Origin of the sequence: Fundicoccus sp. Sow4_H7 (assembly GCF_052115865.1) — a bacterium.
Taxonomy (GTDB): Bacteria; Bacillota; Bacilli; order Lactobacillales; family Aerococcaceae; genus Fundicoccus_A.
The window spans coordinates 1-48,564 of the sequence record NZ_JBQKME010000015.1; the positions used below are offsets into that span (position 1 = coordinate 1).

Below are 48,564 nucleotides of genomic sequence, written 5' to 3' on the forward strand. Positions count from 1 at the left end.
ATGTGCGTAGCTCATAACAGACCTCCGTGTGTATGTTTTTGTCGTTACTAACATCTTACACGAACCTGTTATGGGTTTCTTTATTTGTCGCACTTAATTTTACAATTCATCTTTTAAAAAAGTAATGACGACATTAAGATAAAAGCATTTGTTCATTTTCTTGAATAACACCAAAAGCCACCAGCTCTCATTGAAATGCTAATGAGTACGGGTGACTTTTTTAGTGTTTTTTAATCTTAATTAGACCTTTATTCAATTACATCGATTCTTCACAGAATTTCCTTCCACAAAAAACAATTAGTCTCTTACCTCGACATAACTCCAAAAATTTCAGCCGAAGCTTGACTAAATTGATACGCTCCGACGCTGTTAAACAACCTAAGCTAAATGTGATTGAAATATCGGATGTGGACAAATTCGAAGAGTAAAGGTATTTATTTGAGTTGTTCCATTAATAAACGCCCACCCACTTCCAACTCAGTCGATGAACAACTTTTCAATTGAGCCACATAGGCTTGAATTCGTAAGATTTCATCAGGCCAAGATGGCGTACCATTGACCCACTCTAGGGCAGTAGGGCCATCGGTTTCAAATAATAACTGCTGTGTTGGAATAAGATTAATCAGCTGATCGGTCAAGGTTGAATGCCCTGCATCAACAGAAATCGTAAAGAAACAGCCTAGCTCCAAATAATCAGTCACCAAGTCCAAAGGCCCACTATACCAGTGAATAATTTGACCATGTAATTGGTGCTTTTGTAGCAAGGCAAGTACTTCTTTTTCAGCTCCTTTTGTATGGATATTGCAAATATTTTGGTGCTTCTTTGCCTCCGCTAGAAAGTATTCAAAAACTTCCAATTGACGCGGGTAAGCCGTTGTATCTTCTGCCCAGTGGAAGTCTAAACCAATTTCACCGATGAAATCACAATCCTGAATGTAAGGTTCAATATTGTCTAAAGATGTAGTTGGCGTCACCTTCCAAGGATGAATTCCGAATCCCTTTAAGATGAGTGGATGGTCTGGAATGGATTGATAGTCAGACACAGACTCACTAACCGCTAAAGTTGTCATGTTTAAGCCTTCAATGTCCGCTAATGCCTTCTCCAGCGATGGATAATGACTGAGGTGATCATGGGCATTTATTATCATGCCAATTCACCGACAAATAATTGCCGAGCTTGCCGGTACAGAAGCAATAAAGCTAGACCAGCAATTACTGTTGTGACAATGACAGATCCTCCGTTAAATACAAAGGAATAAAAGCCAACAGACCAACCTTCTGGAGCAAACCGACCCCAATAATAAACCCCAGTAATAAAGTGCCAGAAGTAACGAGCTAGAGTCCCGATAAAAGTACTCAAAAAGATATAATAAGTTGCTTTCTTCTGATTTCCCGAAGCGGTTGCCTGTTGAAGTGCCGGAGCCACAATTCCTGCTAGCCCATTAAAAGCAAAAGCTACCGGATAATCTAACACCACTTGCACAGGGTGGATAATTGAAGCTCCGCCTAGAATAATCGTCAGTAAACCCCATAAAAGCCCAGTAAATATCCCTGCTTTCCACCCTCGACGCAGACAAAACAACGTAATGGGAATCGAGCCCAAAGCGATATCGAAGCCCGTTCCTTCGATAGGAAACAGTGAGATAATAAAGGCCAAAGTCGCAATCAACCCAGCCTCTATATAAACAGTTAACGAATTTTTTTGCATAAAAATACCCCCTTTGATACACAAAGGAGGCTTAAGTCTTCTTAAGTCTGCAATCCCTCCGCACGTACTAACGTGATCAGGTAATAAGAGTCCCGGCATACATCCAGTCTCAGTCACTCTAGTGACTCCCCTTTGCTTAGATGATATCATAGCTCATAAAAAAAACGTTGTCAACCTCGATGTTATATTGCCCCCTCCTACAGATGATACATATAAAGATTGTGGCGTTTTCTATGGATAAATTAGTAAGATCCTTTTCTTTAATGATGAGATATTTAATTTGATGGATGATATGAATTTAAATGATGCCTACTTTCGGACAATTAATGAATCAATGGGGTTTACTGATATTAAAGATCAAGTTAAGATTTGGTCAATTCCATCTACTGTTTTATGGGCTGTTGCTACGATATCCTTATTAATCTTGAATGGTTGTGTGGTTAAATTAATTATTATCTGATTTAAATTCTATGCTAAAAATGATACGATTGAGCTATAGATGATTTTTCTTAAATGAGATGTAATATTGAGTAAGCATGATATTGGAGTAATCGAAATGGCAGTGATGGCAGAAAACCCGGATAAAAATTTAAAGCTTGAAACAACCCTTGAATCTTTGGTTGAATCGTTAGAAAAACCTCGTAAAGTGATTCTAATGGTACAAGCTGATAAAGGAACAGATGCGGTCATCCAACAAGTTCTAACATTCTTAGATAAAGGTGATATTTTAATTGATGGTGGAAATACATACTTTAAAGATACGATGTGACGTAACGAAGAATTAGCAGAAACTGGGGTCAACTTTATTGGTACTGGGATTACTGGTGGAGAAGAAGGTGCTCTTAAAGGTCCAAAAGAACTTAATTTTAGATGACTACTTTAAAGATATTGTTGAAAACTATCGTACAGCTGCCCGTGATATTGTTGCTTTAGGTGTTCAAAATGGTATTGCAGTCTCTGGTTATGCTTCAGCCATTACTTATTTTGATTCATACCGTTCTGAATATTTACCAGCCAATATCATTCAAGCACAACGTGACTACTTTGGTGCACACACATATGAACGCGTGGATAAAGAAGGCGTGTTCCATTTTGATTGGTATGGCGATAAAGGCGAAGAGCAATGGGATTAAGTTAGAAATTAATAAACAACTAAAAAACGTCTGTATCTTATAAATGAGATACAGATGTTTTTTTACAGTTATATCTATTCAGATGGTTTTTGAAAAGGGATGCGGCGGTCTTGTTTATCAGTCCAAGGGATAGGACTAGTTTTTTCGCGTTCCATGTAATCGACGATTGTTTCACCTTTTTCATCGAACTGGACCACGGCGTAATGGGGATCGTGATAAAGGAACAGTTTGTAGCCGTTGGTGAAGGCATCGTTGAGCCAGTGGGTCTTGGCCGCAATGGAATCCATAGGATAGTCATCGTTGGCGCTTACCCACAGTGGATTGCGCTGAGCATGGTTCAAGAATATATCGCCTAAATGGAGCATCACTTCATTATTTTGAATCAGCTTAATTGCTGCATGACCACGGCTATGACCGCCCGTATGATGCATCGTAATCTGGGGCGACACTTCAAGGCTGTTTTCAAAAGTCACCACTTGTTCTTGAATCGCTTCCCAATTTTCCTTCAGATAAGTCCCACGTGTTCGAGTATTTGGATGGCGGACTTCGTCCCATTCAATGGCTGTCATATAAATTACCGCATTGGGGAAGGTCGAAACAATCTCACCGCTTGTTGGATCAAGCCTAGTTAAACCACCAGCATGGTCATTGTGCATGTGGGTCATCATGACAAAGTTGATATCTTCTGCACTTAAACCGAGTTCGGCTAACGAATCCAACATATGATTGTCTTTTAGAACCCCTAGATTGCGATGTTGTTTGGCATCCAATTTTTCCGTACCAAGGCTAGCATCGATCAAATAATTTTTGCCATCGTGCTGGATTAAAATCGGGTCTGTCAACTCGATCAGCTGATTGTCCGCATTTGATGGATAATAGCGCGACCAGACAACTTTTGGGACAGGACCGAATGACGTCCCTCCATCCGTTGTCTTATCTGCACCATCCAACCAAGTTAATTTTATATCGTGAAATTGATATGAATAAGTCATTCAAAAAGCTCCTTCTTTTTTATTTAAAATTTAACAAGATATAAACATTTCCACTATAAGCACTGGACGTACTTCTTAAGTAGACAGCAACTATTTTCATTTCAACCGCTTCATTGGCGACCGTCATAATTCCCTGTTCGGGAGTTAAACCCTCTTCAGCCCCTTCTAGCGCTTGTTCGAATAATTCCTGGGAGTCAAATTGCAATATCTCTTCACCAGCTTCATTTGTTAAGTTAATGACAATGTATTTATCTTCATTTACATAAGACTCTAAAGTAAATATCCCTTTTTCATCTTCAATCTCTATCGGATCAATGTGATCATACCAATTTAGCACCAGGAAATGATCAAAACCTTCGATATCAATCGTTGGATACTGATCCCAGTTCCAATTAACCGACTGAACAACATTCGTTCTGCGATTAGAATTGAAGTAGGTTGGTTCAAAACCAAAGGTCTCTTCAAAATCAGCATAGAAATTAAAATTATCCCCCAGCAGATCGGTCTGATAGTCATTTTCATCGAGATATAGAGCGAGTTTTGTAATCGCGATCGCATCCGCTTCGTCAAGTTGCGCATGAGGGGTAATTTGATTGCCATCCCACATCTGATTTTTCTCTAAAAGCCGAACCAGCTGCTTCTCATGGTTATTCAGACTCATAGTAAACGCATCAAGTGGCGGCGTAATCGAAATAACAGCCATCACTAACAGCAGAGCAATACTCCACCAATGCATTTTTTCTTTATTCAAACTAAATATCACTGCCGCAACCGTAGCAAAAACCCCAAACAAAATCACAAAATAGCGACCAATGGTTAAGCCGTTGGTTTCTATTCTTAAGATGGAAGCAAGTGTTTGAAATAACACGATGGGAACCATGACTTTAGGAAACCATTGTTGGTAAAGACTGATATATTTATTTGGTTGAAGATTAAAGGACAACAGATAAATAATAAAACTGATGATGGCATAAGAAACTAAAAGAGGCTCTAATAAATTATTCGTCCAGAATGGTCCAGAGATATTTATTAGGAGATAAACAATTAGGATGGAAGTGTAAATTAAAGTGATTGGAATAATAATGTATTTGAGTAACACTTCGAGAAAGCGCGGGACCGTGATGACTTGCTGGCCGTCAGGGCTCGGCGTGAGCGCGATGCAATAAAGTGGGACGACAAAGCACCAAATAATGTTGAGGGTATGAGTGACCAATTGGTAATCCAGTTCAAAAAGCAGCGTACTGATGGCGATGTGGATTAATAGGAAACCGAGCGACAAAATAACCCCGAAAAGTAAGGCAGTAAAAAAGTTTTTGATAAAGGCTAATAGACTTTGATGAAAGGGGAATTCGGCATTTTGGATGGTTGGAATCCATATAAAAGCTAAAATGAGTGCAAAAATAATGACGGCTGTTTTGACAGAAAATCGCAAACTCTCGATGGGAATGGGGGCAAAGAGAAAGGCGAAAACCGCCGTTGCTATTAGAGCTAACCCCATCAATAAATATCGCCGGTTTTTCTGCGCGGCAAAAAAGCGTTCGAATAGCATTTGTCCAACAGTTGCCAATAGTGTTCCTGCCATAAAGCATATCAACCAGCGCTCAGAAATTTTTTCGGAATCCTCAAGATAGATGGCGTTCGCAATGGTTGCGAATAATAAAAATAAATAACTGAGTGGAAAGCGCCAGATAGACTGGCTCACTTTGTTAAAAGAGTGGGAAATCTTTTCTTTCAAGCTCATTAAATCAATCCTTTCACCATTTCCTTTGATTATAAAGTGCTTTCATCAAGAGGTCAATTTAATCAGCTAAATCAGATAAACGTGACAAAATCAGGAAGGTTGACTAAAATGGTAGTGAATATAAAAATAATTGAGAGGTGCTTCATGCAAATAAAACGTGGCGATCAAATTATTAACTTGGTAGGTCAACCTTTAGCGGTTGGCGATGCATTACCAAATGTGGAATTACTCAATCAAGATAGACAAGCGGTTCAATTAGGCGACTATATTAATGGCGTATCCGTCATTAGCATTGTTCCCGACATCAACACTAAAACCTGCAGTATTCAAACGAGTCGCTTCAACCAACTCGCGAATGAAAAAGACTACCCAATTATTACCTTGAGTAACAACCAGCCAGAAGACATCGTAAACTGGTGTAGTAGTAACGACGTAGATATGGTATACTTGTCCGATCTTAATGGCCAGTTCAGTCAGGCTTCAGGATTGTTGATGGCAGAGTATGACAAATTAGCCCGGACAGTCATGGTAGTCGATGATGATGGCGTGATTAAGTATATCGAAATTGTAGCCGATATGCGCGACGAACCAGATTACGGCAAAGTGTTAGAAGCAGCCGATCGGTTGTAATAATATATAGATAGAAAAAAGTGTACGCATCTCTGAGTAATCACGATGCGTACACTTTTTTGTTGTTATTAACTATTTTGAGTTATTAGTAAATTAAATTAAAAATAAATCAATATTACAAGTGCAAACGTTTTGACTCAGTGGCTTTATAATGTTAACATTTTTTTGTAGTTGAAGGTTTATTGAAGTCAAAAAACTGTTGTGTTTTGTGTGATATTTATTAAAAGGAGAAATGCACATGAGTAAAAAAGCTTTAAAATGGTTTTTCCCAGGGGTTGCTATACTGATGTTTGTGACCTTTTTAATTGCCTTATTGTCGCAGTATATTCCGCCAAATTTTACAGAGTTATTGTCCAATGTAACAGGGACATTGTCGTTTTGTATTATGCTGACACTGGTGTTGATCGCTGTGCGGCCTAAGGCAATCGAACGTCGACTGGGCTTAACGACAATGTATGAAGTGCATGCTTGGATGGCAATGGTGTTGCCTGTCACGCTTTTGATTCATGTATTTATTCGCTGGAGTGGTTTAGAAAATGTATTGACGCTGAATTTGTCGGACACATCACTTCTGGGATATGTTGGTTTGATTGCTTTGATTGTTGTGATGTTGACCGGGATATTTGTTTTATCGGATACGATTATTAAAAAATCCAAGCCACTGATGAAGTTCAAGGGTAAGGCTAACCGAAATTTTCATTTGTGGTTGCATCGTTTGGCGATTGTGAGTGTAATTGGGATACATTTCCATGTTTATCATGTGGAGTACCTTTTGGATAATACGCCATTCCGTTTGTTAGCGACATTTTATACAGTCGTTGTATTAGGCTGGTATCTGATTTACAAGATTCGCCTAGGGCAATTGCCTCGATACGAAGTGGTTCGCACAAGTAAGCCATCGCCTAAAATTCATGAAATGGAATTAAAGCCAGTTAATGGTCAGCGTATGGATTATGTTGCAGGACAATTTGGTTTCTTTCGCTTTGTGGACTCAAACGTTGCTAGTGAAGCTCATCCATTTTCCTTTGCTTCGTCACCTCGCTTTCATCAAGATTCGATCATTGTGATGATTCAAGAAGACGGGGATTTTACTAACACGCTAGAAGACGTGACTGAAGGTGACAAAGTGACGATAGAAGGGCCTTATGGTGACTTCTATCCTGAAGAAGTCCGTCATTCTAACGATCCGATGGTGCTTTTGTCGGGCGGTATAGGCCTGACTCCGAGCCTGAGCGTCCTTCGTGAGGAAATCGCCAAAAATTCTGATCGTCGCATCGCCTTCGTTTGGGGTGTCGGTTACGAAAAAGATCTCATGTATTACGACGAACTTAAAGACCTTTCAACTAAATATCCCAATTTCTCTCACCATATTATCTTTAGTGAAGAAGAAGTTGAAGGATTCCCGCATGGCTTTGTGGACGATGAGTTTATTCGGAGTCAAGGTTTGGAAGAATTCTACGAGACAGCTACTTGGCATATTTGTGGTCCACCACCCATGTTAGAAGCAGCTAAAGGATTAATGGCAGACAACAATGTAACTGACGAACAATTGTATATTGAAGAATTTGCATTTTAAAAAATTATAGGAGGAACTTTAATGAGTAAATTAGACGGAAAAGTAGCGATTATCACTGGTGCCGCAGGCGGAATTGGTATTGCAACAGCGAAGTTATTTATTGACGAAGGGGCTAATGTTGCTTTAGTTGATGTGTCAGAAGAAGCCTTGAGTGAAGCAGTAGAATCTTTGGGCACTGGCGAAAACATCGTTACCATTACGGCTGATGTTACTAAAGAAGAAGACGTTAAAAACTATGTTGAAAAAACCAAAGAAGCATTTGGTCAAGTTGATATCTTATTCAACAATGCGGGTATCACAGGTGTCTTGACGGACATGGTTGATATCGAGTTAGAAGACTTTGAAAATGTTATGGGCATTAATGCTAAAGGTATATTTTTGGGCTTGAAACATGTCTTGCCACTAATGATTGAGCAAGGTAGCGGTAGTGTTATTAACACCTCATCCGTTGATGGCTTACGTGGTTCGCCAGGTTTATCCCCTTATGCAGCCTCTAAACATGCGGTGGTTGGTTTAACCAAATCAGCTGCTCTAGAAGTTGCTGATAAAGGTGTGCGCGTGAACTCAATTCACCCATCCCCAGTCGATACTGCGATGATGGAAAATATTGAATCAAGTACAGGAGACAGCACTGCAGCCAAACAAGAATACATTGATGCAATTCCCCTTGCGCGTTATGCAGAAGCAGAAGATATTGCTAAATTAGTATTGTTCTTAGCTTCAGACGACAGTGAGTTTATCACTGGCTCTCAATATCGTATTGATGGCGGTATGGGTGCACAACAATAATTAAATAAATATCACAATAATTAATCTAAAGCCAAGTCTATTCAATTAGACTTGGCTTTTTTTGTTTCTATAGCTAGCTCATCTTTATTCTCTTGCCCCTCTAAAAGGAAAGTTGGATTCTTTGAGACGCAATCTTTAAAAGTAAACTGGAAGACCAGCCACCTCGGCCACTAAATTGTAGATGAGAGGGATTAATATGAAATTAGCGACAGACATTGGTAGGACATTTACCGACTCACGAACAACAAACCACTGAGTGGATCAAAGCCAAGTGGCCAGAAATGTCAGTGACAGCGTCTTACGAAATTACCCGTGAGTGGTGCGAGTTTGAACGGACGAATACAACGGCCTTGAATGCTTATGTATAGCCAATCGCCACTTCATACCTTAACAAACTGGATTAAGAACTGAATAAACAAATCCAAGCAGACCAAGAATTCGTGATGCAATCCAATGGTGAGACGACCACTTTCAATGATGTCAAAGAAACGCCGATTACAATGGTGGAAGCTAAGCGACCAGTGCCTGTCTCCAATTATTTCATTAAACTGTTAGAAGCCGTTAATATTATTCAAAAAGCATTAGTCGACATTTTACCTCACCGTCTCATTGCAGGACACTATGCAGCAGTATGTTCAGTTGTTATTGGGGGTGTGGATCCCGATAGCCAGCAACCCTTTATGTTGGTAGAACCAACCACTGGTGGATGGGGTGCAACAGTGGATAATGACGGGCAATCTGGCCAGTTCTGCTATGGAAACGGGGAAACCTATAATGTTCCGATTGAAGTAACGGAAACCCGTTATGGTGTCCTAGTCGAAGAATAATCACTGCGGACAGAAGATTCAAACGCTGGAGCAGGGGAATTTATTGGGGTCGTGGAACAGTTCCTTCTTACCGGGCACTCAATGATAACCAATCAGTGACAGTGACTTTTGGACACCACAAGTCAAAACCGTGGGGTGTGGACGATGGTCTTAAAGGAAATTCTAATGATGCCTACATCCACCGTGCCGATGGTAGTGTTGAAGTAGCCGCCAAAACCTTTGGGTACAAGTGGATGCGGATAGTTTTACCTATGGAGAATTAAACTTATTAGATAAATAAAGGAAACTCGTTAATTGTAATTTAAAGTGAAAGAGACAGCTGTATAAACATGCACTGCTTTTTTATTGTGTAGAATAAATATCACCAAAACCTTAAAATTGAGCGAATTAAATAATTTAATTATGGTATCATTAAAATATGAGAATAATATTGTTTTATTGGGCTTTATTTTAGGTTTTGTGGATTTTGTGACTTTATTAATAATTGATTAGTGTTGGGCTAATAAGTCGAAACTCTTTCAACACTTAGGGGGAACTGGAATGAATAATGAATTTCAATGGATACCATTTTATGGGGCTTTTGCAAAGAAAATACTTGAATACAAAGATAAACGACATGAATTAATGGAGATAATGCAACAACTGCATGAAGAAGAGCCGCTACTGAATTACCTAAATTTCGATCGTGAAGATTGGTGGGAACCAAGAGGTAATGAGATTGATCCCTTCTCTATTTTTGCAACATTTAATAGGCAAATTACAGATAAAAACAGAATTCGTCTAATAAAGCGCTATGCAGAAGAGTTTAATATTAATGAGGAAATCCCTATGGAATTTAATTCTATTCCTGTTTTGAATAATTTAAATTCATTTTACTTTAATCAAGATGGAATATTATGGGATTTATTCATTGAAGCGATGAACTTTGATGAGAATGAAGGGATGTCCGAAGAATTTCAAACCTTATTTGATAAGTCTCTTTCCATAAATGGGAATGGACTGTCTAGTATCACGATTGGTTTATATTGGATTAGACCAAATGTTTTTATAAGTCTTGATAGTAGAAATGTTGAGTTTTTAGCTGAACAACATAAAATTTCTTTTAAAGCTAAAGATGTGGATGGTGAAAAGTACAATGAGTTGTTACAAACTTTAAAAATCCAAATTCCTAATACTAGTATTCCTATGATTTCATTTCAAGCTTGGCATTATACTAAAAATCGAAATAGTAAAGTAAATTATTCAACTGGGCTCTCAGTTAAAGATTGGGTTGAATTACTCAATGATCCTAAAGTATTCAATCAACAAAGCTTAGAAATAATGAAGAGATTCAAGGATTATGGAGGCAGCGCCTCATGCAGTCAGCTCTCAAATAAATATGGTGAAACTGTAAACTTTTATAATAGAGGTTCATCGGCACTTGGAAAGAGAATATATGATGAGACTCATTGTAATGTTTACAAGGAAAATGGGAAAAATCGATGGTGGCGTATTTTATACACAGCAACAGACACAGTTTCTGAAAATAATGAAATGCAAGAAAGAGATGGTACTTTCGTTTATAAATTAAGAGATGAATTAAATGAAGCGCTGAATCAAGTGGAATTATCACATATAAAATTATATGCAGATGAGTTGGATGTGCAACCAAGTCAAAATTTTTGGTGGATTAATGCTAATCCAAAAATTTGGTCTTTTTCGTCGATTAATGTAGGTGAAACTATCGAATACACATTAACAACGGAGCATGGTGGCAAACGTCGTATTTATCAAAATTTTCTTGATGCTAAAGTTGGAGATTTAGTTATTTGTTATGAATCTAGTCCGGTTAAACAAGTTGTAGCATTAGGGAAAATTGTTCAAGAAAACAATGGTAAGAATATTGTTTTAGAAAAGACAAAAAACTTATTAAATCCTATAGATTACTCTAGTTTAAAAGAGAGTGAAGAGCTTAACCAATTAGAATTTTTTTCTAATATGAATGGTACTTTGTTTAAAGTTATGCCTGAAGAATATGATTTTATAATTGAACTAATTGATGCAAATAATGAAAAAAGAGCTAATAATGAAGAGGTTCAAGAATATAGTAAAATTGATTTTCTAGATGAAGTTTATCTTTCTGAAGAAAGTTATGAGACTTTAATTGCCTTGCTTTTGCATAAGAAGAATATTATTTTACAAGGTGCTCCTGGAGTAGGAAAAACATTTACTGCTAAGCGATTAGCTTGGTCTATTATGGGAAAGAAAGACGATACTAGAATTGAAATGGTTCAGTTTCATCAAAATTACTCCTATGAGGATTTTATATTAGGGTATAAACCTAAGGAAGATACATTTGAATTACAGGAAGGAATCTTTGTGAGGTTTTGTCGGCTAGCTGCTAATGATCCTGAAAATGATTATTTCTTCATTATTGATGAAATTAATCGAGCGAATATGAGTAAAGTTTTTGGTGAACTATTGATGTTAATTGAAAATGAATATCGGGATGAAAAGATTGTTATGCCGTACAGTGGAAAACAATTTAGTGTGCCAAATAATCTTTATATCATAGGAATGATGAATACCGCCGACCGAAGTTTAGCAATGATTGATTATGCCTTGCGTAGAAGATTTAGTTTCTTTGAAATGGAACCAGCTTTTGATTCTGAAGGTTTTAAACAGTATCAAGAAACATTGAATAATGAGCAGTTTAATAATGTGATTAATCAAATTAAATCTCTGAATTTTGAAATTGAAGCAGAGGCTACATTAGGTAAGGGGTTCTGTATTGGTCACAGCTATTTCACTGGTCAAAGTACATATTCAGAGGAATGGATTAGAAGGATTATAAAGTATGATATAGTGCCGATGTTGAATGAATATTGGTTTGATGAAAATGAAAAGATTGGAAAATGGGAGAAACAATTCAGAGGCGTTTTCGATGAATAAGCAAAATAATATCCTCATCAAAAATATTTATTATATGCTTTCATATGCTTTTAAAGCATTACAACAAAGTAACTATGAAAGTGTTGATAGTGAAGTATTTGAGAATATTTACGATTTATTTGCAGAAATCCTTATTAAAGGTCTAAACAAGCAATTAAAACAAGGATTATATAAAGAATATATTGATAAACGAGAAGACTTGTCAACTATAAGAGGTAAAATTATATTAAGAGACTCCATTCAAAATAAGATACAACGTAAATTGCGGATGGCATGTGAATATGACGAATTATCCGAAGATAATCAATTTAATCAAATAATAAAGATGACTATAATGCTTTTGATAAAAGAAGAGAGTGTAAAAAAAGAAAAGAAAGTTAAACTGAAGAAAATTTTGCTTTACTTCTCGGAAATTAATATGATAAGTCCTGAACAAATAAAATGGGAATCATTAAAATTTCAACGAAATAACCAAACTTATCAGATGCTGTTAAATATCTGTAGATTTGTAGTTGAAGGGTTACTTTTAACAAACATAGCAGGTCCTTATAAAACGCTAACTTTTACGGAAAAGCAATTGAATACTTTATTTCAACGATTTGTTTTAGAATATTATAGAAAACATTTTTTATACTTAAAACCTTCAGCGCCGTATGTCAATTGGAATTTATTGAATGAAAATGGCAACGAAGGACTTGGTATGTTGCCAAGGATGGAAACTGATATAAAGCTTTGTCATAATAATTTCTCTCTAATTATTGATACCAAATTTTACAAGGACAATTTAAACGAATTCGGTAAAATCATCTCAGAAAATCTATACCAAATATTTTCATATGTGAAAAATGAGGACAAACATAATTCTGGTAATGTATCCGGCATGCTGTTATATGCACAAACTGCTAATAATAGAATTTTAGACTATTCATATAATATGAATAAAAATTATATAAGCATAAAAAGCATTAATTTGAATGAAGATTTCAGTAGTGTTCAAGCACAATTGGATAAGATTATAACTGAGTGGATGAGCTTGGTTGAAAAAGTTGAGTGATCAAAATTAATATAGTTGAGTAACTCGTAGTCATAGATACACTTAATCATGTAAAGCATCTAATAAAAACGCTACGGAGACACATAAGTGTCTTCATAGCGTTTTTGAATTACATTAATTACTTATTTAGCATGGTACAAAATACAATTCAACAATTGCTGCTGTATCTGTAGAGTTTTTAGAGAACTATCTCCAGTTGTTGTTAGTATGCTACAGAAAAAACAAAAGTGACATAGTTTTTACTGCAAGTAAAAGGTATCGAACTGTAAATACTTGTGAGGACTGTGGGGAATTATACTTATTAGACAAATAAAGGAAACTCGTTAATTGTAATTTAAAGTGAAAGAGACAGCTGTATAAACATGCACTGCTTTTTATTGTGTAGAACTGTTTGTTTATATGATAATATGATATTTATAGATATGAATTATTTTACAGTTGAAATTAAAAAATGATATTTACTCGAATATAAAAAGGTGTAATAGGTGGTAGTTGAATTGAACAGAATAAGAACTCCAATAGTGGAGACCATTTACTTTGATAAAAAAAGTTTAGACCAATTGAGGAAAGACTATCAAAAAAATAAATATAAGAAATTAATATTAGATTATCCGACGGTTTATATTGTGACAGATGAATCGAAGAAAAAATATAATGTCTATGTAGGAGAAACGTCTGATATTTATCATCGAACCATCCAACATATGAACCAAGATCCTTTGAAACGCGAAGATTGGAAAGCATTCACCGAGTCTAAATCTTCTGAAATGTTGGTAATTGGACATGAATTTTTTAATAAATCACTAACATTAGACATTGAAAATCGTTTAATGTTGTATTTGAGTAGTGTGGATAATGTAAATCATTTATATAATCGCAGAAGTAATCAACAAAATGAATATTATACTTCAGAATATTTTGAAGCGATATTTACTAAAGTTTGGAAAGAGTTACATCGAAAGAATTCAAATTTGTTTCCGGTTGAAAAAGTTATTAAGGATTCCGCTGTTTTTAAAGCTTCACCTTTTCATAAATTAACGCAAGAACAAATTGATGCTAAAGAAAAAATTAAAACAAAAATATTTGAAGTGTTAGATATTGGACTAGACGGACAATTAATTTTTGTTACCGGTGCAGCTGGTTCTGGGAAGACAGTATTGTTGAGTAGTTTATTTTATGAGCTCTTTCAAGGTGTGAGTGATGAAGATGGACAAATCCAACTAGAGGATTTAGACAATTATTTACTGGTAAATCATGATCAGCAATTAACTGTTTATCAGCAAATTGCTACGAAACTGAATCTGATTAATAAGCAGAATGAGGATAGAGTTAGTAAACCGACTCGATTCATAAACAATCGAACACCAGAAGATAAAGTAGATGTAATTTTAGTCGATGAAGCCCATTTGTTGTGGACTCAAGGTAAGCAATCTTATAGAGGGAAAAATCAACTGTTAGATTTACTAGAGCGTGCAAAAGTTGTTGTAGCGATATTTGACTTAGATCAGATACTGCAAACCAACCAATATTTGGAAGAATCTACACAACTTGAATTAAAGAATCATATTGCTGCAACGATTGGACTAGAAAACCAAATGCGAATTAATTCGAGCGCTGAAACTGTCCATTGGATTCGAAATATTGTGGATGAGCAAGAGATTGGTATTATTCCTGAAGATAAAAGCTACGATTTAAGAATATTTGATAATCCTAACGATTTAGAAGAAAGTATCCGAAAAAAAGCAATGGATACGAATAGGGGACTTTCGAGAGTAATCGCAACCTTTGATTGGAAATACATTCAAGGTAAGAAGCCAGAAGATGAAGATTATTGGATGGTTAGAGACAAAGAGTGGGAAATGCCATGGAACCTTCAATTAGAAGAATCAGATCAGAATCAAAAGAGAAAGAATAAAAATTTATCATGGGCAGAGCAACCACATACCATTAATGAAGTAGGTTCGACATACACTGTGCAAGGATTTGATTTAAATTATGCTGGTTTAATTATCGGACCATCGGTACAATATCGAAATGGTAAAATAGTTTTTAATCGAGAAGGTAGTAAAAATAGAAATGCTGTTCAAAATAGACGGATGATTGATGGTTCTGTCGAAAATTTAGCAGAAACGCTCTTGAAAAATGAATTAAATGTCCTTCTAACACGAGGAGTTAATGGTTTATATATTTATGCCGTTGATGAGGAATTAAGACGTGCTTTATTAGAAGCAGACCAAAGAAAGCAGGATAATTTATGAACATAATCGATAAAATAAATAAATTCCGTGACGACCGTGATTGGCGCCAATTTCACAATGAAAAAGATTTAGCCTTATCCATTACATTAGAAGCTGCAGAATTACTAGAAATTTTTCAATGGAAAACCGCAGAGGAAGGTATTAAAAATATTGAAGCTATTAAAGACGAACTAGCTGATGTTTTAATTTATTCTCTCATGCTTGCCGACAACTTAAATCTAAATGTAGAAGAACTAATCGATGCGAAAATCGCAAAGAACAATAATAAATATCCAGTTGAAAAAAGTAAAGGGAATAAAGAAAAATATACAGAGTATTAGTTGCTAGTTTGATAGTAGAATAATTCAAATAAAATCTCCATCTCGAGTGTAGTTAAAGAGCCATTATTCCTTCTATCCTGCGTGTCTGTTCTGAAAAAGGTTATTATTTATTATTAACCTAAATTCCCCATCAAACAATACACTACCCTTTTATAAAAGTGAAAAAAGGTTGATTTCATCAAACGTATAACCTTCTCTAGTAAATTTTGTTTCCCAATTGGACATTCAATACGCCTCCTGTTTTTATTTAAAAATCTATATTGTTACTAAACTATCACTTTTCATTTTCTCTTGCAAGGCCATTTACAGTTTTCTAATTTATAAAACGTTTTATTCATAACATAAAATAATTTTTTCACATCACACTAACTATTAGTTGGATATTGAATGTTTGTATGCCTTTGGAGAAAGGCCAGTACGACTCTTAAATAAACGAGAGAAATAATACGCATCCTCGTAACCGACTTTTTTGGCAATTTCATAATTTTTCATATTACTAATTCGTAAATAGCGACACGCTTGCTCAATGCGAAGTGAAATAAGATATTCAATGGGACCTTGATCGTAATATTTATTGAAAATTGAAGAAAGATAGCTACTAGAAATTTCCAAATGATCCGAGATATCCGTTAAAGTAATCGGGCGACTTAAGTTGTTATTCATATAATGGATGGCTTTTGATAATAAGATGTTTTGTTGATTGGTCTCTTGATAATCCTTAAGGAAGCAGATTTCAGACAAAATAAGTTGTAGGAGTTTACTAATATAGATGGTATTTTCTAGGGAGTACTCTTTTTCACAAATACTGAACAGGTTTATAAAATGCTTTTCAACGAGAGAGTAACGCTCTTCAGTAACAATCTCAATCTTATTTCCCATAATAGGATACAGTTTAAAGTCAGGCAAAGAAAAATGTATCCAAAATATCGACCAAGGATTTTCTTCATCTGCAAAGTAGCGATGAGCGGTTTGAGGTGGGATGCAAAGGCAGTCGTGTTTTCTTAAGTCAAAGTGTTTTGAATCAATTTCTACATGTCCTTGACCATCCACACAATATAATAAAATACATTCATCCACACCAGTAAGACGTTCTTTATAATGATACAAAGCATTGGGATAGTATCCCATTTCAGTCGGATAGACATCATTGACTAAAGGATGGTCGCCATCTGTTAAATATTTTTTAATCGGGTATGTGATGTAACGTTCATTAGAAAATCCATCTTCTTTTTTTATCATCTGATTTACTCCTTTAGTTATCATACTATTTTATATATCTTATCAATTTTGTGTAAGATAATCCATCAAAGTATAAGTTCCACTATTTTATTGAAAGGGATTTCACTATATACTTTAATTAACAAAATAAATAAGGAGTGCTTTTATGTCTACAGTTAGAATCTGGGAAGAAACAGTGATTCTTCCAACCTATCCTGTTACTACCCCTGATCATAATCCACGTTTTTATGAAAAACGTGCCTATCAAGGCAGTACCGGCAAAGTTTATCCATTAGCAGTCACAGAAAAAATCTACGATGAAAAAATAGATCAAGAATATACAGCTGTTTTTTTAGAAAATGATTATTTAAAGATCATGATGCTACCAGAGTTGGGTGGTCGTATTCAACGCGCTTATGATAAAACGAATGATTATGATTTTGTCTATTACAATCATGTCATAAAACCTGCACTTGTTGCCTTAACTGGACCATGGATTTCAGGTGGGATTGAATTTAATTGGCCACAACATCATCGTCCATCAACTTATTCACCGACTGAATATAAGTTATTAGAAAACGAAGATGGTAGTAAGTCTTTATGGGTCAGTGAAATTGATAAAATGTATGGAACTAAAGGGATGGCAACATTTACTTTATATCCTGAAAAAGCTTATATTGAAATTAAAGGTCAATTGTATAATCGAACTGATTTACCTCAAACCTTCTTATGGTGGGCCAACCCTGCTGTACCAGTCAATGATTATACGTCATCTGTCTTCCCACCCGATGTCGCAGCTGTAATGGATCATGGAAAACGCGCAGTTTCCACCTTTCCAATTGCGACAGCTGAGTATTATAAAGTGGATTACTCTGCTGGAGTAGATATTTCTAAATATAAAAATATTCCCGTACCAACTTCTTATATGGCAGAAAAATCAGATTACGACTTTATTGGTAGCTATGATGAACAAGTTGGTGCTGGTCTACTCCACGTTGCCGACCACCACATATCACCAGGTAAAAAACAATGGACTTGGGGACATGGCGATTTTGGTCAAGCTTGGGATGCTAATTTAACAGATAGTGACGGTCCATATGTTGAACTGATGACTGGGGTCTTTACTGATAACCAACCAGACTTTACTTGGTTACGTCCATATGAAGAGAAAGTTTTTACACAATATTTTATGCCTTATAAAGGGGTTGGCTATGTTAAAAATGCCACAATAGATGCTGCAGTTAACTTAGAGAAGAATGATGATGAAGTGACTGTCGTTTTATATGTAACTGGAGAAGAAAAAGACTTAACTCTTAAAGTGCTTCTAGATGAAAAAGTCTTGTATGAAAGTAAGCAAGATTTGTCACCAGCCAGCTTTTTCAAAGATACTTTCTCATTGACTGGTAAAGCAACAGAAGATGACTTGTTGACAGTTGTTGTGACAAATAGTGAAGGTAATGTCTTAGTTCAATATGATGAGGTTAAACGTCCAGAGCCAGTTATTCCAGAACCTGCTGAAGCCATTCCAGCACCAGAAGAATTGAAAACAACAGAGGAATTGTTCTTAGCAGCTACTCATTTAGAACAATACCGCCATGCAACCAGTCATCCGGAAGATTATTATCTAGAAGGCTTAAAACGGGATGCCACAGATATTCGTCTAAATACTGGATACGGTACATTATTGTATCGACGGGGACAATTTGCAGAGGCAGAAAAATATTTAACAGCTGCTGTTAATAAGCAAACATGGAAAACACCTAATCCATATTATGGTGAACCTTTATTCCAACTAGGGCTAGCTTTAGAAATTCAAGGTAAAACAGATGAAGCTTTCGATCGTTTTTATAAGGCTACATGGAATGATGATACTCAAGCTTCGGGCTTCTTCAAATTAGCAGCTTTATCTGCACAAAAACAAGATTGGAAAGAAGCTAAACATTTTATTGAACGAGCTTTAATTAAGAATGCCCACAATATGAAAGCACTAATGTTAGAGGTTCTCATTCTAGAGCAGTTAGGACAAGATGTTAATGATAAGGTCCAACAAGCATTAGCCATTGATCCGCTTGATTTGGCACTAAACCGCAAGCAAGCTCAATTACTTGGCAATATGTCAGAATATCAGCGCGTAATGCGTCAAGAATTACAGAACTATTTAGCTTTAGCTCTTGACTATATGCAATATGGTTTCACTGATGAAGCACTTGCAGTCCTAGAAGAGTGTCCGGTTGACTCACCGATGATTGGTTATTACCAAGCAGCTATTTATTTAAAGTTGAATAAGAAAGATAAAGCAATAGCTGCTGTAAAAGTTGCTGAAGCCGCTCCTTCGATCTACTGTTTCCCTAGCCGTGTAGAAGAAGCTGTTATCTTGCGACAAGTGATTCAATTAGTAGAAGATGCAGCTTTTGCAAAATATTATTTGGCTAATTTAGAATATGATAAGAAGCAATACGACACGGCAATTAGACTATGGGAAGAAGCAAGTGAACAATTAACAGAATTTCCAACAGTATTCCGTAACTTATCCTTTGCTTACTACAACAAGCATCAAAATGCTACGAAAGCATTAGATGCCATCAATAAAGCCTTTGAGTTAAATCCAAATGATGCACGGGTATTATTAGAAAAAACACAATTAGAACAAATGCTACAAGTGTCTGTTGCAGATCGCCTTATACCACTGGAAAAAGATTTAAAAGTCACGGCTGATAGAGATGATCTGTTCATTGAATACTTGACCTTGTTGAATTTGACCAATCGTCATGAAGAAGTATTACAGTTAATTTCCAATCGCATTTTCCATCCATGGGAAGGTGGCGAAGGGAAAGTGAGTGCCCAATACCAATATGCATTGACTGAACTCGGTCGTCAATTAATCAAGACAAATACGGCTAAAGCTAAAGAACTGTTAACAGCGGCAACTATTTATCCACGCCATTTGGGCGAAGGGAAGTTACCAAGTAACCATAGTAATATCGCAAACTATTATTTAGGTGAAGTGTTTCTAGCCGAAGGCAAAGAAGACAAAGCAGAGAAACATTTCAATGAAGCAACTTTAGGCATCCAAGAACCAAGTAGTGTCTTGTACTATAACGATGCACCAGCTGATATTATGTTTTACCAAGGTTTAGCTCTAGCAAAATTAGGCAAGAAAAATGAAGCAACAGAAAAATTTGCTAAACTTATTGAATATGGCAAAGCCCATGTCGATGATGAGATTGACTATGATTTCTTTGCGGTATCTGCTCCTGCACATTCTGTCTATGATAATGATATTCAATTAGATAATAAGATTTACTGTATTTATTTAACAGCGCTCGGTCAATTAGGGCAAGAAGATTATGCAGCTGCCTTGCAGAACTTCAATAAAGTGTTGGAATTGAACCCATCCCATCAAGGAGCTATTCAACACATTGCTTTTGCTAAAGAGGAAAGACTTCCTTAAAAATATTTATCGTTAGTTTTAGGCTTTTATATTGATGTGTATAGATGTAAGTAGTAAAACATGCTTCTTTCTGGGAGAACGGTTCGACTGCTATTTTTGCGGTATAAATTATTACTTAGTGCTAGGAAGTACAGTAGAACATAGTCAGTCTGATAAAACGGCAACTCAGTGTTTTCCCTTCCATAAGCTGAATTTGCACTTTAATATAAAAGTGTTTTTCAACTCTCATTTTTCCAAGTACCTTTTTAAGTCTAAAAGGGATTTGAGTTTGTGAAATATAAACTTAATATTTACTTGTAGTCTCGTTTAATAATTGGGTTAAGCATATCGGAAAGGAAAGGACCATTCATGTGCCATGTCTAAGGATGACTACCGTATTAGAAGCTGTGCGAACGAACAGTGAGCTACAGATTCAATAGGTAGACAAATCGGAAAATCCTTTATAAAATACGACAGGATTTTATAAAGATTTGTAGATGTTCCCTTGGCACTTATGAATGGTCCTTTCCTTGAAGATATACGGTTATTTACACTTATGCATCATAATATTAGAGCAACATTTCTGTCAGTATTATTTTTTATATTTATTAAAGACATTTATTAATCATTAGGAGGCATTCATATGTATTATTCTCTTGCAGGGAAATGGAAAGTTGCTTTACCAGATGGCAGCTCCAACGTTGCTGAAATTCCTGGAACACTTGATACTAATGCAATCGGTCATGCTGACCGCCCCGACACTACTTATCATCCTGATAGTGATCTTGGAAATAAAGCAAGTGAAGAAGTTGAAGAAAAGATTGCTACTCGTTTTCGAAGAAAACATACTTTTGAAGGTCCTGCACAATTTGTCTATCGCTGTGACTTTCTTCCAGAAAAAAATAAACGTGTCTTTTTGGAAGTTGAACGTGCTCGTTGCTTAACTCTTTTTGTTGATGGCAAAGAGATACGCCCTTTTGCTCCATCTTCATTAAGCACACCAAATCTTTTTGAAATTACGGGATTATTGACTGGTGATAATGAGCTAGTCTTAGTCTCAGATAATTCATATCCAGGTCTGCCCTATGATGGCATCATTCAATCTTCAGCAGCCACCGATAATACTCAAACGAATTGGAATGGTCTGATTGGGAAGGTTGGAATTGTATGTTTAAACCAAACATTTATTAAAGCTTTACGTGCATACCCTCATCAATCAAAATTAAGCGTTCAATTGGACATTGTCACAACTTCAGATTTTGAAGGTGTACTAAATCTTCATTCGTCAGCTTTAGTATCGGATTTCACTACTAAGGTGAAATTGAAGGCTGGTATTCACACCTTATCATTCTCTGATATCCCATTATCGGATCAAGCCCTTCGTTGGGATGAATATGAAGGTCACCTACATGAACTATCGGCAGACTTAGGTGACATAGCGAATATTTCAATAAACTTTGGAATACGTACCATTGCAAGCGATGATTTTGGACGGTTAACTTTAAATGGTCGAAGAATATTTTTACGAAGTGAAACAAATTGCGCTGTTTTTCCGGAAACTGGTCATCCACCAATGGATGTTAATAGCTGGCTTGATATGTTAACTATTCTCCAAAACTATGGTGTCAATATGGTTCGTTTTCATTCTTGGTGTCCACCAGAAGCTGCTTTTGTTGCTGCTGATCAACTTGGTATTTTAATGCAGCCAGAATTATCTTATTGGGATCCTCAAAATGCATTTTCTAGTAAGGAAAGTAAACAATATTATCGACAAGAACTTGAACAAATCCTTAACCACTATGCCAACCATCCTTCATTTGTTATGCTAACTTTTGGAAATGAACTCTTTTCTGATCATAATGGTCACGAGGAAATGACTAATCTATTAAACCATGCACGTCAGATTGATTCGACACGCCTGTTTGCTAATGGTTCCAATGTTCATTACGGTCGTGAAGGTAGTGACACTGCCAGTGATTTTTATACATCTGGAAACTTCTATCATCATAAACTTCGTGGCGCTTTTGCAGGAAATAAAAATGAAAATCAAGAGCCTGGTCGTGTGGGAGGTTATATTAATCAACAATATCCGAATACCTTAACAGATTATACAACTACTATGGATGCTCTGCTTAAAGAGTATCAAAAGCCCGTATTTAGTTTCGAAGTTGGGCAATTTGAAGTATTGCCTGATTTTGATGAAATTCAAGACTTCCATGGTGTCACTATCCCTGAAAATTACCAATTAATTCAGGAGAAAGTACAAAAGAAAGGCTTAATGCCTACTTGGAAACAGCGTGTAGCTGCTACAGGTGAATTATCGCTACTCGCATATCGCGAGGAAGTAGAAGCTGTTTTACGGACAGAATCAATGTCTGGTATATCTCTTTTAAGTTTACAGGACTTTCCTGGTCAAGGTACTGCTCTTGTTGGCATGTTAAATGCCCATCTTGAAGCTAAACCATTTGAGTTTGCTTTAGCTGAGCGTTTCCAATCATTTTTCAAAGATCAATTACCATTAGTATTACTTCCAAAATATACCTATACAAGCAATGAAGAATTAATCGCTGAAGTTAAGATTGCTAACTATGGGAAAAATGACTTGGTGGGGATTCTAACATTTGAACTTAGGAATGGAAAAGAAATTGTTGGCAAAGGAAGTATTGGGTCGACAGAAAAAATAACATGCCCTAAAGGTACACTATCCAACATTTCTACGCTTAAAATAAAATTAGCAGATTATACAGTAGCTACTCGCTTAGATTTACGGATTATGTTGGATAATAGTGAAACAACTTATCCAATTTGGGTGTATCCAGAAGTTGTGACTGATCTTCCTGATAATATCTATGAAGCGCGCAGTTTAGATGCTCAGGCAGTCGAAGTATTAAATAATGGTGGTACTGTTTATTTTGCCCCAGATGCCACTAAAGAAGCAATGCCATCATCAGTCGTCACACAATTCACAACTGATTTCTGGTCTGTCGGTACTTTCCCTAGCCAAAGTGGAACAATGGGTCAATTGATTGATGCTGATCATCCTTTATTTGACCGTTTTCCTACTGAAACACATTCAAATTGGCAGTGGTGGGCAATGGCATCACAACGTGCATTTAAACTTCCTGATAATTATCCTGCTATTATTACTGAGATGGATAGTTATGCCTATTTACGTCCGTTAGCTAAACTCATCGAATTTCGTTGTGGAGAAGGTCGAATTCTATTGTCATCAATGGGTTTGCATAATTTACAAAAATATCCTGAAGCAGCTTATTTACAAGCAGAGATTTATCGCTATTTGTCATCAGAAAACTTCAATCCTCAAGCTGAAATAGATCTAAAGACCTTAGCTCAAATCTGTGGAAAATAACAAATTATCCTGCAAAGAAATTCAGCGACTTAGCCAGGGCATTGAGATGATCGGCGCAGCTTACAATGACTTAGCGAGCAAAGCGAGTTTAGACATTGTCTAGCCGATAAAGTCCGGAATCACGACCAAAGGGAGAGATGAAGCACGGTCTACCCTAGCTAAAGGAGCGAATTTCTTTGCAGGAAAAATTGATGGTTCTGTCGAAAATTTAGCAGAAACGCTCTTGAAAAATGAATTAAATGTCCTTCTAACACGAGGAGTTAATGGTTTATATATTTATGCCGTTGATGAGGAATTAAGACGTGCTTTATTAGAAGCAGACCAAAGAAAGCAGGATAATTTATGAACATAATCGATAAAATAAATAAATTCCGTGACGACCGTGATTGGCGCCAATTTCACAATGAAAAAGATTTAGCCTTATCCATTACATTAGAAGCTGCAGAATTACTAGAAATTTTTCAATGGAAAACCGCAGAGGAAGGTATTAAAAATATTGAAGCTATTAAAGACGAACTAGCTGATGTTTTAATTTATTCTCTCATGCTTGCCGACAACTTAAATCTAAATGTAGAAGAACTAATCGATGCGAAAATCGCAAAGAACAATAATAAATATCCAGTTGAAAAAAGTAAAGGGAATAAAGAAAAATATACAGAGTATTAGTTGCTAGTTTGATAGTAGAATAATTCAAATAAAATCTCCATCTCGAGTGTAGTTAAAGAGCCATTATTCCTTCTATCCTGCAGTAATTACAAGCTATAATGAATTTATTAAAGGAGGGATAATATGTCGGTAAATAAAGCACATAAACTAGCTGATGAGTTTTTCCTTATCAGAATAGATAATGGAGCCACTGCAATGATTCCTAAAGTCGATGATTTTTTTGTAGACGCAACTGAAGGAGAATACTATCTGCCTGATTTAGATGCTGGCTACGTCTCTTCTGAAGTTGAATGGGTTGAAGTTAAAGAAAATTAGTAAAATAAATAAAGTACTCACAAACAGCCCCAGACTGTCAATGATCTCGTCAGCTCCCCAGCTTACGACACTCCCGATCATTGACAGTCTGTTTTTTTACATCTAACTGAACACATTTTAGATGCTAACAAAGATATCCCCTCTCTACGAAGAAAACCCCAACTTTTACAATCCCCCTCCCACCATTTACCAAATCTTTACATTCAAAATCATCAATTTAACATAAATCTTACGTTATATTTACAATCGTTTGCTAACATAAGCCTTGTGAGAAAAGCGGTTTTCTGAGGTGAAAAATGACGACGATTAATGATGTGGCTAAGCTAGCAGGTGTCTCAAAAAGCACGGTATCACATGTATTTAATAACACAAAGTTTACTAGCGATGAGATAAAAGAGCGTGTTCTAGCTGCAGCTAAAGAATTGAATTATAAAAGTAACTATTATGCAAAAACATTAGCAACTAACCAATCGCGAGTGATCGGCATCCAAATTGATTCGCCAACCGGATCGATGGATACATTTCAAAAGAAGGTCATCAATAGTATCCTGCGTGTCTGTTCTGAAAAAGGTTATTATTTATTATTAATGCCAATTGCATCGGAAATGAACGACTACTTTCCAATCGATGGTTTAATCTTAATGAATCCTAAAATTAATGACACAAAATCAATCAGAGCACCCCATATTTGGCTGGGACGCCCATCCAAAAACATGATTGAAACAGCCTATTATGTTGATAACGATAATCGAAATATGATGCAAAAACTGACTTCCATGCTATTGGATAAAGTCAAATCAGGTATTTCATTTATTAACACAGCAGCCGATATGACAGCTGCAAATGACCGTCAAATGGGTTTTCAAGCTGCCCTACAAGATGTAGCAAACATTACTGTGAACCATGTCAACTACGATCGAACCATCAATCGAGCAGCCTTTGCCTATGACGTTTTGAAAACTCAAATGCAGACGCAAACCATTGATACGATCATTGTTGACGACGATGTCATGGCTCAAGGCGTATATAAATATGCCCTTGAAAACCAAATAAATATCCCTAGTGACCTAGCTGTTATCGCAATATCCGAAAGCTTAGAATCGAGTGAGTACTTCACACCGTCTTTATCTTGCGTTGACCTTAATGAAGCAACACTAGGAGAGGCAATTGCAACAAATCTCATTAAATTGATACAGGATCAAGCCATAGCTAATAAAGAATTAATCACAACCAATATAAAAATTAAAGATTCATTACGTTAATGATGGGAGAGAGAAAATGACTTATTTGGAGTTTAAAGGCGTTTCTAAAATTTTCTATGACAACCAAGACAATGAAAACTATGCGGTTAATGCTGCCAATTTATCGGTTGATAAAGGTGAATTAGTAGTTTTTGTAGGTCCTTCTGGCTGTGGTAAGTCGACTTTATTACGTATGATCGCAGGTTTGGAGGAAATTGATGAAGGTGAGATTGTTTTAGACGGCAAAGTTATCAATGAAGTAGAAGTGAGTAAACGTGAGATTGCGATGGTTTTCCAAGATTACGCTTTATACCCACACATGTCGGTAGCAGAGAACCTTAGTTTTGGTTTAGAAAACACCAAACTAAAACAAGCTGTCATCAATGAAAAAATTGAATATTCCTTAGATGTTTTAGAGTTAGGTAACTTAAAAGGGCGACTCCCTAAACAACTGTCCGGTGGACAAAGACAACGTGTGGCATTAGGAAGAGCCTTAGTTAAAAATCCAAAGGTATTTTTATTGGATGAGCCATTGTCTAACTTAGATGCGCGCTTACGTGTTCAAACCCGTAAATTAATATCAGATTTACATAAGCGTCTTGATGCCACCATGATCTATGTTACTCATGATCAAATTGAAGCCATGACTTTAGGTGACAAAATTGTGGTGATGAACCAAGGTGTTATACAACAAGTGGGGACGCCTGAAGAAATTTATCAAGACCCAAGCAACACTTTTGTAGCAAATTTCATCGGAACACCTTCAATGAACTTGTTACGTTGTCAATTAAACAGTGATGCTACTGTTCAAATTGACGATGCTATCATCCAAATACCTGAAACTTTAGCAACTAAAGCTAAAGACTTCTTAGGAAAGGAGGTGATAGTTGGCATCCGCCCCGAAGATATCCTATTGGTTGAACAAGAAAATGGCTTAGAGCCAGAACTCATTGAGTACTTGGGCTCAGAAAACATTATTTATTTTAATACGCCACAAGGAGAATTAGTTGTCAAAAGTAATGTATCCAATCGATTAGATCGTGAAAAAAGTTATCGACTACAATTCAATTCTGAAAAGCTTTATTTATTTATTTCAGAAAATGGTATTAGAATTTAAAAAACAACATATTAAGGAGATTTTAAAATGAAATTATTGAAACAATCTGCGGTTGCCCTATCACTTCTAGCTGTTTTATCTGCTCCAATGCAAGTATTGGCTCAAGAAGATAATACAGTTGATATTTTAACAAACGTAACAGGTGGTAAAGACGAAGCGGACATGGAAGCTTTCGTTGCTGAACTTGAAGCCTTAACGGGTCTTACGATTAACATGGAAAAACCTGCCAATGATTATGGAACAGTATTATTACAAAAATTAGCCAATGGTGGCGAAGGCTTAGACTTAATTTACTTCGGTCAAGATTCAATGGCTGATTTAGTGGAACAAGAAGGGATCATGGATATTACTGAATATATCCAAGGTTCAGAAATTTTATCTGACACAAGTATCATTGCAGCAGAAGAGTGGGAAAATATCACTTTAGATGGCAAAATCTATGCTGGATTTAACAAAAAAGAAGTACACCGTTTACCCAATATTAACCAAGCCATTATGACGGAATATGGTGTTGAAGACTTACAGGAAGAAACTTTAGAAGGTTATTATAATTTATTTACTGATATGAAAGAAAAAGTAGATATTGAAGGTTTCTACCCAATCAATATCGTATTAAGTACATTAAATGATGTACAACCTTGGTTTGCTAGTCAAGGCTTGAAAACAGGGATTGTTGTAGACGAAAACGGCAATCGGACTGTACCAATCGTTTCAGATGAGTCTGCTCCAGTTTGGGAATGGCTACGTACTTTATATGAAGAAGAATTATTAGACCCGGCTAGTTTAACCGATACAACGGCCGAATTAAGAAATAAATTCCAATCAAGCCAAACTGGTTTAGTCGTTGACTGGGCTGCATGGACAGGTTTATACAATGCTAACGCTGCTGCTGATTATCCAGATAATTTTGAAGCTATACCTTATGGTGGTACAACAAATCCTGATGGCGATTATATGTTACACCGTGGAGCTGCTTCATTATGGGGTGTGCCAACTACATCGGATAATGTTGAAGGTGCAATCAAAGTTCTAGAAGCATTCGCTACTCAAGAAGGTGGTATCTTGTTATCGCTGGGTGCAGAAGGCTATGACTATAACTTAGAAGATGGCGAATATGTGCTAACGGAACAAGGTGAATTACACGCTAAAGACCACGGTGCGCCATTCCCCATTTCAGAACAATTCGAAGCGCCACTTCCATTTAACCCAGGTGTAGACGAAGCCATGGAATTCTTACAATTTGCTTCAACAGAAGAGTACTTGCCAGAATCAGCAGAATATATGGAGATCGTTGGTCAAGGTGCATTAAACATCGTATCGGGTGAAATCACGGTTGAAGAAGGATTAGCTCAAATGCAACAAGCTTTAAAAGATGCAGGTATCATTGACTAATAAATCATAAGAAGGTGTGAAATGAAAAAGAAGAAAAATACGTGGAAAAGGATAAAAAAATATCGCTTTATCTACCTCATGCTTTTACCCATTCTATTATATTTTGTCGTCTTTTCCTATTCACCGCTTATTATGGGAATTATCCAAAGTTTTAATGAAGTAAAACTTTCTGGTCGATCTGTTTTTGTTGGTCGTGAAAACTATCAAGAAGTACTAGGTGATGCAAAGTTCCGTCAATCAATTTGGAATGCGTTATGGATAGGGTTAGGTAAATGGATATTGATTTTCCTAGGAGGCGTCATTGTTGCCATTGGGATCAATGAATTGAATACGAAATGGCAAAAGACACTTGTTCAAACCTCGACTTATATTCCCTATTTGCTGTCATGGACCATCGTAGGTGGTATTTGGGTCTTTATTTTAAGTCCGAATGGTTTATTAAATGGGATTTTAAATATGTTAGGACAAAGTTCTCCTACCTTGTTTATGACCAAGCAAAGTTACGGCAGATGGATTATGATCCTAACCGGTGTTTGGAAAGATTTAGGTTACTATGCCGTCCTCTTTTTAACCAGTATTGTAGCGATTAATCCCAATATTTTTGAAGCAGCCCAAATTGATGGAGCTTCGCGTTTTAAGCAAATTCGGCGTCTTGTCTTGCCTGAAATGGTGCCAACGATGAAGACGGTATTGGTTTTGAGTATTATGGGCTTATTTACAAACTTTGACCAAATATTTGTCATGGGGAACCCTGCGATTATCGAAAAGACACGGTCGCCTATATTGTATATTTACGAAAATGGTATTGAAGCATTTAATGTCGGCATTGCGACAGCGGCTTCGGTGATCGTTTTAGTCTTGACCATGGTCGTGACGTTAGGATTGAGATATTTACTTGAAAGGAAGGATGAAGTTTAATGAAAATGCCTGCTGTATTGAGCCCGTCGCGGATTTCTAAACGTTCGCCCAAGCGGAATCGGAATCAATTGACTCCTTCAATCAAGCTATTAAATATCGTCATGTTGATTTTGTTGACTGTTTCGATGATTGTGCCATTTCTGAATGTGCTATCCATTGCCTTTTCGAGTCGGCAAGCGTCGATGTCGCCGGGGATTTCGATTTACCCTAAGGAATTCTCAACCGAAGGTTTTTCTTATATTTGGCAACGAGCAAAATTATGGCAACCCTTCTTAAACTCATTATTTGTTTCTGTTGTCGGTGCCGGTCTGCAAACTTTTCTGTCAGCCATTACCGCCTATATTTTAATGAAAAAAGACTTGCCATTTAGACGCTTTATCATCAGCTTTATTATGATTACCATGATGATTCCCGGTGAATTAACGCTAGTTTCAATTTATACTTTAAATCGAAATCTCGGTTTGTTGAATACTTATTCCGGTCTCATTATCAATGGTCTGGTTTCAGGTTTAAGTATTATTTTACTCAATAATTACTTTGAATCAGTGCCGAAAAGCTTGTCTGAAGCGGCTATGATTGATAATACCGGTGAATTCAAGATATTTACACGAATTTACTTGCCTCTGTCGAAGCCTGGAATTGCAACGGTGAGTTTTATCGCCTTTGTTGGTAAGTGGAACAGCTTGATGATTCCGGTGACGATTATTACTGATCAAAATAAATACACCCTACCCATGGTGCTTCGCAACCTAGTGTTCAATAGTAGCTCGGTGTCCGGAAGTGAATTTGTTCCTCCCAATGCCATTATGGCAGCGATTGTCATTTCAACGATACCGCTACTGATTGCCTATGTTTTCGCCCAACGCTACCTCGTCAGCGGAACCATTATTGGGTCAGTGAAAGGTTAAATAAATATCGCCACACTCTTTGTTGAGTGTGGTGTTTGCTTACAAGGAGGAAAAAATGGAAAATATTGTATTTAAAATTGCAAAAGACCAGGAAGGCTTGTATCTTCCTTTGGAATTTCAAGTGGAAGATATAGAGTTGTTGGAAATTTGGTATGAGTATGATCGCCGGGTTGAAACGGTGGTGGATGATACGGTTTATGAGAGTGAAAATGCCATAATTGATTTTTCAATTATTGGACCCAATGGGCAATTTCTTGGCTCGTCGGGCTCAAATCGCCAGTATTTATTTTTCTCTGAAAGAAAGAGTTCGGTCGGTTTTGACAAATTGCAGACCATGAAAGGAACATGGACGATTTTGGTCGGTGCCTATAAAATTCCTGAAGCAGGCATCGAAGTCGAATATTCTTTTAAAACCCACCCCAAAAAATATCGCTGGTACAAAGGGGATTTGCACATGCACACCACGGCTTCTGACGGGCAATTGCGGACGACGACCTTAGTAGAAGTGGCTAAAGATATGGGCTTAGATTTTATTGTGATGACGGATCATAATAATTACCATCCTGAAGCCGGCTATTTGAGCGATGCTGACTTGACGGTGATTCCGGGGGTGGAGTGGACGCAGTATAATGGCCACGGCAACTTTATAAATCTTGACCGTCCTTTGGCTCCATCTTTTGCGACTGAAACAGATGATGCACTGCATGCCATGATTCAAAAAGGAAAGGATGCTGGGGCATTGTTTGTGGTTAATCATCCGTTCTGTACGAATGTGCCTTGGAACTGGACGTTGGATGTTGATTTCGATACGATTGAAATCTGGAATGGTGGGTCCGATCCTAGAGCCAATGCTCGCGCCATTGAGTGGTGGCATCAAGAGTTAGTCAAAGGGCGGCGCATTCCAGCGGTTGGTGGTAGTGATTTCCACCGCTTTGACCAACTGCATTCTTTGGGGTCACCAACAACCCATATTTTTTCTCGGTCAAATAGCCGTACCGATGTGCTCGCTGCTTTGAAAGCTAGCGCAGCCTACATAACTAATAATGTCAACGGGATTGAGTTGGAGATGGTAAGTAGTGACGGGGTTAACCTTGGTGGTGTGACTTCTTCTGAAGAAACCGTGTCGGTTATTTTGCGCCATTTGAAGAAAGGTAACCGTGTTAAGGTAATTGATGATGTTGAGACACAGGTTTTTGATATGGCAGAAGATACTAAGGAATGGGGCTTGAAAGAAGTGATGAAGGATCGTAAGTTCCTTCGCCTAGAAGTCTGGGACGTCGGAAGTTTGTTTACCATCCAAGGATTGGAAGGGAATTTGTTACTGGTATCGAACCCGATTTATGTGAGAAGATAGCTGGACGGTTGATGCAGTGGACTTAGCTGAGGTGCTATGGCTTCTGCTTTTTGGTTAGTGTGATATTTATTAAAAGTTGAATCTTTTGTTATAATGGAGCAAATGTAGAGGAGTGGCTGTGATGAAATGGTATGGAAATCGAATTGCTTCAGCTATTAATGGGACGAATCCCATGATGATTAAGGAGTTGAAGGGTGGTTATGTAGCTTTTGGTGATGTGCAATTTTTGCCTGGCTACTGTGTGCTGTTGCCAAAAAGAGAAGTGAACGCGCTCAATGATTAATCTTTCGACGAGCGGCAGCGATATTTATTGGATATGTCTGTTGTAGGCGACGCCCTGATTGCTGTCTGCCAGCCCTTGCGCGTTAATTATGATATTTTGGGCAATACCGACAACTTTCACCATGCGCATATTTTTCCTAGATATGACTGAAAAGAGGAAGGCATCGGAAAATGCCGGTTTGGAATATGATCCATCGAATTGGACCAATGAAGCAACCGCCTATGCCCCAGAAAAGCACGATGCCTTGCGAAATGGTATTGCTAAGTATTTGGAGGAGAATTATGATTTTGATTGAGAGTAATAATTAAATGAAATTCACGATTGTAATTATTTTACTGGCCATAAATTAACTGGAGTTGGCCGTACTTCTGTTTCACTGGCCACAAAACCTCAAAAGTTAGCCGGCATATCCCAATCCGAATGTGCCTGCGCGCGCCCCACGGTGGCATACCCCAATCCGAATGTGCCTGCGCGCGCTCCTCGGTGGCATACCCCAATCCGAATGTGCCTGCGCGCGCTCCTCGGTGGCATACCCCAATCCGTATGTGCCTGCACGCGCCTGTCGGTGGCATACCCCAATCCGAATGTGCCTGCGCGCGCCCCTCGGTGGCACATCCCAAGTCGTATGTGCCTGCGCGCGTGCCTCGGTGGCATATCCCAAGCCATATGTGCCTGCATATCTTACCTCACCACTTAAAAACCAAAACATATGACTAATCGAAGCAAAATTAACCATAATAGATTAGCTTAAATCTTTATTTCATAAAAACTTTTATTGCTTTTTCTAATAAGATTAAATTTTAGACCTAGGTACTTCTGTATTGTCCTCCGAGCAATCTTCCCTCCGCATAACTCATACACATTCGCTGTCGTCACCATCTTAGGATGATAGTAAAACAAATATCGAATTTCAACCGCAAGCCGACACACGACACGACCTACAGTGTCCTTCGCCTCGCAATCTAAACAGCGAATCCACCGCTTACCAACATCGCCCACATTCCACCCACCACACCCCGCACACCATACCCCTTTCTTCAACTTTTCAAACTGGTCTGGCTCCAGCGCCACATCCGGCAACCGCGGCGCACAGCGATAAAATTCCAGCTGACTTGAAATCTTATTTTCCAGCCACGGCCGCATCGGTTCCACGTACTCCAAGCCTTCCAGGAATCGCTTCAGCTGGTTCCGCTGCACCACCTTAGCCTTCGGCATACAGTCCAGCATCAACTGGCAATGCTCCCCAATAAATATCATTGCTGAATCCACTACTATATCACGATGAACCTCACTAACAAGCCGACGAACCCGCTGTGTTTTCATATCTAATGTTGCAAAAATATCACTATCAAAAGCTTGCCCATTCAAGGAGCACACACTATTTTCATACTTAAATAATCCGTGATAATTCTTCACGTCGACCACAATCCAACGCAGATCTCCAATTAAAATATCATCAATCTGCATCTGGCTTCCCATATCAAACCAGTAATCTCTCACCAATTTCCATTGACCAGAATGGTAGCGATCGAACCATTGAACAAACTCCATTTCCCCTGCATAGCCACTATCAAGATTATTCAGTTTGCGTACCAGCTCCCTATCAAGCAACATGCCTCGAGCACTCATATACTTAAAAATTTTATGTTGACTTGTTTTTTCCAATGAATCACCTCCTATACATAAATACGTAAAAAAACGCCGATTCCATTATTTTATCTTTGGAATCGACGAATCTTAACAAAAATTTAATTATCTAAAAAACCAAATAACTATCAATATCTGCACCACCATCACTACCGGCACTCCCACCGTGAACAATTTTTGCTGCGTTTTATGGCGAAAGAGATACATGCCCAGCAAAGCACCTAGCGAACCACCGACAACGGCCAACGCCATTAGCCGTGCATTGGGCACGCGCCAGCCAGCTCGCCGCGCACGATTTTTATCAAAGCAGAAAAAGGCAAAAGCAGTGATATTTATTAGGAAGAGGTAATGGATCATGAATGGACCTCCAAACGAAAAGTTTATATAAAATTAATACTTCTTTGTTATAATAGCGGAAACGCGCTCAGAAAGGAATGCCCATGTTAAACAAAATAAACCGATTGATGGCCGGCCGCTACGGCATCGATCAACTTTACACCGCTCTCGCCGTCGTCTTTGTCCTATTGCAATTTATTCAATTATTTTTACAAACACCTCTAATAAATATCGCCTCCATCGCCTTACTCGCTTGGATGACTTACAGGATATTTTCAAAAAATATCACTGGCAGACAACAGGAAAATCAAAAATATTTGATGATAAAAAATAAATTTTTAAAGCAACTGTGGGTTAGAAAAGCCCGCGATATTCGTAGCCACCGCTACCGCGAATGCCCTGAATGTCACAAAACCTTGAGACTGCCAAGAAAAACAGGAACACACACGGTAGTTTGCCCGACCTGTAAGGAAAGATTTGAAGTGACGATTAGGATATGATTAGTAAGAACACGTTTAGTGAGACTAGACGTGTTTATTATTATATTAGTATTGAAACTCAAAAGGATACTTCTCGAAATCCTGCTGGCTATATTCAATAATCCTTTGCTTTTGAATCAAGGCTAACATTTCCTCAACCGACACCCAACGTTAAGCATCGATTTCCGCTTTGTTAAATACAATGGAATCGTGCGGCACATCTACCTTTGCATACAAATTGTAAATAATTATCTAAAATTTCTGATCTACAACTGAATCTATCAAATAAATATCATCGATGGTTAAGTTCAATTCTTCCGCCAATTCTCGTTGAGATCTCGTTAAATAATCCTCAGCTGTTTGCACACGCCCACTAATGGTTGCTTCCCATTTGCTAGGAAAAAGACTTTTGTGACTACTACGTTGTATGAGTAAAACAGCTCTATCCCGATGCTAAATGAATAAAGTAATGGCTAAATGAAATAAGCCATCGGGCATCATTTCGGTGTCTTGATGTTTTTCAGAAAATAATTGACATTTTTCATTAAACAAATCCCAATATTCCATGCATTAGCTTCCTTTATTCTATTTTACCAAAAGTTTTGAATCGTTTTAGAAAATGATTTATGGAAATTTCAAGTTGAAGTTAGCCACTTATCGTAAACAATGTGTTACGTACTAACTTACTGTATTGGTCTATCTAGTCAGTGCTTGATAATGAGCTGGGGCATGATAGGGTCATTCCAAGGCTGGCCTCAGCCAGCTTCCCAGACTTTCAGTCATGCCGAAGGAGGTTCGTTGTCAAGCACTGACGAAACCTTCCTCTTGTCTTGCTTTTTTGAAGGCTTTAGTAATGACTTCATGAGGTGTTTGATAACCTAATATTTTCCTAGGATAATCATTCATCCATTGTTGAATTCTCAAACAATCCCTTTGAGTTAAGTCACTCATAGAGTTACCTTTTGGAATGAAACGACGAATGAATTTATGTTGATTCTCACTCGTTCCTCTCTCCCAAGAGGCATAGGGATGCGTAAAGTAGACATCTAATGCCTCAGATAACCCTTCGTGGAGTCCTGAAAATTCTGAACCGTTATCTGATGTGATACTCTTAAAGATAGACTCAAACTGATCACCTGCTCGTTCTTTCAAATTCGTCACTGCTTTATCGACTGATTCAGCATCTTTTCCGTCAATTTTTAGAATGACTTCAAAGCGTGTTTGTCTTTCAACGAGCGTGAGTAATACCGGTTCGGATTTTGTCTTATTCCCTATAACGGTGTCGATTTCCCAATGACCAAATGTTTCTCGAATATCAATTGATTGAGGGCGTTCTTCAATGGAAGTTCCAAGCACTCGCTTATTACGATGAACTTTTTGACTAGGGTTCTTTATCTTACGAGAAAGTTTCTCTAATAAGTCGATATTTTTAGTCCGCATAATACCACTATCAATCCAGTGGTATAAAGTAGTGGTACAAGGAATTAGTTCGTTTGCGAATAAGTTATAACGATTCGCAAAACCCACAACCGTATCGGGAGATCATCCATCTTCTAACATCTTTTGATCAGCCCAATCAATAAAGTCAGTGGAATCAACCCATTTAGGACGTCTACCTGAATTTTTACGTAAGTCTTCATAGCGTGATTGAGCAAGGTTTGGGTCGTAAACTTGGTAGGTGTAAGTATAAACTTTACCCCCTTGTTTTTGACGACGGATTTGACGAATTGTCCCACGATTTATTTCATTGTTGATTGTTTGTGGGGCACGTTCAATGGATTGAGCAATGTGACGATTTGAATAGTTTTCATGTACCAAAATTGAAATTTGACACCGTTCTTCATAGGTGAGATGTTTGCCTTTATGTGATGATGTGCTAATATTAGTATACGTCATGTGATTTCATCCTTATCTATTGAGTGTGTGGTAACTTCAATAATAACATGAAATTCACATGGCGTTTTTTTATTTAGTGAATAGGCTACACTAAGTTAGACAGTAAAATTAAGGTCTAGTAGAATGAAACAAAAGAACCTGAAACGGAGAGAATCTACCATGACCGAAAAAAGAGTACGCAGAACGTTCACTCCAGAATTTAAAAGACAAGTAGTGCGCCTTTATGAAAGCGTAAAACCACGTGCAGACATTATACGTGAATATGATCTTACAGCCTCTGCATTTGATAAATGGGTGAAACAAAGCTAAGCATCTGGCTCTTTCAAAGAAAAAGATAATCGCACCCCGGAAGAAGAGGAATTAATCAAGCTTCGCAAAGAAAATCAACGTCTAATGATGGAGAATGATATTTTAAAGCAAGCCGCGCTGAACATGGGACGAAAGTAGATGTAATCCGTAACAACGCTCACAAATACTCGGTATCAGCAATGTGCGAAGTCCTTGGAATCGCTAGAAGTACCTACTATTATGAATCCAAAAAAGAATCAGAGAACGACACTTTAAATAAAGAGATTATCAAGGTCTTTAAAGAAAGCCGCGATAATTATGGCACGAGAAAAATTAAAATTGAACTTGAAAAGAAAGGGCTAACGGTTTCCAGACGCCGCATCGGCCGAATCATGAAAGAAGAAGGACTCGTATCAAGTTACACAGTTGCTCAGTTCAAGCCATTTAAGTCCAAAGTAAAAGAAGAGCCAGTAAAAAACATTCTTAATAGAGTTTTTAATCACCAGGCAGAATTAGCTGTGGTCGTTAGCGATTTAACTTATGTACGTGTGAATGGAAAATGGAATTACGTGTGTTTATTTGTCGACCTTTTTAATCGCGAAATTATTGGTCACAGCGCTGGAGCGAACAAGACAGCAAAGCTGGTATACAAAGCATTATCAAGCATTTCAAGACCATTACATCTGATAGAAACGTTTCACACAGATCGCGGAAGCGAATTTAAAAATCAATTGATTGATGATGCATTAGAAACGTTCGGCATTCAACGCTCGTTGAGTATAAAAGGATGCCCTTACGACAATGCAGTGGCCGAAGCGATGTTCAAGGTCGTGAAAACTGAATTCACAAACGGTGCATGTTTTAGCAGTCTTGATCAGCTAGAACGTGAATTAAATGATTATGTAAATTGGTTTAACAATATTAGAATCCACGGGAGGCTTGGTTATAAAAGCCCTGTGGAATACCGATTACAGACCTTATAATATTTGTTTGATTTAGTGTTGACAATCCAGTCATTACAGGTTACCCAATCTCTGACTATTTTGAAATGCGGGATGATGTAACTTTAAAAACGCCAGAAGGAAGGACTTTCTTTAATAAATCGTGTACCGTTTTATTTGGCACGGAAGAACTCGATAATGAAACGTTATTACTTGCTAGTCCAGCGCGTTTAGTCAACCAACACACACCACCCATGTTTTTATGGTCAACATTCGAGGATCAACCCGTACCAATTCAACAAACGACGCTAATGGCTAACGCTTTAGCTAAAGAAGGAATAGCATTTTCTTGTCATATTTTTGAAGAAGGCCTGCATGGCTTAAGTGTTTCTACACAATTGTCAGCGAATGCACAGTCCATGATTAATTTTAATGTCGCAAAATGGATGGATCTATTAGACCGCTGGTTATTAAAAAGATTTGCATTAAAATTGCCAGCAAGGAATGACTATGAAAAATAGAGATATTTATATGATAAACATGATGGTTATGCGAGGCATATTTTAATAATTTTTTCCACTTAAACATTTCGAACATTCAGTAATTGTGGAACCGTCCTGAAGCTCTCATGCCTTGATCTGTCAGTTCGTTCTAAACGCTATCACTGAATGTTCGCTTTTTTGCCTATCTTTAGTTATTACCTTGTAATCAATATAGGCATAATAGTACAGAATTCACTATAAAAAGTGTAAAAAAGCACCTTAATTTTGGTCATGAATCTACTATTATTGTCATTGATTTGGTAACGCAATCATTTTGATATTGTTATGATTTAAATACCAAATGACATTAATAATATGTCAAATTTAAGGAGGAGTTTTATGAGAAAGTTTTGGGCAAAAAGTGGGTTGGCATTGTTACTTAGTTCAGCTTTGTTATCATCGGCAGCTTCTTTAGTTAAAGTAATTGCTGAAGAAGGAAAAATAATCAACATCTATTCGTGGAATACAGAGTTTAGAGATCGTGTAACAGCTGTATATTCAAAGGTAGAAAGTACATCAGACGATGGGACAGTGACAAAATTAACGGATGGAACAGAAATACATTGGATTATCAACCCAAATCAAGACGGCGTTTACCAACAAAAATTGGACGAAGCCCTATTAAGACAAGCGGATGCTTCTGCAGATGAAAAAGTTGATATCTTCCTATCTGAAACAGACTACGTGAATAAATATGTCGATGAACTTGTCGATATTGCAGTCCCTTTGACTGAACTTGGAATTGCTCCTGATACTGATTTAGCTGACCAATTTGAGTTTGCAAAAGTGACTCCTTCTGACCAAAGTGGTGTACAAAGAGGCTCTACTTGGCAAGGAACACCAGGCTTACTTGTTTATCGTCGTGATATTGCTATCGATGCCTTTGGAACAGATGATCCAGAAGAAATTGCTAAAAAGACTGAGAATTGGGATGTCTTAAAAGAAACGGCAGAAGAATTAAAAGCGAAAGGTTATTTTGTATTCTCATCTTATGCTGATACATTCCGTTTATATGGAAATGCGATTGAACGCCCTTGGGTAGAAGCGGATTCAACTGTCATTAATGTCGACCAAAAAATACTTGATTGGGTCAATGATTCTAAAGAAATGCTGGAAGCTGGTTATTTTGATGAAACGGTAAAAGCTCAATGGAATGATGACTGGAACAAAGCAATGGGTTCTCAATCCAAATCCTTTGCTTTCTTATTCCCGGCTTGGGGGATTGACTTTGTGTTAAAACCTAACTGGGATGGTGACGCAGGTTCTTGGGCAGTTACAACGCCTCCTCAAGAATATAACTGGGGTGGTTCATACATTCATGCAGCAAGAGGAACCGACAATGCGGAACATGCGAAAGAGATTATCATGGAATTAACTGGAAATAAAGATAATTTATTGAAGATTTCGAAAGAATACTTAGACTTTACGAATACGATTAGTGGAATGAATGAAGTAGCTCAAGACGAAACATTTGCTCATGAATTCTTAGGTGGACAAAATCCATTTACTTACTTCACACCAGTAGCTGAAAACATTAAAGTAGCGCCATTGTCTGCTTATGACCAAGCGTGTGTGGAAGAAATTCAAGCAGCATTTGGTGACTACTTCCAAGGTCAAGTAACATTCGAAGAAGCAAAACAAAACTTTGAAATCGCGGTGAAAGAACGTCACCCTGAAATTACAGAAGTTATATGGCCAGAATAGTTTAACTCAATAGCAACTATTAAAGCGAAGTAAACAGTCAATCCTTGATTACTTCGCTTTATTTTATGAAGGAGAATTAAGATGAAACGAAGTGGAAAATTAGTCAGCTATTCAAAATGGGGTTATCTATTCATACTACCGTTCTTTATTACTTATTTTATTTTTTCATTTATCCCTCTTTTGGATACCGTAAGATTTAGTTTTTATGAATATTTTAGTTCAGGCTTGCGTCAAATTGGACCAAACTTTGTAGGTTTAGCGAATTATAAATCGTTATTGGAATCAGATATGTTACGTTATGCAGGGAATACTTTGATTCTTTGGTTACTAGGCTTTGTTCCTCAAATTGTAGTTGCACTGGTTCTAGCTGTTTGGTTTACAGATAAACGAATAAAAATAAAAGGTCTACAATTTTTCAAAGTAGTTATGTATTTGCCAAACTTAATTATGGCTTCAGCTTTTGCCATGATGTTCTTTGCTTTATTTTCGACTAATGGGCCAGTGAACTCAATCTTGATGAATTTAGGTTGGATTTCTAAAAAAATTGATTTTTTAGGAACTCCTTTTGGCACAAGAGGTATGATTGCTTTTATGAACTTTTTAATGTGGTTTGGAAATACGGCTATTTTACTGATGGCGGCGATTCAAGGGATCAATGAAGAAATATTTGAATCGGCTGAGATGGATGGTTGTACTCCTATTCAAAAATTCATTCACATTACCTTACCAATGATTCGTCCGATTTTAGCGTATACCCTAATTACAGCGATTATCGGTGGTTTACAAATGTTTGATGTCCCACAAATATTAACCAATGGACAAGGGTCACCTAATAGAACCTCCATGACGTTGATCATGTTTTTAAATAGCCATTTAAAAAGCCGTAACTATGGGATGGCTGGGGCTTTATCGGTGTATTTATTTATTGTAAGTGGGGTTTTATGTTATTTCGTTTATAAAATGCTTGAAGAGCGTGATCCAACTGGGATGATGCGAGAAAAGGTAAAACGAAATCGTAAAAAAGGAGTGTTGAAAAAATGAAACAGAATAAACTGATCAGTTCGATTTTCAGATATATGGTGTTAATTATCTTATCCATTTTATGTTTATTTTCATTTTATATCTTATTAATTAGTTCAACACAATCACATGCAGATTTACAAAAAGGATTTTCAGCCTTACCAGGAAAATACTTTATGGAAAACTTGAGGAAAGTTGCGACAGATGGAACATTTCCAATGTTTAGAGGAATTGCCAATAGTATTTATGTTTCTTCTGCTGTTGCTGTCCTTTGTACCTACTTTTCAGCATTAACCGCGTATGGTATTTATCGTTATGACTTTAAACTAAAAAAATTGGCCTTTTCGTTTATTATGGCTATTTTAGTTATGCCAACACAAGTGACAGCTATGGGGTTCTTGCGTTTAGTTACAAACTTGAATATGGATGATACGTTATGGCCATTAATCTTGCCATCGATTGCTTCTCCAGCTGTTTTTTATTTTATGTATAGTTACCTACAAGCATCCTTGTCAATCTCAGTTGTAGAAGCTGCACGGATTGATGGCTGTGGTGAATTTGCTATTTTTAATCAGATAGTGTTACCGATAATGAAGCCAGCCATTGCCGTTCAAGCCATCTTTGTCTTTGTTGGTTCATGGAATAACTACTTTATTCCTGCATTGATTATCAATTCAAAAGACAAAATGACAGTGCCAGTTTTAATCGCAACCTTACGTGGGGCTGATTTTATGAACTTTGATATGGCGAAAGTTTACATGATGATAGTCGTGGCTATTATTCCTATCGTCGTTGTTTACTTATTGTTATCTAAGTATATTATTGCAGGTGTAACTTTAGGGAGTGTTAAAGAATAACTGATTTATTATAAAGGAGTATGGATTTAATGAAAGAGATTATTAAAAAGTTTTTTTCTTTAATAGCAGTATTTATTTTAGTATGGGGTACAGCTAGCGATATTCGATTCATTTTTGCCAATGAATCTTCTGGTATTGAAAGTGAATACTTAGAAGATTACCAAGATACAGGTGTGGATACCGATCGCTATCAACAAGTTTGGAATGATGAATTCGAAGAGGATACTTTAAATCGCGATGATTGGAATGTCGAATTGCATCAACCTGGGTGGGTTAATGAAGAATGGCAAGAATATATCGATAACGAATCAGTATTACAGATAAATGATGGCAATTTAGTCATACAACCCGTTAAGGAAACCATTGATGGTCAAGATTACTATTACTCTGGTCGAGTGAATACACAAAACAAACATAATTTTAAATATGGTTTCTTTGAAGCCCGAGTGAAGGTACCCAAAGGTCAAGGTTATTTACCAGCGTTTTGGCTAATGTCTGCAGATGAAAACTTATACGGACAATGGCCTCGTAGCGGGGAAATTGATATTATGGAAATCCATGGAAGTAATACGACAAAAAGTTATGGGACGATTCATTATGGAAATCCACACCGTGAAAGCCAAGGTCAATTTCAATTGGAAGATGGAGACTTCAGTGAAGAATACCATGTATTCGCATTAGAATGGTTACCTGGAAAGATTAATTGGTTTGTCGATGGAAATTTAATTCATACTGAAAGTGAATGGTACACTAGAACAGAAGGACAAGGTGAAATTACTTATCCAGCACCATTTGATTCCGAATTCTATGTGATTTTTAATTTAGCCATTGGCGGAAGTTGGGTTGGATATCCAGATGATTCAACGGAATTTGAAACTCAATCATACGCTATTGATTATGTTCGTGTGTATCAACAGGATAATTATGATGAAAATGTAATGAAACCAAATCAAACGTTTAAGGCAAGAGAAGCCGATGAAACAGGTAATTATATTGTTAACGGGGAGTTTATGGAAGTTGAAGCATTGGATGATGATGCAAATTGGGTCTTTTTAACTACTCAAGGAGGCATCGCCAATGCTGAAATTTTCCAAGAACAATTAGTTATTGAAACAGAAGCTGCCGGTGAAGTCGATTATAGTGTACAATTAGTCCACGCACAGTTACCATTAGAACAAAATTACCAATACCGTGTGACCTTTAATGCTTGGAGTGATGAAGCGCGCATGGGTCGCGTTGCAGTAACCGGTCCAGATAATGGCTATATTCGATATTTAGAGGATCAAACCTTTGAATTAAATACGGAACCAACTGTATTTGAATATGAATTTACGATGAATCAAGCTTCTGATGAAAATGGAAGATTAGAATTTAATTTTGGTAATGTCAACGCATCCTCAAACATTTATTTAACAGATGTGCGAGTAGAGCGTTTAGCTGAGGTTGAATCAAGCACAACTAAATCAGTTTTATCAAATGGCAACCATGTTTATAACGGACAATTCCAAGAGGGAGAAAACCGCCTAGGTTTTTGGCAATGGCAAGCGGATGATTTAACCCAAGCCGTATCATCTCTAGAAGATGGAAGACGATTAATCGTTGAGGGCTCTAATGATAATAATCCACATATTTTGTTTCAAGAAGGATTACCATTGGCTAAAGATATTGAATATGAATTATCGTTTGAGTTAGAATCTAATGGAGAATTTGAGTTAATTGTGACAATTGGCGACTTAGCATTATTGATTCCTGTTGAGGAAGGGCTAAATGTATATCGTGAAACCTTCACCTTATCGTCAGAGCAACTAGAAAATACCGATTTAACATTTGAATTTAATAATAATGAAGCGATTCGTCTCGATAATGTTAAAGTACAAGAGAATCTCCTAATCAAAAATGGTAGTTTTAATGCTGGATTGACTGGTTTTAATCCATTTATTGATAGTTCGGCGAACGCTTCCGTGGTTGTTGATAGTTTAAGTGAAGAAAATGCAGTAGATTTCACTATTTATGATACAAGCGATCAAGCATGGAAAATTCAATTAATACAAGAGAATATCCCATTATTAAAAGGGAAGACTTATCGATTGAGTTTCAAAGTGAAGAGTAGTCTTGAACGGAATATTATGTATGCCTTGCAAAGAGATGGCAAAGTAGATGATAACTGGATGGCTTATTTAGCTGAACAGATTATTCCTGTTTCAACAGACTATCAAGAAGTGAGTTATGAATTTACAATGGAAGAAGCGGATGATCTTAATGCACTCCTAAGTATTTCATTAGGTGCCGTTGATGGGGTTCAAATAGCTACCGAACACCGTGTCGTGATCGATGATATTTATTTAGAGGAAGTTAATTAAGATTTAGTAAATGGTTTAATATTGGGGTGAGGACTTGTGAAACTATTAAATGATAAGTGGATAATTGAACCGGATTTTTCCGAGCTTGGGATGAAGCATCGCAAATTATCAGAGGAATATTTGTTCTTTAAAGCAGTGGCTGAAGGTAATTTGAGTGTAGTAAATGAAAATTTACGTGAAAATCAGTTTGCTGAAGCTAGAGGATTCGGAAAGCTATCTAAAAATAATACGGTCAATGTTAAGTATCACTTCGTCATCGCTATCGCAATGATTACAAGATATTGTAGTAAAGCTGGCATGGAAATAGAAAGAGCTTTTCGCTTAAGTGATTACTATATTCAAAAACTCGATAATTTGCATACGGTTCAAGAGGTTCACCAACTACATGAAGAAATGGTGCTGGATTTTACCAACAAAATGCGATTAATTAAAAGTAGCAATACAGTATCGAAACATATCACTGAATGTAACAACTATATTTACGGACATATTCAAGAACGTATACTTGTCGAAGATATTGCCATCGAGTTAAATGTGAGTGCTAGTTACTTATCACGCTTATTTAAAGCCGAAATGGGTATATCAATCAGTAAATATATTAATCATCAAAAGATAAAATTATCGATGAATCTATTGAGGTTTTCAGATGAATCAATTTTAGACATTGCGAATAAATTTTCCTTTTCTTCACAAAGCCATTTTATTAAACAGTTTAAAGAGTTTGTTGGAATGACACCTAAAAAATATAGAGACAAATATTACATGACAATTGAACAATAAAATTGAAATTCATTTGTAGTCGGAGGAAGCTAATGACAAATACAGATAATGTAAGTGAATTAGTTCAACACATTAATATTAAAGATGGCATTTTAGGTACGAAGACGATTCGTCCTAAAATGTCTCAGTTACTAAGACAAGTTGCCGCAGAGAGTATTGTCCTTTTGGAAAATGATGGTGTATTGCCTTTACAGGAGAATACTCGACTTTCGGTTTTTGGCCGTTCTCAACTGGATTATTTTTATGTCGGTTATGGTTCCGGTGGGGAGGTTAATCCGCCTTACTTAGTTAATGTGGTTGAGGGTTTAAAAGAAAAATCCGTTAAGCTTTATGAACCGTTGATTGAAGCGTATCAAGAGTTTTCGGCAAATCATGTGACTGAAGACCATGTTTGGGGACATTGGCCTCGCTTTTTAGAAGAAATGGTACTATCTGATGAAGATATCGCGCAAGCGCGTAATCAATCGGAGGTTGCTATTTTAGTCATTGGACGTGCAGCGGGGGAAGACCGTGAAAATGTGTTGGAAGCTGGAAGTTATTATTTAACGCAAAAAGAAGAAAAATTAATCGAGAAGGTTACGTCTCAGTTCGAAAAAGTCATTTTAATTATTAACAGTGGGAATGTGATTGATTTATCTTGGACGCTAAGATATTCTTTTTCAGCCATTTTATTGGCTTGGCAAGGTGGTATGGAAAGTGGGAATGCAATTGCTGATATCCTTGTCGGAGATATGACTCCTAGTGCTAAGTTACCTGATACTATTGCGATTAATTATGAAGATTATCCTAGTGCAAACCAATTTGGTTTGGAAGAATATGTTGAGTATGTTGAAGATATTTATGTCGGTTATCGTTATTTCGAAACGTTTCATCCTGAAAAAGTGCTTTACCCCTTTGGTTATGGTTTAAGTTATACCGAGTTTGAGCATGAATCAGAGTATCGGATGGATGGCAATCATATTCATATCCATACCAAGGTAACTAATATAGGGGATATTGCTGGGAAAGAAGTCCTTCAAGTTTATTATCAACCGCCTCAAGGTCATTTAGGGAAACCAAGTCGTAACTTAATTCGATTTGATAAAACGGACTTGTTAAAGCCGAATGATTCGCAAGAAATAGATTTCATTTTTAACCTTAAAGAATTAGTTTCTTATGATGATAGTGGAATAACAGGTCATCCTTTCAGCTATGTGCTAGAAGCAGGCGACTATCGTTTCTTTGTGGGTGATAGTCTATCTAACTTGCAAGAAGTTGGTTTTGCTAACTTAGATGATTTAGTAGTGGTAGAAAAATTGAATCAAATATCAGCCCCAGTGCAATCATTTGATCGTTTAGTGGCGGATACGAAAGATGGGAAATTAGTTAAAAGCTATAAAGCCGTTACCCTACAACATATCCCAGTCAAAGATCGTATTGAACGTCACTTAGACACAATAGAAGAAGTGGATGATCAACGTCCCTTCTTAAATACAGAAAAGACTATGTCAGAACTTATTCAGTCCTTGTCCAATCAAGAATTGGATGCCATTACGAGAGGCGAAGGACCGATGAACAGTCCTCATGGACCAAAAGGAAATGCGGGTATGTTAGGCGGCACGGTAGAATCGCTGCGAGAAAAAGGAATTCCACCATTCATTACAACTGATGGTCCAGCAGGTATTCGACTGAATTATTACGCTTCATTATTACCGTGTGGTACGGCTTTTGCTAGCACTTGGAATTTAGATTTAATTAAACATGTAGGTGAGGAATTTGGGATTGAACTGATTGATCTTGGTTCAGATATGATCCTTGCTCCCGGCATGAATATTCATCGCAATCCATTAGGTGGGCGTAATTTTGAGTATTACTCTGAAGATCCTTATTTAACCGGAAAAATGGCAGCCAGCTATGTACAAGGGATACAAGCCAATAATATATCCGCTTGTCCAAAACATTTTGCTTGTAATAACCAAGAAACGAATCGGAATTATAACGATTCTCGGGTATCGGAACGTGCATTCAGGGAGATCTATTTAAAAGGTTTTGAAATTTGTGTCAAAGAATCGCAACCTTACGCCATTATGACTTCTTACAACAAGATTAATGGCATTTGGGCTCACTATCATTATGACTTGGCTACGACAATCTTGAGGGAAGAATGGGGTTTTCAAGGTTGCGTTGTTTCTGATTGGTGGATGAGAAACTCGCAAGATCCAAACTTTGAGCATCTTCACAATAATGCGTATCGGATTCGTGCTCAAGTCGATATTCTAATGCCAGGCGGCTTAAATCCTTTAACGAAGGAGAATGACACTTCTTTAATCGAGTCCTTAGAGCATCCTGAGGGGATAACATTGGCTGAAGTGCAACATTCGGTCCTCAATATCCTAAACCTAATTCAAAAAGTAAAGGGCTAAAGATAAATAAATATCCCTGTTAAGACAATTTGTATGACAAGCATCAGGGGTATTCCTACCACAAAAGCCATTTGTTTGGTTTTATGTCTAAATACATACATAGCGATGAGTCCTCCGATGGAACCGCCAATAAAAGCCAAGCTTAACAAGGTGCGATTTTGTATGCGTCTTTGGTTATGCTTGGCTTTATATTTATCGGTTCTAAAATAAATGAGGTTGATGAATAAAATTTGTCATCAACCTCATCTTTGTTTCTATACAAAAACGCAGATATCCATTATATTAAAAGTACGACCAAATAACATAAGGGGGATATCTACGCATGAATCATTTTATCGAAAAAACACTACAATTGAAAGACCCAAATATTACAATTGATACTGAAAAAGTTGATGAGGTGAAAGTTAACGGCCGTTTATCCCTTATCTACTAAGGAAAATTATCCTATACACCTAAAGCTTGTGAGTGTTGTGGGATTAAAAACAATGCCTTTCAAGTCGTTAAAAATGGCTATCGAACAGATTCACGTATCACTCTAAATACAATCTCAGCTATGCCAGCTTATTTGAAGCTTAAGAAGCAACGCTTTTCTTGCAGAGAATGTGGACAAAATTTTACAGCTAAAACGACGGTTGTCGCAAAACATTGTTTCATTTCAAACGGCGTTAAACAAAAGATTGTGGACTTGAGCACACGTGTTCAAACTGACACAATGATTGCTCAAGATACTTTTGTTTCGACTCATACTGTTCGTCGAGTGATTAAACAAACGGCTTCTGCTATACGTGTTAGACCTACTCATGACTTACCAGAACATTTATCCTTTGATGAATTCAAGAATGTACGCTCAGTAGATGCAGCGATGAGTTTTATCATGTCAGATCCTGTAACGCATCAAGTGGTTGATGTCGTTGAGGATCGTAAGAAGAGATCGTTATCTGCTTATTTTTGTCGCTATCCACTCAAAGTGAGAAGGAAGGTTAAGACCATTACAATTGATATGTATGAACCTTATATGGACATTATTCAACGCTGGTTCCCAAAAGCCAAAATTATGATCGATCCTTTTCATATCATTCAAGCCATTAGTCGAGAACTCAATAAGTATCGCACACAGTTCATGAATAGTGTACGGACGAAA

General features: G+C 37.1%; 36 protein-coding genes, 7 pseudogenes and 1 riboswitch. Of the genes and pseudogenes, 33 read left to right on the forward strand and 10 right to left on the reverse strand.

Annotated elements, in window-relative coordinates:
* Positions 1-434 precede the first annotated feature (434 nt).
* Positions 435-1,148: a TatD family hydrolase gene (locus ACTQ54_RS11205; RefSeq protein ID WP_441756928.1), complete on the reverse strand. Its 714-nt coding sequence runs from the start codon at positions 1,146-1,148 to the stop codon at positions 435-437.
* Entirely contained in the window at positions 1,145-1,708 is a 564-nt protein-coding gene (thiT, locus tag ACTQ54_RS11210) for an energy-coupled thiamine transporter ThiT (RefSeq protein WP_441756930.1), read from the reverse strand. The genes ACTQ54_RS11205 and thiT overlap by 4 nt, the downstream gene beginning before the upstream one ends.
* Before the next feature lie 36 nt (positions 1,709-1,744).
* Positions 1,745-1,850: riboswitch (TPP riboswitch) on the reverse strand.
* Between the two features lie 141 nt (positions 1,851-1,991).
* On the opposite strand from thiT, the gene ACTQ54_RS11215 reads away from it, so the two are divergent.
* On the forward strand, positions 1,992-2,168 hold the full coding sequence (locus ACTQ54_RS11215; protein WP_441756932.1) for a hypothetical protein: 177 nt from the start codon (positions 1,992-1,994) through the stop codon (positions 2,166-2,168).
* 84 nt (positions 2,169-2,252) lie between these two features.
* A pseudogene (locus ACTQ54_RS11220) lies at positions 2,253-2,841 on the forward strand (NAD(P)-binding domain-containing protein); the annotation flags it as partial.
* Positions 2,842-2,915: 74 nt separating this feature from the next.
* On the opposite strand, the gene ACTQ54_RS11225 reads toward ACTQ54_RS11220, so the two are convergent.
* Both ACTQ54_RS11225 and ACTQ54_RS11230 read right to left on the reverse strand, forming a co-directional pair.
* Complete coding sequence (locus ACTQ54_RS11225) at positions 2,916-3,833, reverse strand: MBL fold metallo-hydrolase (protein WP_441756934.1); 918 nt, start codon at positions 3,831-3,833, stop codon at positions 2,916-2,918.
* A gap of 19 nt (positions 3,834-3,852) precedes the next feature.
* Positions 3,853-5,574 carry a DUF4153 domain-containing protein gene (locus tag ACTQ54_RS11230; protein WP_441756936.1) on the reverse strand — a complete coding sequence of 574 codons (1,722 nt, stop codon included), beginning with the start codon at positions 5,572-5,574 and terminating at the stop codon, positions 3,853-3,855.
* A gap of 144 nt (positions 5,575-5,718) precedes the next feature.
* Between ACTQ54_RS11230 and ACTQ54_RS11235 the strand changes: the two genes are divergently transcribed.
* The 9 genes from ACTQ54_RS11235 to ACTQ54_RS11275 all read left to right on the forward strand — a co-directional run bounded on the left by ACTQ54_RS11235 (position 5,719) and on the right by ACTQ54_RS11275 (position 15,959).
* Positions 5,719-6,204 (forward strand): redoxin family protein, encoded by a 486-nt coding sequence (locus ACTQ54_RS11235; protein ID WP_441756938.1) that lies wholly within the window; start codon positions 5,719-5,721, stop codon positions 6,202-6,204.
* Between the two features lie 238 nt (positions 6,205-6,442).
* The gene (locus tag ACTQ54_RS11240; protein WP_441756940.1) at positions 6,443-7,780 is read left to right on the forward strand and encodes a ferredoxin reductase family protein; all 1,338 of its coding nucleotides are present in this window, start codon (positions 6,443-6,445) and stop codon (positions 7,778-7,780) included.
* Between the two features lie 21 nt (positions 7,781-7,801).
* A complete protein-coding gene (locus ACTQ54_RS11245; protein WP_441756941.1) occupies positions 7,802-8,569 on the forward strand; it encodes an SDR family NAD(P)-dependent oxidoreductase in 768 nt (255 codons plus the stop codon).
* A 215-nt stretch (positions 8,570-8,784) separates the two neighbouring features.
* Positions 8,785-8,937: a hypothetical protein gene (locus ACTQ54_RS11250; protein WP_441756943.1), complete on the forward strand. Its 153-nt coding sequence runs from the start codon at positions 8,785-8,787 to the stop codon at positions 8,935-8,937.
* 75 nt (positions 8,938-9,012) lie between these two features.
* Complete coding sequence (locus tag ACTQ54_RS11255; RefSeq protein ID WP_441756944.1) at positions 9,013-9,396, forward strand: hydantoinase B/oxoprolinase family protein; 384 nt, start codon at positions 9,013-9,015, stop codon at positions 9,394-9,396.
* A 540-nt stretch (positions 9,397-9,936) separates the two neighbouring features.
* Positions 9,937-12,327 (forward strand): AAA family ATPase, encoded by a 2,391-nt coding sequence (locus ACTQ54_RS11260; protein WP_441756946.1) that lies wholly within the window; start codon positions 9,937-9,939, stop codon positions 12,325-12,327.
* On the forward strand, positions 12,320-13,381 hold the full coding sequence (locus ACTQ54_RS11265; protein WP_441756948.1) for a 5-methylcytosine restriction system specificity protein McrC: 1,062 nt from the start codon (positions 12,320-12,322) through the stop codon (positions 13,379-13,381). The genes ACTQ54_RS11260 and ACTQ54_RS11265 overlap by 8 nt, the downstream gene beginning before the upstream one ends.
* A 497-nt stretch (positions 13,382-13,878) precedes the next feature.
* Positions 13,879-15,639 (forward strand): DNA/RNA helicase domain-containing protein, encoded by a 1,761-nt coding sequence (locus tag ACTQ54_RS11270; RefSeq protein WP_441756950.1) that lies wholly within the window; start codon positions 13,879-13,881, stop codon positions 15,637-15,639.
* Complete coding sequence (locus ACTQ54_RS11275) at positions 15,636-15,959, forward strand: nucleotide pyrophosphohydrolase (RefSeq protein WP_441756952.1); 324 nt, start codon at positions 15,636-15,638, stop codon at positions 15,957-15,959. The genes ACTQ54_RS11270 and ACTQ54_RS11275 overlap by 4 nt, the downstream gene beginning before the upstream one ends.
* 372 nt (positions 15,960-16,331) lie before the next feature.
* On the opposite strand, the gene ACTQ54_RS11280 is transcribed toward ACTQ54_RS11275, so the two are convergent.
* The gene (locus tag ACTQ54_RS11280; protein WP_441756954.1) at positions 16,332-17,198 is read right to left on the reverse strand and encodes an AraC family transcriptional regulator; all 867 of its coding nucleotides are present in this window, start codon (positions 17,196-17,198) and stop codon (positions 16,332-16,334) included.
* A gap of 145 nt (positions 17,199-17,343) precedes the next feature.
* Here ACTQ54_RS11280 and ACTQ54_RS11285 point away from each other — a divergent pair, with 145 nt between their 5' ends.
* From ACTQ54_RS11285 to ACTQ54_RS11340, 12 genes and pseudogenes are all read left to right on the forward strand, one after another.
* The gene (locus ACTQ54_RS11285) at positions 17,344-20,628 is read left to right on the forward strand and encodes a DUF5107 domain-containing protein (protein WP_441756956.1); all 3,285 of its coding nucleotides are present in this window, start codon (positions 17,344-17,346) and stop codon (positions 20,626-20,628) included.
* 622 nt (positions 20,629-21,250) lie between these two features.
* The gene (locus ACTQ54_RS11290) at positions 21,251-23,977 is read left to right on the forward strand and encodes a glycoside hydrolase family 2 TIM barrel-domain containing protein (protein ID WP_441756958.1); all 2,727 of its coding nucleotides are present in this window, start codon (positions 21,251-21,253) and stop codon (positions 23,975-23,977) included.
* 190 nt (positions 23,978-24,167) lie between these two features.
* A pseudogene (locus ACTQ54_RS11295) lies at positions 24,168-24,323 on the forward strand (DNA/RNA helicase domain-containing protein); the annotation flags it as partial.
* The gene (locus tag ACTQ54_RS11300) at positions 24,320-24,643 is read left to right on the forward strand and encodes a nucleotide pyrophosphohydrolase (protein ID WP_441756952.1); all 324 of its coding nucleotides are present in this window, start codon (positions 24,320-24,322) and stop codon (positions 24,641-24,643) included. The pseudogene ACTQ54_RS11295 and the gene ACTQ54_RS11300, both read left to right, overlap by 4 nt.
* Before the next feature lie 123 nt (positions 24,644-24,766).
* Entirely contained in the window at positions 24,767-24,958 is a 192-nt protein-coding gene (locus ACTQ54_RS11305) for a hypothetical protein (protein WP_441756960.1), read from the forward strand.
* Between the two features lie 296 nt (positions 24,959-25,254).
* Entirely contained in the window at positions 25,255-26,220 is a 966-nt protein-coding gene (locus tag ACTQ54_RS11310) for a LacI family DNA-binding transcriptional regulator (RefSeq protein WP_441756961.1), read from the forward strand.
* Between the two features lie 16 nt (positions 26,221-26,236).
* Positions 26,237-27,316, forward strand: coding sequence for an ABC transporter ATP-binding protein (locus ACTQ54_RS11315; protein ID WP_441756963.1), 1,080 nt, complete (start codon positions 26,237-26,239; stop codon positions 27,314-27,316).
* Positions 27,317-27,343: 27 nt separating this feature from the next.
* Positions 27,344-28,708 (forward strand): ABC transporter substrate-binding protein, encoded by a 1,365-nt coding sequence (locus ACTQ54_RS11320; protein ID WP_441756965.1) that lies wholly within the window; start codon positions 27,344-27,346, stop codon positions 28,706-28,708.
* Positions 28,709-28,729: 21 nt separating this feature from the next.
* Positions 28,730-29,626 carry an ABC transporter permease subunit gene (locus ACTQ54_RS11325; protein ID WP_441756967.1) on the forward strand — a complete coding sequence of 299 codons (897 nt, stop codon included), beginning with the start codon at positions 28,730-28,732 and terminating at the stop codon, positions 29,624-29,626.
* Positions 29,626-30,534 carry a carbohydrate ABC transporter permease gene (locus ACTQ54_RS11330; protein ID WP_441756969.1) on the forward strand — a complete coding sequence of 303 codons (909 nt, stop codon included), beginning with the start codon at positions 29,626-29,628 and terminating at the stop codon, positions 30,532-30,534. Before ACTQ54_RS11325 ends, ACTQ54_RS11330 begins: the two co-directional genes overlap by 1 nt.
* A gap of 55 nt (positions 30,535-30,589) precedes the next feature.
* Positions 30,590-31,888 carry a CehA/McbA family metallohydrolase gene (locus ACTQ54_RS11335; RefSeq protein WP_441756970.1) on the forward strand — a complete coding sequence of 433 codons (1,299 nt, stop codon included), beginning with the start codon at positions 30,590-30,592 and terminating at the stop codon, positions 31,886-31,888.
* A 121-nt stretch (positions 31,889-32,009) separates the two neighbouring features.
* Positions 32,010-32,466 (forward strand): annotated as a pseudogene (locus ACTQ54_RS11340) (HIT family protein).
* 452 nt (positions 32,467-32,918) lie between these two features.
* On the opposite strand, the gene ACTQ54_RS11345 reads toward ACTQ54_RS11340, so the two are convergent.
* Positions 32,919-33,836 (reverse strand): nuclease-related domain-containing protein, encoded by a 918-nt coding sequence (locus ACTQ54_RS11345; protein ID WP_441756972.1) that lies wholly within the window; start codon positions 33,834-33,836, stop codon positions 32,919-32,921.
* Between the two features lie 87 nt (positions 33,837-33,923).
* Positions 33,924-34,175, reverse strand: a complete 252-nt coding sequence (locus ACTQ54_RS11350; RefSeq protein WP_441756974.1) for a DUF1294 domain-containing protein — start codon at positions 34,173-34,175, stop codon at positions 33,924-33,926.
* A gap of 83 nt (positions 34,176-34,258) precedes the next feature.
* Between ACTQ54_RS11350 and ACTQ54_RS11355 the strand changes: the two genes are divergently transcribed.
* A complete protein-coding gene (locus ACTQ54_RS11355; RefSeq protein ID WP_441756976.1) occupies positions 34,259-34,654 on the forward strand; it encodes a hypothetical protein in 396 nt (131 codons plus the stop codon).
* A gap of 231 nt (positions 34,655-34,885) precedes the next feature.
* Here ACTQ54_RS11355 and ACTQ54_RS11360 read toward each other — a convergent pair.
* Together ACTQ54_RS11360 and ACTQ54_RS11365 are read right to left on the reverse strand one after the other, a co-directional pair.
* A pseudogene (locus tag ACTQ54_RS11360) lies at positions 34,886-35,068 on the reverse strand (NUDIX domain-containing protein); the annotation flags it as partial.
* A 366-nt stretch (positions 35,069-35,434) separates the two neighbouring features.
* A pseudogene (locus ACTQ54_RS11365) lies at positions 35,435-36,529 on the reverse strand (IS30 family transposase).
* A gap of 159 nt (positions 36,530-36,688) precedes the next feature.
* Between ACTQ54_RS11365 and ACTQ54_RS11370 the strand changes: the two are divergent.
* The 8 genes and pseudogenes from ACTQ54_RS11370 (at position 36,689) to ACTQ54_RS11405 (ending at position 47,423) form a co-directional block, all read left to right on the forward strand.
* Positions 36,689-37,800, forward strand: a pseudogene (locus ACTQ54_RS11370) (IS3 family transposase).
* A 65-nt stretch (positions 37,801-37,865) separates the two neighbouring features.
* Positions 37,866-38,279, forward strand: coding sequence for a prolyl oligopeptidase family serine peptidase (locus ACTQ54_RS11375; RefSeq protein WP_441756978.1), 414 nt, complete (start codon positions 37,866-37,868; stop codon positions 38,277-38,279).
* Between the two features lie 360 nt (positions 38,280-38,639).
* On the forward strand, positions 38,640-40,004 hold the full coding sequence (locus ACTQ54_RS11380; RefSeq protein WP_441756979.1) for a carbohydrate ABC transporter substrate-binding protein: 1,365 nt from the start codon (positions 38,640-38,642) through the stop codon (positions 40,002-40,004).
* Between the two features lie 81 nt (positions 40,005-40,085).
* On the forward strand, positions 40,086-41,045 hold the full coding sequence (locus ACTQ54_RS11385; protein WP_441756981.1) for a carbohydrate ABC transporter permease: 960 nt from the start codon (positions 40,086-40,088) through the stop codon (positions 41,043-41,045).
* The gene (locus tag ACTQ54_RS11390; protein WP_441756983.1) at positions 41,042-41,881 is read left to right on the forward strand and encodes a carbohydrate ABC transporter permease; all 840 of its coding nucleotides are present in this window, start codon (positions 41,042-41,044) and stop codon (positions 41,879-41,881) included. The genes ACTQ54_RS11385 and ACTQ54_RS11390 overlap by 4 nt, the downstream gene beginning before the upstream one ends.
* 29 nt (positions 41,882-41,910) lie before the next feature.
* Positions 41,911-44,241, forward strand: coding sequence for a carbohydrate binding domain-containing protein (locus ACTQ54_RS11395; RefSeq protein WP_441756985.1), 2,331 nt, complete (start codon positions 41,911-41,913; stop codon positions 44,239-44,241).
* A 36-nt stretch (positions 44,242-44,277) separates the two neighbouring features.
* The gene (locus tag ACTQ54_RS11400; RefSeq protein ID WP_441756987.1) at positions 44,278-45,021 is read left to right on the forward strand and encodes a helix-turn-helix transcriptional regulator; all 744 of its coding nucleotides are present in this window, start codon (positions 44,278-44,280) and stop codon (positions 45,019-45,021) included.
* Positions 45,022-45,053: 32 nt separating this feature from the next.
* Positions 45,054-47,423: a glycoside hydrolase family 3 protein gene (locus ACTQ54_RS11405; protein WP_441756989.1), complete on the forward strand. Its 2,370-nt coding sequence runs from the start codon at positions 45,054-45,056 to the stop codon at positions 47,421-47,423.
* Here ACTQ54_RS11405 and ACTQ54_RS11410 read toward each other — a convergent pair.
* Positions 47,420-47,653 (reverse strand): DUF1294 domain-containing protein, encoded by a 234-nt coding sequence (locus tag ACTQ54_RS11410; RefSeq protein WP_441756991.1) that lies wholly within the window; start codon positions 47,651-47,653, stop codon positions 47,420-47,422. The genes ACTQ54_RS11405 and ACTQ54_RS11410 overlap by 4 nt on opposite strands.
* 221 nt (positions 47,654-47,874) lie before the next feature.
* On the opposite strand from ACTQ54_RS11410, the pseudogene ACTQ54_RS11415 reads away from it, so the two are divergent.
* Positions 47,875-48,564, forward strand: a pseudogene (locus ACTQ54_RS11415) (ISL3 family transposase); the annotation flags it as partial.

What these genes read in the sequence shown, in the direction of transcription:
- ACTQ54_RS11205 (WP_441756928.1), bottom strand. Translation starts at nt 1,148, where the DNA reads ATGATAATAAATGCCCATGATCACCTCAGTCATTATCCATCGCTGGAG.
- thiT (WP_441756930.1), bottom strand. Translation starts at nt 1,708, where the DNA reads ATGCAAAAAAATTCGTTAACTGTTTATATAGAGGCTGGGTTGATTGCG.
- ACTQ54_RS11215 (WP_441756932.1), top strand. Translation starts at nt 1,992, where the DNA reads ATGGATGATATGAATTTAAATGATGCCTACTTTCGGACAATTAATGAA.
- ACTQ54_RS11225 (WP_441756934.1), bottom strand. Translation starts at nt 3,833, where the DNA reads ATGACTTATTCATATCAATTTCACGATATAAAATTAACTTGGTTGGAT.
- ACTQ54_RS11230 (WP_441756936.1), bottom strand. Translation starts at nt 5,574, where the DNA reads ATGAGCTTGAAAGAAAAGATTTCCCACTCTTTTAACAAAGTGAGCCAG.
- ACTQ54_RS11235 (WP_441756938.1), top strand. Translation starts at nt 5,719, where the DNA reads ATGCAAATAAAACGTGGCGATCAAATTATTAACTTGGTAGGTCAACCT.
- ACTQ54_RS11240 (WP_441756940.1), top strand. Translation starts at nt 6,443, where the DNA reads ATGAGTAAAAAAGCTTTAAAATGGTTTTTCCCAGGGGTTGCTATACTG.
- ACTQ54_RS11245 (WP_441756941.1), top strand. Translation starts at nt 7,802, where the DNA reads ATGAGTAAATTAGACGGAAAAGTAGCGATTATCACTGGTGCCGCAGGC.
- ACTQ54_RS11255 (WP_441756944.1), top strand. Translation starts at nt 9,013, where the DNA reads ATGCAATCCAATGGTGAGACGACCACTTTCAATGATGTCAAAGAAACG.
- ACTQ54_RS11260 (WP_441756946.1), top strand. Translation starts at nt 9,937, where the DNA reads ATGAATAATGAATTTCAATGGATACCATTTTATGGGGCTTTTGCAAAG.
- ACTQ54_RS11265 (WP_441756948.1), top strand. Translation starts at nt 12,320, where the DNA reads ATGAATAAGCAAAATAATATCCTCATCAAAAATATTTATTATATGCTT.
- ACTQ54_RS11275 (WP_441756952.1), top strand. Translation starts at nt 15,636, where the DNA reads ATGAACATAATCGATAAAATAAATAAATTCCGTGACGACCGTGATTGG.
- ACTQ54_RS11280 (WP_441756954.1), bottom strand. Translation starts at nt 17,198, where the DNA reads ATGATAAAAAAAGAAGATGGATTTTCTAATGAACGTTACATCACATAC.
- ACTQ54_RS11285 (WP_441756956.1), top strand. Translation starts at nt 17,344, where the DNA reads ATGTCTACAGTTAGAATCTGGGAAGAAACAGTGATTCTTCCAACCTAT.
- ACTQ54_RS11290 (WP_441756958.1), top strand. Translation starts at nt 21,251, where the DNA reads ATGTATTATTCTCTTGCAGGGAAATGGAAAGTTGCTTTACCAGATGGC.
- ACTQ54_RS11300 (WP_441756952.1), top strand. Translation starts at nt 24,320, where the DNA reads ATGAACATAATCGATAAAATAAATAAATTCCGTGACGACCGTGATTGG.
- ACTQ54_RS11305 (WP_441756960.1), top strand. Translation starts at nt 24,767, where the DNA reads ATGTCGGTAAATAAAGCACATAAACTAGCTGATGAGTTTTTCCTTATC.
- ACTQ54_RS11310 (WP_441756961.1), top strand. Translation starts at nt 25,255, where the DNA reads ATGACGACGATTAATGATGTGGCTAAGCTAGCAGGTGTCTCAAAAAGC.
- ACTQ54_RS11315 (WP_441756963.1), top strand. Translation starts at nt 26,237, where the DNA reads ATGACTTATTTGGAGTTTAAAGGCGTTTCTAAAATTTTCTATGACAAC.
- ACTQ54_RS11320 (WP_441756965.1), top strand. Translation starts at nt 27,344, where the DNA reads ATGAAATTATTGAAACAATCTGCGGTTGCCCTATCACTTCTAGCTGTT.
- ACTQ54_RS11325 (WP_441756967.1), top strand. Translation starts at nt 28,730, where the DNA reads ATGAAAAAGAAGAAAAATACGTGGAAAAGGATAAAAAAATATCGCTTT.
- ACTQ54_RS11330 (WP_441756969.1), top strand. Translation starts at nt 29,626, where the DNA reads ATGAAAATGCCTGCTGTATTGAGCCCGTCGCGGATTTCTAAACGTTCG.
- ACTQ54_RS11335 (WP_441756970.1), top strand. Translation starts at nt 30,590, where the DNA reads ATGGAAAATATTGTATTTAAAATTGCAAAAGACCAGGAAGGCTTGTAT.
- ACTQ54_RS11350 (WP_441756974.1), bottom strand. Translation starts at nt 34,175, where the DNA reads ATGATCCATTACCTCTTCCTAATAAATATCACTGCTTTTGCCTTTTTC.
- ACTQ54_RS11355 (WP_441756976.1), top strand. Translation starts at nt 34,259, where the DNA reads ATGTTAAACAAAATAAACCGATTGATGGCCGGCCGCTACGGCATCGAT.
- ACTQ54_RS11375 (WP_441756978.1), top strand. Translation starts at nt 37,866, where the DNA reads ATGCGGGATGATGTAACTTTAAAAACGCCAGAAGGAAGGACTTTCTTT.
- ACTQ54_RS11380 (WP_441756979.1), top strand. Translation starts at nt 38,640, where the DNA reads ATGAGAAAGTTTTGGGCAAAAAGTGGGTTGGCATTGTTACTTAGTTCA.
- ACTQ54_RS11385 (WP_441756981.1), top strand. Translation starts at nt 40,086, where the DNA reads ATGAAACGAAGTGGAAAATTAGTCAGCTATTCAAAATGGGGTTATCTA.
- ACTQ54_RS11390 (WP_441756983.1), top strand. Translation starts at nt 41,042, where the DNA reads ATGAAACAGAATAAACTGATCAGTTCGATTTTCAGATATATGGTGTTA.
- ACTQ54_RS11395 (WP_441756985.1), top strand. Translation starts at nt 41,911, where the DNA reads ATGAAAGAGATTATTAAAAAGTTTTTTTCTTTAATAGCAGTATTTATT.
- ACTQ54_RS11405 (WP_441756989.1), top strand. Translation starts at nt 45,054, where the DNA reads ATGACAAATACAGATAATGTAAGTGAATTAGTTCAACACATTAATATT.